General features: G+C 53.9%; 51 protein-coding genes, 2 tRNA genes and 2 pseudogenes (1 of these 55 only partly in view). 21 read left to right on the top strand and 34 right to left on the bottom strand.

Features of this window, described 5'->3' with window-relative positions; all coding sequences use genetic code 11:
• The 3 genes from KO503_RS00300 to KO503_RS00290 form a co-directional block, all read left to right on the top strand.
• Positions 1–431, top strand: the end of a protein-coding gene (locus KO503_RS00300; RefSeq protein ID WP_215989606.1) for a type IV secretory system conjugative DNA transfer family protein. 1,462 nt of this gene lie to the left of the window's left edge; 431 of the gene's 1,893 nt are visible here — the last part of the coding sequence; its start codon lies beyond the left edge, outside the window; its stop codon occupies positions 429–431.
• 337 nt (positions 432–768) lie between these two features.
• The gene (locus KO503_RS00295) at positions 769–5,475 is read left to right on the top strand and encodes a DUF3883 domain-containing protein (protein ID WP_215989605.1); all 4,707 of its coding nucleotides are present in this window, start codon (positions 769–771) and stop codon (positions 5,473–5,475) included.
• A gap of 109 nt (positions 5,476–5,584) precedes the next feature.
• Entirely contained in the window at positions 5,585–7,210 is a 1,626-nt protein-coding gene (locus KO503_RS00290) for a nuclease-related domain-containing DEAD/DEAH box helicase (RefSeq protein WP_215989604.1), read from the top strand.
• Between the two features lie 85 nt (positions 7,211–7,295).
• Here the strand turns inward: KO503_RS00290 and KO503_RS00285 are convergent, their stop codons facing one another.
• The 14 genes from KO503_RS00285 to KO503_RS00220 form a co-directional block, all read right to left on the bottom strand.
• On the bottom strand, positions 7,296–8,294 hold the full coding sequence (locus KO503_RS00285) for a type IV secretion system protein (protein ID WP_215989603.1): 999 nt from the start codon (positions 8,292–8,294) through the stop codon (positions 7,296–7,298).
• Positions 8,295–8,303: 9 nt separating this feature from the next.
• A complete protein-coding gene (locus KO503_RS00280; protein WP_215989602.1) occupies positions 8,304–8,495 on the bottom strand; it encodes a DUF4177 domain-containing protein in 192 nt (63 codons plus the stop codon).
• Positions 8,488–9,483, bottom strand: a complete 996-nt coding sequence (locus tag KO503_RS00275; RefSeq protein ID WP_215989601.1) for an ATPase, T2SS/T4P/T4SS family — start codon at positions 9,481–9,483, stop codon at positions 8,488–8,490. Before KO503_RS00275 ends, KO503_RS00280 begins: the two co-directional genes overlap by 8 nt.
• Positions 9,484–9,485: 2 nt before the next feature.
• The gene (locus KO503_RS00270) at positions 9,486–10,799 is read right to left on the bottom strand and encodes a TrbI/VirB10 family protein (protein ID WP_215989600.1); all 1,314 of its coding nucleotides are present in this window, start codon (positions 10,797–10,799) and stop codon (positions 9,486–9,488) included.
• Positions 10,792–11,487 carry a TrbG/VirB9 family P-type conjugative transfer protein gene (locus tag KO503_RS00265; protein WP_215989599.1) on the bottom strand — a complete coding sequence of 232 codons (696 nt, stop codon included), beginning with the start codon at positions 11,485–11,487 and terminating at the stop codon, positions 10,792–10,794. Before KO503_RS00265 ends, KO503_RS00270 begins: the two co-directional genes overlap by 8 nt.
• A gap of 3 nt (positions 11,488–11,490) precedes the next feature.
• Positions 11,491–12,141, bottom strand: coding sequence for a virB8 family protein (locus tag KO503_RS00260; RefSeq protein WP_215989598.1), 651 nt, complete (start codon positions 12,139–12,141; stop codon positions 11,491–11,493).
• A 4-nt stretch (positions 12,142–12,145) separates the two neighbouring features.
• A complete protein-coding gene (locus KO503_RS00255) occupies positions 12,146–12,925 on the bottom strand; it encodes a type IV secretion system protein (RefSeq protein WP_215989597.1) in 780 nt (259 codons plus the stop codon).
• On the bottom strand, positions 12,922–14,070 hold the full coding sequence (locus tag KO503_RS00250; RefSeq protein WP_215989596.1) for a lytic transglycosylase domain-containing protein: 1,149 nt from the start codon (positions 14,068–14,070) through the stop codon (positions 12,922–12,924). The genes KO503_RS00255 and KO503_RS00250 overlap by 4 nt, the downstream gene beginning before the upstream one ends.
• Positions 14,063–14,221, bottom strand: a complete 159-nt coding sequence (locus KO503_RS00245) for a hypothetical protein (RefSeq protein WP_215989595.1) — start codon at positions 14,219–14,221, stop codon at positions 14,063–14,065. The genes KO503_RS00250 and KO503_RS00245 overlap by 8 nt, the downstream gene beginning before the upstream one ends.
• Positions 14,214–16,580 (bottom strand): type IV secretion system protein B4, encoded by a 2,367-nt coding sequence (locus KO503_RS00240; protein WP_215989594.1) that lies wholly within the window; start codon positions 16,578–16,580, stop codon positions 14,214–14,216. Before KO503_RS00240 ends, KO503_RS00245 begins: the two co-directional genes overlap by 8 nt.
• A complete protein-coding gene (locus KO503_RS00235) occupies positions 16,570–16,848 on the bottom strand; it encodes a type IV secretion system protein VirB3 (protein WP_108785957.1) in 279 nt (92 codons plus the stop codon). Before KO503_RS00235 ends, KO503_RS00240 begins: the two co-directional genes overlap by 11 nt.
• Positions 16,849–16,855: 7 nt before the next feature.
• Entirely contained in the window at positions 16,856–17,146 is a 291-nt protein-coding gene (locus KO503_RS00230) for a TrbC/VirB2 family protein (protein WP_215989631.1), read from the bottom strand.
• On the bottom strand, positions 17,146–17,724 hold the full coding sequence (locus KO503_RS00225; RefSeq protein ID WP_215989593.1) for a lytic transglycosylase domain-containing protein: 579 nt from the start codon (positions 17,722–17,724) through the stop codon (positions 17,146–17,148). Before KO503_RS00225 ends, KO503_RS00230 begins: the two co-directional genes overlap by 1 nt.
• 64 nt (positions 17,725–17,788) lie before the next feature.
• Entirely contained in the window at positions 17,789–18,115 is a 327-nt protein-coding gene (locus KO503_RS00220; RefSeq protein ID WP_215989592.1) for a hypothetical protein, read from the bottom strand.
• 163 nt (positions 18,116–18,278) lie between these two features.
• Between KO503_RS00220 and KO503_RS00215 the strand changes: the two genes are divergently transcribed.
• Complete coding sequence (locus KO503_RS00215) at positions 18,279–18,566, top strand: hypothetical protein (protein ID WP_108785953.1); 288 nt, start codon at positions 18,279–18,281, stop codon at positions 18,564–18,566.
• Between the two features lie 367 nt (positions 18,567–18,933).
• A complete protein-coding gene (locus tag KO503_RS00210; RefSeq protein ID WP_215989591.1) occupies positions 18,934–20,424 on the top strand; it encodes a calcium-binding protein in 1,491 nt (496 codons plus the stop codon).
• A gap of 263 nt (positions 20,425–20,687) precedes the next feature.
• Here KO503_RS00210 and KO503_RS00205 read toward each other — a convergent pair whose 3' ends face one another.
• From KO503_RS00205 to KO503_RS00180, 6 genes are all read right to left on the bottom strand, one after another.
• Complete coding sequence (locus tag KO503_RS00205; protein ID WP_215989590.1) at positions 20,688–22,121, bottom strand: DUF2971 domain-containing protein; 1,434 nt, start codon at positions 22,119–22,121, stop codon at positions 20,688–20,690.
• 154 nt (positions 22,122–22,275) lie between these two features.
• Positions 22,276–23,163, bottom strand: a complete 888-nt coding sequence (locus KO503_RS00200; RefSeq protein ID WP_215989589.1) for an HNH endonuclease — start codon at positions 23,161–23,163, stop codon at positions 22,276–22,278.
• A gap of 306 nt (positions 23,164–23,469) precedes the next feature.
• Positions 23,470–24,192 (bottom strand): hypothetical protein, encoded by a 723-nt coding sequence (locus KO503_RS00195; protein ID WP_215989588.1) that lies wholly within the window; start codon positions 24,190–24,192, stop codon positions 23,470–23,472.
• Between the two features lie 482 nt (positions 24,193–24,674).
• Positions 24,675–25,709 carry an IS110 family transposase gene (locus tag KO503_RS00190; RefSeq protein ID WP_215989587.1) on the bottom strand — a complete coding sequence of 345 codons (1,035 nt, stop codon included), beginning with the start codon at positions 25,707–25,709 and terminating at the stop codon, positions 24,675–24,677.
• Positions 25,710–25,889: 180 nt separating this feature from the next.
• Complete coding sequence (locus tag KO503_RS00185) at positions 25,890–26,090, bottom strand: hypothetical protein (protein ID WP_215989586.1); 201 nt, start codon at positions 26,088–26,090, stop codon at positions 25,890–25,892.
• A gap of 2 nt (positions 26,091–26,092) precedes the next feature.
• Positions 26,093–26,305 (bottom strand): helix-turn-helix domain-containing protein, encoded by a 213-nt coding sequence (locus tag KO503_RS00180; RefSeq protein ID WP_108785920.1) that lies wholly within the window; start codon positions 26,303–26,305, stop codon positions 26,093–26,095.
• Between the two features lie 200 nt (positions 26,306–26,505).
• On the opposite strand from KO503_RS00180, the gene KO503_RS00175 reads away from it, so the two are divergent.
• Complete coding sequence (locus KO503_RS00175) at positions 26,506–27,105, top strand: hypothetical protein (protein WP_252730856.1); 600 nt, start codon at positions 26,506–26,508, stop codon at positions 27,103–27,105.
• Between the two features lie 2 nt (positions 27,106–27,107).
• Here KO503_RS00175 and KO503_RS00170 read toward each other — a convergent pair whose 3' ends face one another.
• A complete protein-coding gene (locus KO503_RS00170) occupies positions 27,108–27,455 on the bottom strand; it encodes a hypothetical protein (protein WP_215989584.1) in 348 nt (115 codons plus the stop codon).
• Positions 27,456–27,884: 429 nt separating this feature from the next.
• Between KO503_RS00170 and KO503_RS17955 the strand changes: the two genes are divergently transcribed.
• Positions 27,885–28,961, top strand: coding sequence for a tyrosine-type recombinase/integrase (locus tag KO503_RS17955; RefSeq protein ID WP_215989583.1), 1,077 nt, complete (start codon positions 27,885–27,887; stop codon positions 28,959–28,961).
• A 62-nt stretch (positions 28,962–29,023) separates the two neighbouring features.
• Here the strand turns inward: KO503_RS17955 and KO503_RS00160 are convergent.
• A tRNA-Cys gene (locus KO503_RS00160) sits at positions 29,024–29,097 on the bottom strand.
• A 138-nt stretch (positions 29,098–29,235) separates the two neighbouring features.
• On the opposite strand from KO503_RS00160, the gene KO503_RS00155 reads away from it, so the two are divergent.
• The 3 genes and pseudogenes from KO503_RS00155 (at position 29,236) to KO503_RS00145 (ending at position 32,708) form a co-directional block, all read left to right on the top strand.
• Complete coding sequence (locus tag KO503_RS00155; RefSeq protein WP_215989582.1) at positions 29,236–29,889, top strand: protein-L-isoaspartate O-methyltransferase family protein; 654 nt, start codon at positions 29,236–29,238, stop codon at positions 29,887–29,889.
• Between the two features lie 113 nt (positions 29,890–30,002).
• Positions 30,003–31,331 (top strand): annotated as a pseudogene (locus KO503_RS00150) (TolC family outer membrane protein); the annotation flags it as partial.
• Positions 31,332–31,448: 117 nt separating this feature from the next.
• Positions 31,449–32,708: a hypothetical protein gene (locus tag KO503_RS00145; RefSeq protein ID WP_215989581.1), complete on the top strand. Its 1,260-nt coding sequence runs from the start codon at positions 31,449–31,451 to the stop codon at positions 32,706–32,708.
• A 14-nt stretch (positions 32,709–32,722) separates the two neighbouring features.
• Here the strand turns inward: KO503_RS00145 and KO503_RS00140 are convergent, their stop codons facing one another.
• The 3 genes from KO503_RS00140 to KO503_RS00130 all read right to left on the bottom strand — a co-directional run bounded on the left by KO503_RS00140 (position 32,723) and on the right by KO503_RS00130 (position 35,183).
• Positions 32,723–34,174 carry a cobyric acid synthase gene (locus KO503_RS00140; RefSeq protein ID WP_215989580.1) on the bottom strand — a complete coding sequence of 484 codons (1,452 nt, stop codon included), beginning with the start codon at positions 34,172–34,174 and terminating at the stop codon, positions 32,723–32,725.
• 54 nt (positions 34,175–34,228) lie between these two features.
• The gene (locus KO503_RS00135; RefSeq protein WP_215989579.1) at positions 34,229–34,735 is read right to left on the bottom strand and encodes a cupin domain-containing protein; all 507 of its coding nucleotides are present in this window, start codon (positions 34,733–34,735) and stop codon (positions 34,229–34,231) included.
• 130 nt (positions 34,736–34,865) lie between these two features.
• Positions 34,866–35,183 carry a DUF6280 family protein gene (locus tag KO503_RS00130; protein ID WP_215945413.1) on the bottom strand — a complete coding sequence of 106 codons (318 nt, stop codon included), beginning with the start codon at positions 35,181–35,183 and terminating at the stop codon, positions 34,866–34,868.
• Between the two features lie 211 nt (positions 35,184–35,394).
• Here KO503_RS00130 and efp point away from each other — a divergent pair, with 211 nt between their 5' ends.
• Together efp and KO503_RS00120 are read left to right on the top strand one after the other, a co-directional pair.
• The gene (gene efp, locus KO503_RS00125) at positions 35,395–35,958 is read left to right on the top strand and encodes an elongation factor P (RefSeq protein WP_215989578.1); all 564 of its coding nucleotides are present in this window, start codon (positions 35,395–35,397) and stop codon (positions 35,956–35,958) included.
• An 88-nt stretch (positions 35,959–36,046) separates the two neighbouring features.
• On the top strand, positions 36,047–36,667 hold the full coding sequence (locus KO503_RS00120) for a DNA-3-methyladenine glycosylase I (protein ID WP_215989577.1): 621 nt from the start codon (positions 36,047–36,049) through the stop codon (positions 36,665–36,667).
• On the opposite strand, the gene ygfZ is transcribed toward KO503_RS00120, so the two are convergent.
• Positions 36,651–37,406, bottom strand: a complete 756-nt coding sequence (gene ygfZ / locus KO503_RS00115; protein WP_215989576.1) for a CAF17-like 4Fe-4S cluster assembly/insertion protein YgfZ — start codon at positions 37,404–37,406, stop codon at positions 36,651–36,653. The genes KO503_RS00120 and ygfZ overlap by 17 nt on opposite strands.
• 79 nt (positions 37,407–37,485) lie before the next feature.
• Here ygfZ and KO503_RS00110 point away from each other — a divergent pair, with 79 nt between their 5' ends.
• The gene (locus tag KO503_RS00110) at positions 37,486–38,163 is read left to right on the top strand and encodes a TIGR04283 family arsenosugar biosynthesis glycosyltransferase (protein WP_215989575.1); all 678 of its coding nucleotides are present in this window, start codon (positions 37,486–37,488) and stop codon (positions 38,161–38,163) included.
• A gap of 241 nt (positions 38,164–38,404) precedes the next feature.
• Here the strand turns inward: KO503_RS00110 and KO503_RS00105 are convergent.
• Both KO503_RS00105 and KO503_RS00100 read right to left on the bottom strand, forming a co-directional pair.
• Positions 38,405–39,820: pseudogene (locus KO503_RS00105) on the bottom strand (ABC transporter ATP-binding protein); the annotation flags it as partial.
• Positions 39,821–40,009: 189 nt separating this feature from the next.
• Positions 40,010–40,705, bottom strand: coding sequence for a phosphatase domain-containing protein (locus tag KO503_RS00100; protein ID WP_215989574.1), 696 nt, complete (start codon positions 40,703–40,705; stop codon positions 40,010–40,012).
• Positions 40,706–40,906: 201 nt separating this feature from the next.
• On the opposite strand from KO503_RS00100, the gene KO503_RS00095 reads away from it, so the two are divergent.
• A complete protein-coding gene (locus KO503_RS00095) occupies positions 40,907–42,151 on the top strand; it encodes a pyridoxal-phosphate-dependent aminotransferase family protein (protein WP_215989573.1) in 1,245 nt (414 codons plus the stop codon).
• Here KO503_RS00095 and KO503_RS00090 read toward each other — a convergent pair.
• Together KO503_RS00090 and KO503_RS00085 are read right to left on the bottom strand one after the other, a co-directional pair.
• Positions 42,148–43,269: a pyridoxal phosphate-dependent aminotransferase gene (locus KO503_RS00090; RefSeq protein ID WP_215989572.1), complete on the bottom strand. Its 1,122-nt coding sequence runs from the start codon at positions 43,267–43,269 to the stop codon at positions 42,148–42,150. The two genes, KO503_RS00095 and KO503_RS00090, sit on opposite strands and share 4 nt — an antisense overlap.
• Before the next feature lie 123 nt (positions 43,270–43,392).
• A complete protein-coding gene (locus tag KO503_RS00085; RefSeq protein WP_215989571.1) occupies positions 43,393–46,431 on the bottom strand; it encodes a valine--tRNA ligase in 3,039 nt (1,012 codons plus the stop codon).
• Positions 46,432–46,761: 330 nt separating this feature from the next.
• On the opposite strand from KO503_RS00085, the gene KO503_RS00080 reads away from it, so the two are divergent.
• Positions 46,762–47,907 (top strand): serine hydrolase domain-containing protein, encoded by a 1,146-nt coding sequence (locus KO503_RS00080; protein ID WP_215989570.1) that lies wholly within the window; start codon positions 46,762–46,764, stop codon positions 47,905–47,907.
• 14 nt (positions 47,908–47,921) lie between these two features.
• Here the strand turns inward: KO503_RS00080 and KO503_RS00075 are convergent, their stop codons facing one another.
• Positions 47,922–48,353: an Lrp/AsnC family transcriptional regulator gene (locus tag KO503_RS00075; RefSeq protein WP_215989569.1), complete on the bottom strand. Its 432-nt coding sequence runs from the start codon at positions 48,351–48,353 to the stop codon at positions 47,922–47,924.
• Positions 48,354–48,629: 276 nt separating this feature from the next.
• On the opposite strand from KO503_RS00075, the gene KO503_RS00070 reads away from it, so the two are divergent.
• Entirely contained in the window at positions 48,630–49,805 is a 1,176-nt protein-coding gene (locus KO503_RS00070) for a type III PLP-dependent enzyme (RefSeq protein WP_215989568.1), read from the top strand.
• A gap of 228 nt (positions 49,806–50,033) precedes the next feature.
• Positions 50,034–51,077, top strand: a complete 1,044-nt coding sequence (locus tag KO503_RS00065) for a DUF2235 domain-containing protein (protein WP_215989567.1) — start codon at positions 50,034–50,036, stop codon at positions 51,075–51,077.
• A gap of 54 nt (positions 51,078–51,131) precedes the next feature.
• Here the strand turns inward: KO503_RS00065 and metF are convergent, their stop codons facing one another.
• Positions 51,132–51,974 carry a methylenetetrahydrofolate reductase [NAD(P)H] gene (metF, locus tag KO503_RS00060; RefSeq protein ID WP_215989566.1) on the bottom strand — a complete coding sequence of 281 codons (843 nt, stop codon included), beginning with the start codon at positions 51,972–51,974 and terminating at the stop codon, positions 51,132–51,134.
• A gap of 95 nt (positions 51,975–52,069) precedes the next feature.
• On the opposite strand from metF, the gene KO503_RS00055 reads away from it, so the two are divergent.
• From KO503_RS00055 to KO503_RS00045, 3 genes are all read left to right on the top strand, one after another.
• A complete protein-coding gene (locus tag KO503_RS00055; protein WP_215989565.1) occupies positions 52,070–52,975 on the top strand; it encodes a LysR family transcriptional regulator in 906 nt (301 codons plus the stop codon).
• Between the two features lie 130 nt (positions 52,976–53,105).
• Positions 53,106–53,894, top strand: coding sequence for an inositol monophosphatase family protein (locus KO503_RS00050; RefSeq protein WP_215989564.1), 789 nt, complete (start codon positions 53,106–53,108; stop codon positions 53,892–53,894).
• A gap of 205 nt (positions 53,895–54,099) precedes the next feature.
• Positions 54,100–54,306, top strand: coding sequence for a hypothetical protein (locus tag KO503_RS00045; protein WP_215989563.1), 207 nt, complete (start codon positions 54,100–54,102; stop codon positions 54,304–54,306).
• 85 nt (positions 54,307–54,391) lie between these two features.
• On the opposite strand, the gene KO503_RS00040 is transcribed toward KO503_RS00045, so the two are convergent.
• Positions 54,392–55,138 (bottom strand): rhomboid family intramembrane serine protease, encoded by a 747-nt coding sequence (locus KO503_RS00040; RefSeq protein WP_215989562.1) that lies wholly within the window; start codon positions 55,136–55,138, stop codon positions 54,392–54,394.
• A 166-nt stretch (positions 55,139–55,304) separates the two neighbouring features.
• Between KO503_RS00040 and KO503_RS00035 the strand changes: the two genes are divergently transcribed.
• Positions 55,305–55,390 (top strand) — tRNA-Leu (locus tag KO503_RS00035).
• Positions 55,391–55,743: 353 nt separating this feature from the next.
• Here the strand turns inward: KO503_RS00035 and KO503_RS00030 are convergent.
• Positions 55,744–57,117, bottom strand: a complete 1,374-nt coding sequence (locus KO503_RS00030) for a KAP family P-loop NTPase fold protein (protein WP_215989561.1) — start codon at positions 57,115–57,117, stop codon at positions 55,744–55,746.
• Positions 57,118–57,363: the final 246 nt, after the last annotated feature.

Below are 57,363 nucleotides of genomic sequence, written 5' to 3'. Positions count from 1 at the left end.
TGTCTGAACGAACGGAAGAAACCGCATTGCTGCCTGAGGATGAGGCGCGGCGCATGGATCTGGATGACATCGTCTTGGTGGTTGACGCGCAAATGCCTGTCCGCGCCAAGCGGATCAAATACTATGAGGATCGCTTCTTTAAGCAGATCTTCGACAAGCAGACTGGCGATTTGCCATATCCCTCAGCGGGAGATCAGATGCGCGGCCTGCAAGGGCAGATTAAGGCGCTGGAGGCGAAGATTGGGGCGCTGGAGGTGCCGAAGGTGATACCTGCTGCGGGATTTGAAAGTAGCGGGAAGCAGCGTGAGGAGATCAACGACTTGGCCAGCAAAGAGCAGGGTGAGCCGAACGAAGACAAGCCCAGTTTGGACGAGTATCAGGCAGGAACAGATCGGGTGGAACGGTTTTTGGAGAGCGCGTACAATGGCTGAGGGCACGAAGCACCAATTGGGTGGCAGGAGATTCACGATTGCATATTGCATAGCCGCGCTTGGAATGCTGCAGAAGCGGTAGGTGACAGGTAGGCTTAAAGGGGTCAAAAAAATATGGAACGATTGCAATAAGAACAATCACAATACATAACTGCAATATTCAAATTTTGCAGCATCGAATTCAACAAAACATCTTTCGAGCAGCTTAGCTAGTTCGTTCCCAATAGAGGTTACCCCAATGCCGTCCAATGCCCAAAGAGTAAGAGAACTTTCCTACTCTGCACCGCTGATAAGCAACATCCGGCAAATATTGACGGGTCTACAGGGTTTCGATTCGATGGCCCGCGAGATTATCCAGAATGCGGACGATGCGGGTGCTAAAAACATTCGTTTCGACATCACAGACAACGCACTGATCGTGTGGAACGACGCAGTGTTCCTCAGCTGTGGATTGAACTCGGATGAGTGCCTTTGGACGAGAGATGGCAGCCCGCAGCTCGGCAAAAGAAAGGCATGTGATTTCCATGCGATCAGCAAGGTCGGGAGCGGAAACAAATATAATCAGCCGGGATTGATCGGTAGGTTCGGGATCGGGTTCGTCTCGGTTTATCAATTGACGGATCAACCGATCATTCGCTCTGGGGACGTCGAACTAACGCTCAACCCTCTGTCCGAAAAGAACCAGATCCGAACGATCGATCCGGTCGATGGATCGGAGATTCAGATAACGTGGGCGCTGGATGACCGAAGCCCAATTAGGGAGGCTCTCAGCGCTTCTGCTTTTTCGTTGGAGAGCTTAAAGCCACTTCAAGACGATCTGGTGACCACCGCCGAAGATTGCCTTCTATTCTTGAAAAACCTGGGTTCGATAGAGATCCTACGGAACGGAAAAAGAGTTAGCTTCGTTCAGAAGTCCGTCGACGATGAAAACCACCTAGAACTTTTTTTCGAAAGAAAGAATAAGCGCGAAAAGTGGTACGTCATCCACTTGGATGCCGAAGAGGCAGCGCGCCCGCTGAAAGAGAAATTCGTGGTCATAGAGAGGTTGGACCGACAAACTACCGCTCAAATCGCCTTTCGGCTCGACGATCACGAGGAACGTACGGGACGACTTTTTGCGTACCTTCCCACCGAACAGGATTCGCCGGTACCCTGCCACATCAACGCGGACTTTTTTCCTGAGCAGACTCGAAAAGCTCTCGTTCTCACTGGTGAGCAGCACGAACGACATTGGAACGAGATGCTTTTGGCGTATGCTGCCCAGGAAATCGCTGGGCGTCTCGAAAGCTTGAGGGATGTTCTCGGTCCCAAGGGGCTTTGGAGGCTCATAGACGAGGCGCACCAAAATCGAAACAGTGACAACTTCGGGGTGTTCTGGGCGGAGATTTCTAAAGCGGCCATAGTCGCTGATATTTATTTGACGAGTGCCAACGAGTGGGTTGGGCGGTCGGATTGCTGGATTTTGTCGGCGCAATTCGGGGTTGACCAAGAAAGGTCGTTGCAAAAAATAGGAATACCGACAGTCAACTCGTCATTGCTGTCATTCAAATCTGTCGTACGAGCGGCGGGTGTGTCTGATTTGACCCTAAAGAGACTCGTGGGCTCTCTGACGTCCTGGGATCAGGCCGAATTTGACCATGATTCCGAACCGGATTGGCCCAGTCTGCACAATACCGTCTCTCCTCTATGGCGTATCTTAGAAGATTTCTTGGAAAGTTCACTGCCAGAAAAACCGAGGCAGAAGTCACGAGTGATTAGCGGACCGGAGATCGAACTGCGACGGCAAAAAGTAGAACTGTGTAATTTGCGGATTGCCCCAAGTTTCGACGGCCGATTGGCTAAGCTGTCCGAATTGAAAAGGCTGCCTGCCCAGGCAAAAGTAGAAGATGTTCGCAATTTTTTCCCTGAATTGCCGATGGCGTCGGAAGAATTCCAACAATTCCCACAGCTTTTCTCACTCGCTCCTGCGTTCGTCTTCGAGGATCTCCTGGGGGAACTGGCAGAATGGGTGCAAGATGAAGAGACTGCCGTTTCATTCTTGTCTCGCGATAAAAAACGGGTACGTGCGTTCTATGATTTTCTAGTCGAGTATCCCCGCGATGAGGACCATGATTACTCTGCAAATGTGGCTTCGACGCCATTTCTGGCAGGCCATGGACGTTTTTTGACGCCACGACTGGCCGTCTTACCCGGAGGTTTTGACGATCCGATTGGTCGCTTCGATACTTTGGATCTCGATTACTTCGGGGATAGGGCGCGAAAGTTCCTCAAAGAGGTCTTGGAAGTCGAAACGTTGACGCTCCAGGCCTACATCGAAGAGCATTTGGCAGACATTCTGGACGAAGACCTCTCAAAAGAGCATTACGTTGCCCTGCTCGATGTGTTCGTATCAAAGAAGGACTTGCTCAATAAAGAAAGCACGAAGGAGACCTTGGCTGCTCTGCCTTTGGTAAAAACCAAGGATGGCCTCCTGAGAGCTGCCAGAGATTGTTACGCGAAGACCGATGCGCTCGCCGAAATTCTAGGAGCCGATGATGCACTATGGGTCGACGAAAGCATCTTCGGCGAGTCGAGAAAGGAACTCTATCTGGGCTTCTTTCGGTCACTTGGCATGCGATCCAGGCCTTCGCTGACGCACGCCATGGATAGGATCGAAGCGGTCGTGGCAGATCCGCCCTCAGAGAAAACACGAGGCGCGGTTTCCAAAATCTTTGGTTTCATACTCGAAGTCTATCAAGACGAGAGTTTGGCTAAGAATGAGGAGCAGTTCGAGGCCGAAATATCAAGAATGCGGCATACGGATTGGCTTCCCGCCGAGAAAGAAGGCCAGCTGGATACCGAGTATTGGTATGCCCCACATGAATTGCATCAGCCATTCCGGGCGGGAGGGTTTTCGTCACAGGTGGCAGTGCTAGGTGTAACTGGTATGGGGCGTCGGCTGAATAGGGAATTCCTGGAATTTCTCGAAATGCCGGCAGAACCGGACACGTCGATCATCGTCGACCATCTCGAAGACTGTATCGAACGAGGAGTGGAGCCGAGCAAGCACAGCTATCAGATATTGAGTGAGCGCCTGAAGAAAGAAGACGACCAGTTCTTCATCGAGCGATTGAAGAACGAGAAATGCATCTACGCCCCCAAGAGGAAGGAGTTCATCGGAACCGATCGTTTCTTTTGGAGCAAACCGCATCTGGCACGGTACTGTTTCAAGGCACCAGAATGGATGCATGAATACAAGGAGCTATTCGATTTTCTTGGTGTAACTGAAGAGCCCTCCACCGAAACATACGTAGACGTCTTGATCGACATAGCAGACGAGTTTGGTGGCGACGCGTCGCTTTTGCCCGGTGAAATCTCGCTGGTTCATGATGTTTGCACCAAAACCCTTTCAGAGAAGCTACGCGACGATCCCGCGGGCACATCTCTGCAACTGGAACGACTTCGGGAGCATCCGTTTCTATTCACCCTCGCTGGAACACTCGCTTTCGTCGACGAAGTCGCCATACAGGACAGTGATTGGCTGGCACAGCCGTTCGGAGGAGATCTGGACGCACGTTTGGTGCGCTCGTCTGCTGAGACGGTAGAGCTCATCGATTGGTTTAAGATACGACCGCTATCTCTGGTGACTCGGCTGGAAATCGTTGAATTGGGCGAAGTGATCGACGACGAATATGCGACGCAGTTGGTGCGAGAACGAAGTGATCTCCTTGGATGGCTATGCATCGATCTACGCAGGGAAACAAGGAAACGTCTAGAAAAGACACTGCGAAATATCGAACTGGTTCGGACGGATGCTCTGACCGCTCGTTCTATCTTCGAGTTGGATGATGTTCCGTTCGCGTCGCCGCCACGAAATGACGAAGTGGTCTTCGATTCCGACGAGGCGAGGGTTTATGTGCTTCTAGACTTGTTTGGCAACTACTGGATTCCGGCCTTTCGAGCGATATTCTCAACGCTATTGGCTGGGGAAAGCAAAGCGTCAATCGGCCAGCTTGCTCTGATTGCCAAGTTGGTACTGAGTGCAAATTCTCGCGAAGATGCGGCTTGCGAACTCAGGCAAGCCGGCTACGACACGCCAGAGACAGAAGAATTTCCAACGGAAGTGCTGCCTGAAGACGAAGTCGGGGAGCTCGGTTTTGGAACGGGATCTGAGCAAGATCCAGCCGATTGGGATATTGAAGACGACGAGGTGATCGACGACCCAGACATAGGTGCAGAGAAAGCCGCATCCGACGCGCATATCGCAGCGGAAGCCAACAAAAAGGCAACTGGTGTTGAATCTTCAGGAACCCAAGAGCCTGGCCGCAAGCGAAGTGAAGGGTCGTCTGGATCTGCAACGAGCGAAACTCCAGGCTCAAGCTCTGGATCGTCATCCATAGACAAGGACCCCGCAAAAACCACTAGGAAGGCAAGAACCGAATGGATGAGGTCTTACGTCAAACCCGAGAAAGGCGAGCCAGGAGAAGCCGGGAAAGGATCTGGACCTAGTCGTGAGCGGATTTCGGCAATCGACGAGGCGGCCATGAAAGCAGTGATGGATTACGAGCTGAACCGAGATTTCCTGCCCGAACGTCAGCCGCATTTCAATCCAGGCTACGATGTAATGTCCCGATCGAAAAATGCTGACGAGAAGCGCCTCATCGAGGTGAAAGGTTTGGACGGTGAATGGACCGACAGAGGGGTGAAGCTCTCAAGAACTCAGATTTCATTCGCCCAGGATCATCCAGATGAAGCTTGGCTCTACGTCGTCGAACACGCTTTGGAGCCAAAGAAGAGAAAGATCAATGCGATCAAAAATCCATTTTTCAAAGCAGATGAATTTTGGTTCGATCGGGTTTGGCGAGAGGTCGCGGAAGAAAAGGGAGGGGACTACAAAGCACAATTCGTAGCTGGCCGCCGTATCCAAGTAGAAGGCTTTGGTGTTGGAACAATCCTCGAAATCAAGAAAATCGGCGTCATGACCCAGCTCAAAATCGAATTCAAAGATTGGGGAACGAAATCAATTACCTTCAATGCGACCACTATGGAATTGCTGGAGGATTGATGCCGTGGTGAGACTTTATCCAGACTATCGAGGGAACTACGGGGAAGACGTACCCTCCGCTGAAATCAAATTCTACGAAGCTTGCGCCTCCCTAGAAGGCGATTACCACATGTTCCATTCTGTCGGCTGGATTTCCAGAACCGAGGGTAGTGCTCGGGACGGTGAAGCTGATTTTCTCGTATGTCACCCGGATCGCGGATTTTTGGTCGTGGAGGTCAAGGGGGGGCGCATTCGTGCGGACTACACATCAGGCGAGTGGTCATCAATCGATCGAAATGGTCGAGAGCACAAAATCAAGGATCCATTTCGCCAATCCATGACGGGAAAGTTCAATGTCCTGTCAAAGCTCAGGGAACACCGGGACTGGACGCGCTTGGGCCTCAAGAAGATTTCGGCGGGGCACGCAGCATTCTTTCCGGACGTGGATGATGGACGGGCTTTGAAGGGCCCCAATGCCCCACCGGAAATCATCGGAGATCGGTCGGATCTTGCCAATCTCGAAGCTTGGTTGGAGCAAGCTTTCGACTATTGGTCCAGCGACGGTGCAAATTCTTGGACCAACTCTTTAGGTGCTGGTGGTGTGCAGCTGATGCAGCGGATATTTGCTCGCGTCGTGCAAGCTCGGCCGCTCTTGTCCGCTCAAATCGAGCTAGAGGAAAGTCAGCGACTGAGCTTGACCAATCGGCAGATTCAAACTCTAGATCTGCTCTCCAGGCAAAGGCGGGTCGCGATCAGCGGTGGCGCAGGAACTGGGAAGACGGTTCTAGCAGTCGAGAAAGCTAAGCGGCTTGCAGATGAAGGCTTCAAAACACTACTGACCTGCTACAACGTCCCATTGGCAAGCCATTTGGAGGACGTTTGTAGCGGCCAAGAAAACCTTGATGTCTTTGGTTTTCACAAACTCTGTAAGCGTATCGTGGATGACGCGTGTCGGCAGAGCGGGCGAGATCTGATCGCCGAGGCCAAGGTGTCCTTCCCTGGATTGGAACTTTGGGATCACTATTTTCCGATCGCACTAGCGTATGCGCTCGATGTCGTCGATGTTCGCTACGACGCCATCGTCGTCGATGAAGGCCAAGATTTTGGAGAAGAGTATTGGCTTCCAATCGAAATGCTGCTGCGGGACGGCAATACTTCACCACTCTATATTTTTCACGATGAGAACCAAGACGTTTACACGCGAGCGAGCACCTTTCCCGCCGACGCCTCGCCAATCACACTTTCCTTCAACTGCCGTAATACCCGGGCCATCCATGAAGCTGCCTACCATTACTACAAGGGGCCTTCGATCGATCCGCCGGAGATTGTTGGCGACGATATCCAGATATTAGCAGCCCCAGATTTGCGCAGCCAGGCCAAGAAAATCCAAGAGTTCGTATCCCGGCTGATCACTGTTGAAAAGTTGCCGAACGCTTCCATCGTCGTATTGATCGCTGACAGAATTAGACGCAAGGAATACGAAAACGCTTTACAAGGCATGTTGCTACCGTCTGGGCTTGGTTGGAAAGATCTCGCGAGCACTGGAAAACACGGTGTCACAGTGGAGACTGTCGCAAGGTTCAAGGGCCTAGAGGGTGAAATTCTGATCTTGTGGGGCCTCGACGATTTGCCTGGTGAAGAAAAGCGCGAGACGCTCTACGTTGGGATTTCGCGTGCAAAATCCATTTTGGCGCTTTGTGGACGAGATGAAACTTGCTCTGATGTTTTGGTCGCGGCCACCTCTAAGGGCACATAAATGCGAGGGAAGGCCGCGACGCCAGTGGCTACCCAAGCTGAAATGCATGGCATGAAGCGACGAGGTTTGAATTTAACCGAGACGTTTAGTCCAACCGCTTCGCACGCTCAGCCACCCGCTGAACCATCGAGACAGTCGCACCACCTGCTTGACGTATTCCAGCCCCAGCGATCTCAGCATTCGACCTTGTCCCAAACCGCGCCCGTGCCCGTGACCCCTTGGTGCCAATCAAGCCCTTCGCGAACCCGCTAGGTCCAGGTATGCTCGGCGGTCCGGCCATCATGAAGTTGCCGGAGATTGAGCGCACAATCAGCGGGGTGGCGATGATCATGCCGCCTGCGAGGAACATCATTATGAAGAAGGGCACCAGCGCGCCGATGTTGCTTGCGCCGGAGGGATCTCCAAGTTCTGTCATCAGCGAGCGCGACATGCCAACGACGGTTGAAAACACGCCCGCGATCACGAGAGGATAGAGCGCGTAGGACACTGTGCTGGACAGCCAGCGGTGGAAATAGTCTTTGCTGACGTCGAACAGCGAAAGCGCGATCATGATGGGGGCGATGCCGATCATGAACGCGAGCATGATCTTGGCGAAGATCAGGACAAGGCCGCAGAGCGCGCCGATGACGCCCAAAAGGAACGCGCCAATCGCACCGATGAGGGCACCGGCCATCCAATGCATGTTGTCACCGGCCGCGTTCAAGTAGTCGCCAAATTCCTCGATGAGATCGTCGAAGGCCCCAGCAAAGTAGGATGCACCTGCACCGCCGCCGCCAAGCCCTGCAACCATGCCGCCCGCAAGCTGGTCGAGCCCGTTGATGAGGGCGCTGGCCACCGCGTTGAATTGGACCCAGTTCATCGCAAACAGCGAGATGAGCATGAGTTTGAGCGCGAACCAGAACGCGGTCCGCCCATCCATGGACTTGTACTGAAACACCATGTTGAGGAAGACGCCGATCACAGCCAGCGTCGAGGCCACGGCGATGACGCCGCCAAGCTGACTGGCGACGTTGCCAAAGGTGGTTTGGGCCGCGTCGTCCAGAAAGTTGTCGGTTGTCTCAACCATCCAGGTGACGACGCCCAATATGTGCTCCTATGCTTTCTCGGTCGGTTTGACACGCCAGATGTCGCGTTTCAGGAAGGCCTTCAGGATGTGCTCGCCGTCGAAATCTGGCACCACCGACACCAGCTCCCAACCATCCTGACCAAGGGCCGTCAGCAGTGCTTCGATCTTCGGCGGCTTTGTCTTGGCGGTGTTGATCTGTTCAATCTTGTACTCAAACATGGGATGCTTTCCTTTGCTGGGCCGGATCAACCGGCAGGTAGAATTCGGTGATGCCGCGCGCGCCTTCATAGCGACCGGCTTGGATGATCACATCGATCGAGCGGGTGATGTAGTCGTTCATGTCCTGGTAGGTCATAGGCACGTCGGTCTTCAGGGCCGCAATCGCCAGGCGCTGGACCGCCAGCTGCGGCGTCTCAGCGTGCAGCGTAGTTAGCGAGCCACCATGCCCGGTGTTGATGGCCTCAAGGAAGGTCATGGCCTCTTTGCCGCGTACTTCGCCCAAGACGATGCGGTCCGGCCGCATGCGCAGGGTAGAGGTCAGCAGGACATCAGCGCTTCGTGAGGCTTCGTTGCGGTCAGACATCAGCGTGACCACATTGGGTTGCGTCGGACGTAGCTCGGCAGCTTCTTCGATCGTGATGATGCGTTCGTCGGCGGGCACGAAGGAGAGGATCTTGCGCGCTGTGACGGTCTTGCCGGTGGAGGTCCCGCCGGACACGATCATATTGAGCTTGTGCCTGACGCAGAACTTGATCGCAGCGTCGATGTCGCCCGTGGCCACGACATCGCGCAGCTCGGCATTGCGTTTGCGGCGTGCACCCTCGTTGCTGCGCTCTTTTCCGAAGAGAAAGGACAGCTTGATCCGCTCCAATGGCAGGTCGGCGAAGAACCGCAGGGAAATCGCGTAACCGCCATCAACGGCGGGAGGCTGGATGACTTGCGCGCGGATCGGGCGGTCACGGTAGGTGATGCTGACTGATACAATCGGCTTGGTCCGGCTCAGAGTGGTGTTCGCGGCGGAAGCAACCTGATTGCCCAAGTCTTTGATCTCGTTCGGTGAGAGCCGCCGATTGACGGATCGCATGAAGTGATCCCCCTGAAACTCAGCCCACAGCGTGCCGTCGGGGTTGATGCAAAGCTCGATCAGCTTTGGATCACGCGCCTCGGGGATCTTGTCCATCGAGCTTTGCAAATAGCTGGCCGCCATAATCAGAAAATCTCCAGATCACGGTCGACCATCACGGTGACGCGGGCACCCTGATCCACATAGATCACCGGCGAGACAGAGAGATATTCGCCGATCACGCTTTGTGCGCTGTCTTGCAGGTCTTCCCCAATGCCCTCGAGCACATCAGAGGTGATCTCGTCTTCGGTGTTCTGGGCTGCCACAGCAGGCAATGCCCCGATCAGCGATATTAGCGCGGCTGACCCGAACCGCGTGCCAAAGCGGCTGTCGACGAAACCGGTCGTGCCGGAGCGGCCCAGTTCATCGCCCCCGAAAGCGCTGATTTCGACGGTCTGGTTGCTAGGCAAAATGATCCGGTCCCAGGCGATGGTCACGCGTTGCTGTGCGATGTCGAGGCCGGATTGATACCGCCCGATCAGACGCGCGCCGCGCGGGATCAGGATCTGCGAGCCGTCATAGGCATGAACATCTTCAGACACCATCGCGCGGACCTGACCGACGAGCGAGCTGTCGATCGCTGTCTCCAACACCGCCTGGATCATCGTGCCCTGAACGACCGTGTTTGACGGGTTCACAATCACCTGGGCCTGCGTCACCTCGGCGGGTTCAGCGCCGTTGCGGACAAAGTCTGTCTCGCCATAAAGCCGCCGCTGCCGCGCGGCGGTTTCATTGTTGCCGCCTCCGGTGCCGCCAAAGGCGATGATCGGGCTGGCGATTCGGGCTTGCAGCTCCTCAAGTTCGGCTTGCCGCCGCCGCTCGAGCTCTTGAAGACGCAGTTCTTCGGCCGTTGGGCCTGTCGGTGTGGGGGAGCGCGGAGTTTCCAGTCGTGCAAGCTCCAGATCATTCTGCAGTCGCTGGATTTGTCGTGCACGTTCTTCCAGTTCCTCGCGCAAGGCGGCTTGCGTTGCTGCTGCCTCGCTACGAAGGGTATCGATCTCTGCGCCCAGAGCATCCAATGCTTGTGTATCGACGGTTGGGGCTTCCGGCGCAGGCGCGTTGCGAAGGGCCTCAAGCTCGCTCCGCAGTGCATCCATTCGCGCGCGCAGCTCTTCTGTTTCGCTGTCTGCTTGCGGCTCCGGCGGCGGGATTGTGTCTATCGGTGCAGGCGTGGGCTCGAGCGCACCAAAGCCCGGTCCCGCCGCTTGGAATTCATCTGGGGAGGCGGTTTCCAGGCTGTCGGGTTCAGAGCTGTCAGAGAACAACAGCAAGAGACCACCAAGGGCTGCGATTGCCCCAATACCCAGGGCAATAGCGACAGCAGACGGACGTGCAATTGGCTTTTGTGTTTTTTCTTCAAGCGCTTCGAGGCGTTTCTTAAGCTCGGCTGTTTCACTCATCGTGGTTTGCCTCGTTCATCTCTTGGACGCAGATCTCGTCATCACCGAGCCTGAGAACCCATCGAGTGCTGACACCTGACACGCGGATCACGCCATCTGGCCGTGCGAGCGCGTTCACGCTGCGCTCATTGCCACCGGACAATCGAAAGATCGCGGGCAATGGGGCATTCGCGGCAAAGCGGAAATAAGTGAAGGTGCCATCGTCCCAGATTTCTCGTGGGGTGATCTCGGATCGCGCGCTGACGCCATAAGCGTGGTTTGCTGGCTGGTTTGTCGCCACCCGCGATTGCCGTGGTGCCGCTTCTGGATAGTTGAAGCGAATGACATAGAAGGTCGGCGAGCTCGCCTCGGTCACGTTGAAGTAATAGCTGCGCCGGTTGGTGTAGACGGTGATGTTAGTATGCGCGCCGCGCGTGACGGGCTTGATTGCAAAGGCCTGGCCACCGGGCACGCCGTCGAGAAGGAACCCTTCTGTGTCACCTGCAATGATCGAGCGTATGGTCTCGCCTTGGCCGAATTCGATGCTGGTCACGTGGGTCAGGCTGGTTCTGATGCGGTAGACCTGCCCATCTTGATAGGTGGCCAGCCGGACGCGGGCATCATAGGGGCCTTGGCGCGGCTGCGTTTCGGCATTGGCGGTGCCAGCAAGAGGTACGAGGAATGCGAGGATCAGGAACAGGCGGTGCATGGGTTACTCCAAGCGATCCGAACGGATCGCATATTCGGTGACGGTGAAGCCGAAGGGGTTCTGCCAGACATCGTCGATCGACCGGCTATTCTCGGGCCGAAACTCAAACATCAGCGTTGCGGTGAAGAGCCCGTTTTGACTGCCGCGCGGCGAGTTGAGCCGCTTGCGCAGGCGCACCTGGGCACGATTTGCGCTGATATGGGTGATCGACAGAACCTCGACATCAAGCCGGGCATCTGTACCGTAGCTGTCCGGCGGATAGGTCTCATGGCCGCTGGTCCATAGCGCGCGCAGACCAGCGGCAGCAGCGCCGTCCGACTGGTCCAGGACCCGCCGCACCCGCACGTCATTGTCGAGCTGATTATACGTCTCTCGATCAATAACATAGCGGTAGACCTGTGCCTCAATGATAGCGGGGCGTTCCGTGAGTGAGACCGCTTCAACAACGGCATTGGGGAGGGCCATGCCGGTCTCAGAATCAAAGGGCACGATCATGGGCGGCGGGTCCACGTCGAACAGGGCAACGAGGGCAGCGGCGAGGCAACCTGCCATGCCAAAGCCCATGCCTGTCAGCCCCAGTTTCTGCCACATGAGCTCGCGTCGTCGTGCGCCGTAGACGAGCTCTTCTTCGATGACTTCTGCCTCACTTTTCATGGGATCAGTCCGCGCGCAGGTCTGGCAGGGTGAAGTCCATGTAGCGGCGCTCTTCGGCCAGCGTGGCGGCATCCACCACGCCGGATTGGCCCGCACCCACGGTCTGAATGGCCTCGAGCTCCCACATGCGGGTCATGGCAATCGCCAGTTCGGCCGTGACGCGGGTATTGTGATCCACGGCTTCCTTGAGCGTTTCCATGTCCGGGATCAGCGACACAAGCTGCTCGACCCGCTCGAGGGACTGCGCGGCTTCGTCATAGCTGTTCTCGGCCGCCGCCGACATCACCGCCCCAGTGCCCGCCTGGCTAGCAACGCGTTCTGCACCCGGATTGCCGCTGCTGGCCATGTCGGACAGGGTATCTTGGTCAAAACCTGCGTCCTCCAAGGCTTGCGTCATGCGGCCTTCCATCTGTGGGGCCGCATTGCCGATCAGGCCACTGAAGTCACCGCTCTGGATTTGCCGGATGGTGCCAAGGAGATCGCCGAATTCCTGATCGAGCAGGCCGTCAAGGTCGCCGCCCATGGCCATTTCGATGATATCCGTCGCGCCGGTCAGGGCTGCGTAAGTCTCGTTGAGCGTGTCGAGTTGCTGCTGAACCAGGTCGAGTTGTTCGAGAAGCGTGTCGAGCTGGTCAGTTTGGATCCCGAAATCCTTCAGCATCTGCTGCAGTTGGCGAATTTCCTGGGCGATGTTGCGTGTGTCGACAGTCGGAACACCTTGGGCAGATACGGGTGACGCAACCAACAGCGCGCAAGTGGCAACGTTAGAAAGAAAGCGGATCATCGGAATGCCTCCAGATCGAATTGCATGAAGTCTTGTTCGCGGGCCTGTGCGGCCGCCATGGCCAGCTCGGCCGAGCTAAGCGGGCGGGTATGGGCGGCCTTTAGGCGCGTACGGATGGCGATCAGGCGGGCGAGTTCGGCCCGCGCGTAGGTGTTGAGCGACATGGCCGCGTGAATGTCGTCGGTTTCGCCGATGCGGGTGATGATGTCCTGCACGCGCAGCGCGGCCGCTTGCACCGAGACCAATGAGTAGTCGCCATAGACCCCCGCCCCAAAAGAGGTCAGGCTCATCGTGGAGTTGGCAAGCAAGACGGGATCAATCGTGCCAAGCGCATCGACGCCACCGACGCGGGCAAGGTAGAGATTGTAGCGTTCGGGGATGACCTGAACGTAGTGCTGGGTTTCAGCGAAAGGGGGCACGCCGCTGTAGCGCTGCACGTTGCCGGGACCGGCATTGTAGGCAGCTAGCCCGTGAATGATGTTGCCATCAAACATGGCCAGCATCTGTGCCAGATAGCGCGCGCCGCCGGTGACCTGGATGTAGGGGTTTTCATAATAGGCTGGGTAAATCCCGAGATCCTGCGCCGTACCGGGCATGATCTGGGTCAGGCCAAACGCGCCGACCGGGGATCGCGCGCCGATGGTGAAGCGGCTTTCCTGCCAGATCAGCGCCTGCAGAAGGCAACGCCATTGCTTGGGCGAAAGGCCCGCCGTGCCCACGCCGGACATATGGTGCGTTTCCTGCGCGGCGCGAATGATCAGCTGTTCGATCGAGCCGGACGCATCGCCGAACAACTGGGCCGCGCCGAGATTTGGGTCGACAGGATCGTAAAGCGTTTCTGCGGCGCTTTCAGGTGATGAACCAGCTTCCAAGCTCGCAACCAGCGCGCCTGAACTCCCGCTGGTCAACGTCGTGGCATTGAGGATGTCTTCCAGCGCCTGGAGTTGTTCTTGCTCGATCGCCTCAAGCTCTTCTTCTTTGGTCAGCCGATCTCGCTGCAGCGCCAGATCTTGTTCGCCTTGCTGCAACACGCGTTCACGCTGCAGGAACATGCCCGCATCAAATGTGGGCACGCCTTGGGCAAAAGCCACCGGTGCGGCGAGCGACACCAAACCCGCAAGGATATGCGGGCGGAGGCTATTCATGCAGCGAACCAATCGGCCCGAGCAGCTCGAAATTGCAATTGCTGCGGCTGACTTCGGCAAAGAAGGTGAAGCATTCAGCTTCGGACGGCCGGTATTCCGAGCAGGCTGTCAGGGTCAAAAGGGTGAGGGTCAGCACGCAAAGTCTACGCATCAATCTGTCTCCAAAAATCGGGGTTTTGGCGGTAATCCGCGCCAACCAGCGCTTCGCCTTTTTCCATGCCGCCAAGGATCGTGAGATAAGGGCCAAGGGCGCTTAAATCAGCGTCGACCACCACCGAGCCTTGATCGTCGCGCACCAGCGCTAGGCGAGAGTTGCTGCCTGTGCCGAGCAAAACGCTGAGCTCTTTTTCGGTGAGACCGAGCATGGTGTAATCGGTGGCTGAGGCGCGGATGTTGGGAAGCAGGAGCTGTGTCGGCACGGCCTCGAAAATCGTTTTGCCGGTTCGTGTTTTCTCGAGCTGGCTTGCGTATTGGGTCATCATCACAACGACGGCATTCTGTTTGCGTGCCGTGACCAGCCAGTTGCTGAGCCGGTCTGCGAAATACGGGTTGTCGAGCGCCTTCCAGGCCTCATCGATGATGATCAGCGTCGGCTTGCGATCCTCGATCACGCGCTCCACCCGCCGAAACAGGTAGGACAGGACCGCCATGCGCTCTTTCTCGCTTTCGCTGTCGAGAATGCCGGTGAGGTCGAACCCCACGACATTACCATCGAGCGAGAAGGTATCTTCAGAGCTTTGTCCAAAGATCCAGCCAAAGCGGCCATCCGCCGTCCATTCCTGGATCCGTTCGAACAGATCCCCTTCATCTGCCCCAGCCACAAAGAGTGAGGCCAAATCCTGCCAGTTGCGCAGGGCGGCATTGTTCGCCCCAGCGTTCTGTCGCACCACCTCTTGGATCCGGTTGACCTGAACTGGGCTCAGGGGCTTGTCGGTGCGATTCAGCAGCGTCGCCAGCCAATCGGAGAGCCAGGCTTGACCGCGCCCATCGATTTCGGTGCGCAGCGGGTTGAGACCGGTTGCTTCACCTGCCTTGATGGCACTGTAGCGCCCGCAATTGGCGCGGACCGCCATTTCCATGCCCGTGCGATAGTCGAAGACAAACACGCGCGCGTCGCAGCGACGCGCTTGGGTCATGAGGAAGGCCGACAGCACTGATTTGCCAGAACCAGGGCGGCCGAGGATCAAAGTATGACCACCAGTCGGTTCTTTGTCTGGCTGTCCGGCCTCGTGGTAGTTGAAGAGGAAGCCCGAGCGTTCAGGCGTTGGAAACATGCTTATCGGCTTGCCCCAAGGTACATTGTCTCCGGGTTTGCCCAATTGACTGCGATGAAGCGCCGCGAGGTCGGCAAAGTTCGTGTTGGTGATGGCGGCCTTGCGGCTGCGCATCTGTCCATTGCCCGGGTGTTGCGCGAAATAATGGGTTCGGGCCGCAAAGCTCTCGTTCACCAGATTGACGCCTTCACCGATCGCGATGTTGCGCACCTCGGCGGCGATCGCTTCCAACTTTTCCTCGGTCTCGGCGAACACCGTCACCGTCATGTGATGATCGCCAAAGCTGAGCCGCTTGGATTCCAGATCGTCCAGCGCGTCGACCAGTTCTTCTGCGAGGGAAATCGCGCCGTCATCGCTGGCCTTCATCAGACGCTGTTGCCGCTTGATCCGACTGGCCATGATGTTGCTGTTGATCGGCGTGAAGGAATGGGTGACGACCATGTCGACGGGCAGGTTCAGCTCATCGAACATGGTGCAGCTGGTTTTGGCTGGATAGGTCTTGATCGCAAAGCTGGTGCCAAACCGCTTTCCCGCCGTTCCGTCGTCCAGCGTAAAGCCTCGCCCCTGAAACGTGACGCGCGTGTTGGCCACATCTTCGGCAATGACGCCAAATCGCGATTTTGCGAAAAGCGGCCGTTCCTGACCAATGTTGAGCGCCCCGAGGAAACCAAGCAGTTCGCCGCTTTCGGCTCCAAGAAGGCGCGGGTTCATCTCTGCAAAGGACGACAGCAGAAACCCGACGACCTCCTCGAGCTTGCGCAGCTGCTTGGCTGTCTGGTCTTTCATCTGTTCGATTGAGTCTGAACGCTTCAGGCGTAGCCGCGCGCCGAGGGGAGGACGTTTCAGCACTGTCAGCGTGAGCGTTTTGTCCCGCAGGCCCGCCCGAGCCATGGCCGATTGCCAGCGGGTGTCCAGCGCTTGCGCGAACTCTTCCTCGCGAACCGGTGGCAAGGCCGTCTCGATCGCTTTTGAAACCTTGTGGACGTAGAAACTGAACTCTGGCCCAATCTGCGCAATGATCGCCGCGAAGAGCGCGCGGATCTTTTCTAGATGTGCGTCATCGCTTGTCATGCTGTTGACGCCATCGAGGCGGATGCACTGGAACAGTGCGTTGCCGCGTGTGCGGATCGTCACGTCATTCACGAGGCTGACATAGGGCAGCATGCTGGCCATTGGACGCTCTTTGCGCGCCCAGTCCGGTAGCATCGCAAGATCATCTGAGGGGTCACGCAGCATAGCTGTCCCCCGAATGGATCTTGCGATTTGGCGTCGGGGGCGTTTCCTGCAGCGCGGTGACCATCACCTCAAGAAAGGCCGGGTCCCAGTCAGCGGCTTTCCACAGCACAGGATAGGCCAGAGCGGCGATGATGATCACCGGCCAGCTCTGGACCCAGAGAAACAGCAACACAAACCCGAAGAGCCAAACCATGGCATACATGATCGGCAAGCCGATGAGCTTTGGCGGCCGGATCAGGCCCAGGAAGAGGCGGGTTTGAGTTGCCATGCCGGATTTACGCGCCCCAGATGGCGGTCACGATGGTCGGCGCAGCTGCGATGCCTGCGATAGCGACCAGCACCCAGAGGGCTTGGCGGAAGTCGAGGATTCCGAAGAGCCAGGAGAGGAACACACCGATCAAAGCCAGCGTGCCGATGACAATACCCAAGGGGCCGGTGATCGTGTCGACGATGCCTTGGAGAAGGTTTTGCACCGGTGAGAGGTCGATACTTTGCGCGAGCGCGGGATTGGCAATCATCAAACTGACCAGAGCCAGCGACAGGATCGTGCGGAATTGAATGTGCATCATGAGGCTCCAGTCAGTCGATCACGCACGGCCATGACGCGGCGCACGTGATTTTGGGTTTCTCGGTAGGGAGGGATGCCGCCATGGCGAGCGACCGCGTCAGGCCCCGCGTTGTAGGCGGCAAGCGCGAGTTCGGGCGTGCCGAACTGCGCCAACATCATCAGAAGGTAACGGGCAGAGCCATCCAGATTGGCCTGCCAGTTATGCGGATCCACGCCGAGCTGCGCGGCCGTCGCTGGCATCAACTGTCCGAGGCCAATCGCGCCTACGGGACTACGCGCATTCGGGCGATAGGCGCTTTCGATTTCGATATTGGCCTGGAACAGCGTCTGCCATTCCGTCACTGAGAGCCCGGCGCGGCGTAGTGCAGGATGCCCACCATAACGGTGCGCGGTGCTTTCAATGGCAGCGAGGATTTCGGGGCGGGGAACTGCGCGGGCGGGTGCAGGTGGGGGAGCTTCAGGCTCTGGCGCTGCAAAAACAATCAGCTCTGGTGGGTTTGCGCCAATCCCGTCGACATAGCTTTGTGCAAACCCTGATTGGGGTGCTTTGGTTTCCAGCTGGCCATCGGCCCGCATGGAAAGCACGAAGCCTTCAGAATAGGCGGGTGCAGCAAGGAATGCTGCGAGGACGGCAAGTGGCTTAGCCCGCGTCGTGCAGCTTGTGCGAGGCAACCTTGCCTTCGAGCATGGGGATTGAGACGATCGAAACACCAAGGCCCGCAAGGAAGCTGGATAAGCCGTTGATCGTCTTGAATTCCCGAGCAGCCATGTTGTTGCGCGCGGTGACAAGCAGGCGGCGCGTCTCGCCATCTGGCGAGACGCAATGCACGGTCCAAACTCCGGACCACTGAGCACCTGTACGTTTGGGCGTAACTCGGCACACGACATCCGCCGAATGTCCTTCGGCGAGCAGTGTGCGCAGCCCTTCTTCGCTGACAACATTTGGGGCGTCTTGCATCAAATTCATAGGATCGAGCCTTGCAGAATTTCGCATGAGCCCGGCAGTCCCTCATGGACTACCGAACCGATACAATATTATAATTATGCAATCAATAGGTGCAATTTGCGTTATTGCGCCATTCATGCGTTGAAACGAATTTACTGCAACGGAGTGGCTGAGCCAAGATAATATGGCGCTTTTGAAACAAACATTGGCGGTTATGATCGTTCTGAGCTGGAGTTCTGCCTCGATCGCGGGCAGTTGTCTGCCGCCTGTGCCGCCCTGGATGCCGACCAATGCACATGACGTGCAGGCCTATGCAGATCTGTTGCAGCGTGATGCGGAGACGTATTTTACCGATGTCGAGCGGTACTTCCGTTGCCTGGATCAGGAGCGACGGGAGGTTTTTGAGCAGGTTAGGGACTTCACCGAAGACTACGCGCGCGTTTTGGAGCTTCTGGACGGCGTGAGGAAATGACACCGGTCCTCGAGTAGGGAAAGCTGGCGCTCAACAAAGCTGCGGCGAAGGTCTCCCATGCGGGGTAAAGTGTGAATTCGCCGCGCCGGCCTCAACAACCGCTTTCTGAGTATTGCGACCGCAGCGAAAAACACCAAGGGCGGAAAGTGTGAATTCGCTGCGCGTGCGAAATATAGTCCAACCGAATGAGAAAGCAGACATTCGGCGGCACGCGGCACTTTCAACCGCAGCAAACGTCCGCTTCTAACCCGCATTGACCAACGCCGCAGGATAAAAGCTGCGCATGTGTGGGGGCGGGTAGACAGAGAGTAAGCGCGACTCTACAGTTTAAAGTGTAACCATTTTTTTATTTTTTTTAGGGGGCGTCATGCTCGCACTTATTTTATTATCAATGTTAGGAACAGGCTTAGCAATAGATAGCCTTTTGCCCGATGACGACGAGAACGCCTCAGGCGACACCAATCGCGCTAACGACGAAAGCGACGTCGGGGTCCTTTACCAAAGCGACGACGACACAATCGACGCAGACGCAGACGCAGACGCTGATCTTGGGGCGTCATTTTCGTTAACGGAAACGGGCGTGTCTATTGAGCTTGGCGAAGATGAAACCGGCCGCATCGCCGTCATGTACTATACTGATACCGAACCCAACTCAGATGAGTTCGAACGGGACGAGGCGCGCTTTTATCTGGTGCCCGAGGGCGTGGATTGGTCCGGTCAAAACTGGGAAAATCGTACTGATATCCCTGGCGATGACGGCGGCTATTTCGAGCTTGATGATTTTGAAGAGGCCCATGATCTTGAACTTCTGGGGGTTGTTGATCTTTCGCAGGTTGAGGCCAACGAAGACCCAAGCGCCCGCGTCGGCGATATCGAGACAAACACGCCCATCGACAGCTATTACCTCACTGCGAATACGGACGGGGATGATATAGTGGGGTTTCTTCCAACGGATTATGTAGTCACGATTAATGGTATTCCAGAAACGATCGTCACCGAAGACACAGTTGGCAGCGACGGCTTTGATTGGATCAGCACAGACGAAGACAACATCACAGTTGAGGGTGGTGACGGGGATGACCGTCTCGAAACAGATAATTTCGATGTGACCCTTATTGGCGGTGATGGGGATGATGATATCAACGCCTATGGCCCCGGCGTCACACGGTTGGGGACTGATAGTTTGGGTTTCAATTGGCCCGATGACGGCACCGATCTTGACACTGGTATCGTCATCGAAGGCGGCGCGGGCGACGATGATATTACCGGGTTCATCGTCGATACCGTTGATGGCGGCGAAGGCGATGATAGGATCAGCATCAGCGCGGGCACCGCAATGGGCGGCACGGGCGATGATAGTCTTATTGTCAGCGGTGAAAATTCCGAGGCCCACGGTGGCTCTGGAGATGACTTTGTGAGCCTAGACTATGGCGCGACGGGCTATGGTGGCGATGGCAATGACAATCTTCAGGTCGATGCAGGCACCACGAGCTTTGGCGGGGCCGGCGATGATACGTTTACCGTAAATGATCACTTCAACGCCGATGACGAAACCACCGTGATCACCGGCGGAGAGGGCGCGGACACGATTCATGTGAGCCCAAGAGCTTACTCTGTCGAGAACGAGAACGCCTTTGTGCGGATCACCGACTTTGACATCACTGAGGACGTCTTGATGATCGACAACGGAGATTTAGACAGTATCGATCGCATTGAAATCACTCATGCAGACGACGGGAGCTATTCTGACGTGATCGTGGTCTATGAACCCGATTATTCGAGCCAAGAGGTCCCCGTGGTGATCCGCTTGGACGGTGATACGGGCATTACACTCGATCACATCGTGGTCAACGCCTAAACCTTTGCACTGCGGTAAATGCCGTGGCGCAAAGTCTCTGCATGGAATGTATGGCGCCTGCTGCCCCGTCCAAGTAAGCGTCATACCAGCGAAGAGATCCGACGCTAGACGTATAAGACAGAAACGCTTAGCCGTGGGGGTGTGCTGAGCCATAACCAGCGGGCATCACCGCGCGTCGTCCGCCCCATAGCGAATGTCAACAATGCGGGCTGCAATCGCAGCATTGACCTAAAAAGTCGAATTGCAGCTCAGGGCCGGGAGTATTATAATTTTCTCTGGGAATAACTGTTGATAATTTGTCGTGCCCGTCGGTGGCCCAACTCATCAGCTTTGCGCAATAGCGTCATGCCTTCTTCGAGGGTTTGCTTGTCGGAGACCAGGTGAACTCCCAAGTTTAATGTGATGCTTGGGTCTGTTTCGTTCAAGTTGTATGCTGTTCGCAGAAGCGCGACCACTTTCTCTAACTGTCCCATCGCCTCGTAGGCGCATGCCATGCCATACCAACCAGCGGCAACTTCGGGAAAGCTATTAGAGAGCGTCTTGTATTCGATAAGCGCTTTGTCGTGTTCTCCGGCGAGCCCATGGGCAGTGGCCTTTATGTGACGTAAAAGAGGAGAGTCAGGCGATCTTGACAGGTTCTCGGCAGTTTGAAAAATCACCTCTCCGTACATTTCTTTCTGGATAAGTTGTTCCATCCATGCCGCAAGCTCCTTTTCGGACATCTCCCTAGGTTGCTCAAGCTTATTGTCTGGCAACGATCTTGCTCGCGGTTGCAAGATCGGGGGCTCCAGTTCGACCCGCTCAAGAGTGTTTCCGCCATCACGTTTCTTAATCTTGAACAATCGGACTTCGTTGTCTGAATGATCACGCAACAGCTCTATGTAGTGCTCCTGTCGTTCCGCTGAACACCTGAGACCAAAAATGACTTCTATCAAAGGGCCGGGTAGATCGCAGAGACCAGAATATGGTTCGACGTACCTAACTTCCTCCTCATAGGCCCACGAAGTTGGTTTCGTCGAAATGACACGTTGAAATGTCTTATCTGTAAAGGCCATCTTGAGACTTGAAGTATACGGCTGCCCGTTCTCATCAACCGCCAAGGTCAAAGCGGTCTGCAGTCCATCATCGGCCATCTCTGGTAGTTTATCCGAATACCGTACAGGTAGACAGTGATTTGGATCAGCTAGCTTTGATCCAGCAGCCCGCTTGAAGCCGAAACAGACGCCATAATGGTTGTCGCCGTAGTGAGCCCACATCAAGTCCTGAACGGGATTTATGGATAAGCTAAGGATACCAGTTTCCGTGAGTTGAGTGTCCATTTGATAGAGTGTTTTTCGAATGTCGGACGGTTCATGGCCGGTGTGGTCCAGCATAAAAGCTCTCCAAGCATTGTACTTTGTATCTAAATTTTCCGACGAAGCTATTTTCTCAGTCACAAAGGAGATCTTATCAGATGTATATCCAAAGAAATCTTCGCCATTAGACGCCGCCCTTTGAGCTTCCATCATGAAGCCCAAGATTGACGCGCTCATTCCTTCTTGGATATTTTTCTCAAACCAAGCTGGGGCCACTTCCTGGAGAGTGCATTCAAACGGGTCGTTTAGTTGATGGGCCGTAGCCAAATAAGCTTTCTTAGTCGTTATTATGCTCTCCGTAAATTTGCCATCCGCACGGTACTTGTAGAGAATATCTGTCATAACCTAGCCCAATAAATCTGATCAAAAGCACCCACTTAACTACCACGGGACAAGGCTGGGAGGAACAGTATTATTCAAAGCGAATGACCAGTTTGACAGGCCGCACCGCAGCATGCCCAACGACGAGCCAATGTCGGCAATGGGCCGAGACTAACTAGAATCCTCGTTTTGCCAAAACCTTTGTTCGAAATGTTGCGACGTCCGAAACATACAGAGACCGATGGATTGCGCGATGGCAGGTCGAGCACAATACGGCAAAGTCGCTGGCATTTAGCGCTCGTTCGTCTCCTTCATTCAAATCTGCCCAAGGAAGGAGGTGGTGCAACTCAAATCCACTACCCCAAATCGGTTGGTCCGCTTCTGAAATGGAATAGTTACATGCATCGCAACAGTAACCCTTTTCGTGAATTAGGTGGCGCGAGTTTGCCCGACCTTCCCATCGTTCGTGAAGTCTCTTTCGGCGATACTCAATTACGCTTGGTTGATCGCCAGGTAGGGCAGTTTGATTTTGAACATACTTGAGAACGTCAGAGCGTAACGGCGTCTCTTCATTTAAGCCATACCACAAACTTGACTGACCAAATCCACCTTCTTTTCGACCGGGAATTGCAAAGTGACGCTCTGCTTCAGGGATAAGAACCGCGCTATCTGCAATCACTCGCGTGATTGGCGTTCGATCAGGAAGTTCAGAAATTTCAGGCTTTCGAAGAACGGTGGCACTTGGGTAGAAACCTACAATTCGAAGGCCACCATTCTGTTCATGGGGAGCACAAAAAACGACAACAACTGGTGACGTTCGTTCAGCGTTTTTTGATGCACCAAGCCGTTCGATTGCTATCTTTCCGTAGTTGCCGCTCTTGTCGTCCCCAACAGGAACGTAGCCTCTAAACAGGTTGTCATCGCAAGCTCGAAAATTCAGAGCCTCTGCTGGGGTGTTTCCGTCACGGATGTAGCTGTGATAAGAAAATGGACGCTCTTCCCTTGATCTATATTCTTTCATCCATGAGATTCGACAACATAGGATTTTGACGTGTTCAATCATACTGACCTCATACTGAATTGCTCAATCACAGTGCGCTCATCTACCACGAACTACACTTGAAAGATGCTTTGCCTCAATGTCCGCAATGCGAAAGCTGTGGCGCAGCGCTTGGTGGCCTGATCAGGGGCCGCTAAGGGCCGTTCGTGTCGATAGACACCTTGGGCGGAAACCGGACCTTCGCTGCGGTTTGCACCAAGGTCAGCTATGCGGGTAAAGTGTGCTTTTGCTATCGACGCACTAATTGCTGCTATCCATTGGATCAACAACGGGTCGTTTTTCGCCGAAAATCTTTCGGACACTAAGATGCTATTCTGAGCCCGCCAGCCGCCTACCGATGTTTTCCCAATAGGCAATTTTTTTGCCGGCACCTTTTATTTGCGCCGCCGGATGCATGGTGCAAAAAAAACTAGTGTCGCGTGAATGCGTGACCTGCAGGCCGTCGACTTCGACAAAATCCTTACCCGCAATCTGTTGCCAATGAGCTTGATATTGTTTGCTGTAGAACACTACGTTACGCGGCTTGTGGGTGTTAATAGCATTTTTGATCGCCGTGATCCGCGTTGGCAACATCGCAGCTTTATAGCTGGCCCGATTGCGCAGGATCGGATCATTTGAGAATTGGTTGTAGTGCCAAACACTTGTCTTGGGTGAAGGAAGTGGCAACAACTCAATTCCGCAGGTCTTAGACCCACTTCGCAACCAACGCTCGCCCTGCATCACTTTTGATGTAGTAATGTCATGAGCCTTACCCTCGGATAGAAGTTGTGCCCGCATAAGCCAATCCCATGTGCGTTGTGCGGCACGCACTGGAGGAGTGAATAAATGACCCACTCCAATCGCGTGATGATACTCTGCGCAGTCCTCAAGGATACGTCCTCCACGCTCCGCCCATATGCCGATGCGGGTCTGGACATCCTCAAGGCTATTGCCCCCACCTTCTTCCATACCAATGAACCAAGTGTCAGCATTGAAATCGCCATAGCCGATGAAAGTATTCATGAAAGTGTCGAGAGTGTTTTGATTTAACATTTGTCGGTTCATTTTAATGCGTTCATAGAAAATGCTCCTTACCCAAAAAAACTTCTTTTAGCATTTTGAAAATAAACGCCGTTTGATGCATCAAAAAAGCCCGTTCATAGCCTCGGAGCCTGCTGAGCGACTTTTGTCACTACCGTGATAGGAGACATGCGCTGCTTTGCCAAAATTTGTTCAATTTGAACTCAATTCTGCCCTTCGCTGCAAGGTCTGTCAATGGCGGCTTCTCTAATTGGGTGTTTGGGTCAAGCTCATTTTCCTTCTTTCTTTCGGGTCTTTGTCACTCATCCGGGTCACGCTTCTCTTCGCAGTCTGGTTGATGCCGTGCTGGCACCGCTGCACGCATATGTCGGATCGGCAGTGGAGAGCCTTGCTTTGAGACGCGCTTCAAGAGGCGCAGCAGCCATTTTCGGCTTCTTCCACGAACCTCGTCCGGTGAGGGACGACCCCGTCAGGTTTGGTGTTGGCGTTTTAGATCATGCTTTGCCTCCCACCTGATCCTGACGAAATTCCGTGCCATCAATCCACATCCGGTGGAGCAAGACGGCGAGTTTGCGAGCGACGGCGACAACGGCGCGGCGACGTCCTTTGGTCCGCACCAGCCTCATACCCCAGGATTTGATCTGGGACCCGGCCATCGTTCGCATCAGCAAAGCGTTGGCGGCTGCGTACAATGTTGCGCGGACATCCCTGTCCCCCGCTTTCGAGATGCGGCCAGGATTGTCGTGCTCACCAGACTGGTATCGTCGCGGGGTCAGCCCAAAATGCGCGCCAACAGTGCGAGATCGTTTAAAGCGCGTCGGATCGTCCACAGCGGCTTTGAAAGTCAGGGATGCAATCGGACCAACGCCTGGGACCGTCATCATCCGCATGCACACGTCATCTTGGCTGGCAGCGCGTTTGACCCTGCGATCCAGTTCCAAAAAGTGCTGATACAAAACCACGCGTGCATCCAGCAGCGGCACCAAAGCATGGACCAGAACGTCGTCCATCTCGATCAACGGTCGAACAACACCGTCAAAACTGCCGTGCTTCACAGTCGTGGGCAGGCGAATGCCAAAGATCTTCAACAGACCACGTACCTCGTTGGCGAGATCCATTGTCTTCTTCAGGAGCGCTTTGCGGGTACTCAGCAACGCACGGACGCCATGCGCTTCGCGGCTCTTCATGTGAACAGGGCTGAACCAACCGGTGCGCAGTACCTGAGCAATGCCGCGCGCATCATTCTTGTCTGTTTTGTTGCGCATTGCTGACAGCGCGGCATTGACCTGACGCGCCTCCATACAAACGACGTCAAGGGCCGCTGCCTTCAAGCCAAAAAACAGATGTTGGCTCATCGTGCCCGCCTCAAAACCAACCCGTTCAATCGGATGGGGAAACGTTCCAAGGCACTCAACGATGTAGCTGACCTCGCAAGGTAGCTCTCGCTCAAGCAGCACTGTTCCCTTGCCATCAACAATGCAAAGCGCACAGGATCGCAGCGATACGTCTATTCCAGCAAAGTAATCCATTTCTCATCTCCCTTGTTCACAGTCATCCTGTGATCTTATCGGGAGCTCGACCTCAGAACAGAGGGCAGCCCAATTACGCATGCTTTGGGCCGTCCTTGCCACGGCCAATGTCAGCAACGCGCTGTGGTTCTCACCCACTCATGCCAAGCGCAGAATCGGTCGAAATGGGTCTACCGGCCGTTAGCTGCGCTTTGCGGAAAGGCTTGGTTCCCTGACCTGATTTTGGTAGTCTGGCAACTCGATCGAGCCGTTCTCATAGATCGCTGCCTGCGTCTCGCCATTGTCCCACCGATACAGCAGGCCGATTTCTTCGCCTGTCTTTATACACGTAATGCGGCCGATGGCTTCGGCCGTTAAGCGAACACTTTCATGTTCGGGCATAACTAGCCCCTCTCGTTACACAATTCCTTGGGATCGACGCCGAGAGCATCTGCGATCCTCTCCAGAACATCGAGCGATGCTGAATTCCTAGCGAGTTCGATCTCGCTGATATAGCTGCGATCGACTTCCGCAGCTAAGCCTAGTTGTTCTTGGCTCAATCCTCTGGAATTTCTTAGATTCCGGATATTTAACCCTACTCGTTCTCGAAATTTCATGGCCTGTATTCGGCCAGATCACAAGAACCGCTCTACGGAATATATTCCACAAAACGCGCGCGAGCCTCACAAAGAGCATGCTCGCATATGGTGTAAAGGCAGAGAGTGGCGGTAGGGTAACAATAGTGCAATAATGTAATCAAAAGGCATGAATTGATATGCGGTGCAGATTCATCAGGAATTGGCTCGGCGGGGTCGCTATGGCTTTGCTTTCAACCGTGGCTCCACAAGCGGCGAAAGCCTATCAGGTGGACTGCGCCATTCTGCTTTGCCTGGCCGGTGGGTGGCCCGCGTCAGCAGAATGCGCCCATGCCCGTGCTGTGTTTATCCGCAGGATTACGCCCTGGCCGATTGAGCCGCCGTTGCAAATCTGGCGCTGCCCGATGGGTGTTTCTGAGCCCGCTCCGTTGCAAATTACGGCCCCTAGAATCTGGGAGGCCAGCTACCGAAATGGTCAGGCACTCGGCGAAGTCATTCTGGCTCAGGTGGCTGAAGGCGGTGCCGATATCGACATCAGTGGTCTGGAATTCGATTTCGTGCGCTCGATCCGCGTCTGGGATGTGCGGTACTATAGTCATCGCGAACGTGGCCGTGATGATGATTGCTCTGAAAGTTACAACATGCGCCTCGGGACCTATGGAACGCAGGGTGAATTCGGTTGGCAACGCATGACACCAGCGGCCGCTCCGCAATGGGTTCTGCCGTCGCGGCGCTGTTCGTCGTCAAGCTGGCGTCGCGGGGTCGGTGTTGAATGGGAGGATCACGAAGGCACCCACGGATATGAGTGGGTGGCCTACTAGGGCTATTCGCCGATGTCCTTCATGCGCTCAGCAATGTCGCCCGCAATACGCTCATACAGGGCGGCTTGCTTGTCCCTAGGAGAGCCAGGCTTCGGGTTCCTTCGGCGGATGCGTTTGGCAAGCCAGAAGAGCAGCCGGGCTGCTGGATCAGACGTCGCATCCGGTTCTGTGGCCGGATACTTATCCTCTAGGGCGACGACGATTTCCTGCGACAGGCTGCGCCGGTTCAGGGTGGCATGTGTTTCCAGACGCTTCTTCAGCGCGGCAGGAAGCAAGAGTTTGAATTGGACCAAGGCTTCATCTTTCATGATTCCATGATGGACAATATTTGTCCTCAATGATATGGACATTTAATGTCCTTTTGTTGAGGTGTAAATATGAAGACAACCCAATTCAAACTGAACCTACCAGCGGACGTGAAAGCCTGGCTTGAAGAAGAGGCCGTGCGGAACTTGCGCTCACAGGGCGCGCAGGTGGTGTCTTGTTTGCGGGCAGCGATGTCCCGGCAAGAAGCCGTGGGTGAGAGGGCTGAAAAATGAGCCCAAGCCATATCCAGTTGATTCCAACCCCAGAGCTCGCGCTTCTCTTCGGTTACAATGAACCGAGCGCGTCCTTCTACGACTTTTGCCGCAGGACTGGCATCGCTCCGGTGCCGGGGCGGCGCGGGTGGTATGACCCGAAGCTCATTCGCGCGCGATTGGATGCTGTTCAGGGCATCAGCGCGGCAGAACGCGAGGCCACTTCGCAACCGAGCCTTGTCGCACAGCGGAGAGCGCGCCGTGCCCAGAAGTAATCTTCCCAAGGGTGTCCACCGTGTCCGGCGCAAGGTTGTGTCGGGGGTTCGCTACCATTTCTATGCCTGGCGGGGCGGCCCCAAATTTTGGGAAGGGACGGACCCGAACCCCAAAGAGCCCGAATTCTATCATGCGTTTTCACAGTGCGGCACGCCTGTGAGCCCGGCTGAATATCTGACGACTCACTTGGTCGACGATTTTCTGTCCAGTGCGTCCTTGCCCAAGGCTGAGCGTTCAAAGGCTGATATCCGCAAATGGCTGGACCTGTTCCGCGAGGAGTTCGGTACCGATCCTGTCGCCATGTTCGAAGAGCGCGCCTCGCGGGGCGAGGTCAACAATTGGCGCAAGAAGTGGCTTCATTCGCCCAAGCAGCACGATATGGCAGGCACCCATGCGACACGCGTCCTCAATTGGGCGGTGGAAGAGGGAAAGCTAAAAGAGCATCACTGTCACAAGCTCAAGAAGCTCTACCAATCGAACCGAACAGAAATCATCTGGACGAGTGGCGACATAGCCCAGTTCAATAAGCACGCGCCGAAATGGGTGCAGAGGATCCTGACCGCCGGATGCGAAACCGGATTGCGAGCGGCTGATCTGGTTCAGGTTAAAATGGACCAATTCGAGGACACGCGGCATGGCAAACGCCTGCGTTTCAGGACCAGTAAGCGCGGCCAGATCGCATATATCCCAGCTACCTCAGCCCTTGAGAAATTGATCACAGAGACGCCGGAAGGCCAAGATGTGCTGCTGGTGTCAGAGCTTGGCAGGCCTTTGACGGCCCGTTGGGCATCGAACCAGATCACCAAGTGGCGGCGCGAAGCTCAAATCCCCCCTTGGATCGACGGTAGAGAGAAGACTTTGTCTGATACTCGCGGGACGGCGGCGACAAGATTGCTAAATGCCGATCTGTCTTTGCGCCAGATTGCGGTGTTGATGGGGTGGTCGGTTCGCTACGCGGCGCAGGTAATCGAGCATTATGCGCAGGTTAGCCCGGACGAAAGCGATGCGGTTTTGCGCAAGCTCAATCGAGCAAAATCACTGTCTCAAGACACAAAAATGTAAACGCCCCTGTAAACGCGGGGCCTCAAACACGGCAAGGAGTGATGTAAGTGATTGTTTTTAAATGGAGGCGAGTACCGGAATCGAACCGGTGTACACGGATTTGCAATCCGCTGCGTAACCACTCCGCCAACTCGCCTCGTTGTGGTTGAGCGGGGTTTATACCAAGGATGCGGGGGCTGCAAGACGCCAAATGTATGATATTCGCATGTTGCCGTATGTCTTGTGATATGGCAATAACGCAAGAGACTCCTATGTGAACGAAAGAGTTCAGCTCATGACAGATTTTGCAAAACTGCGTACCATGATGGTCGACACTCAAGTGCGGCCCTCAGATGTAACCAAATTTCCGATCATTGAAGCCATGTTGACCGTGGCCCGCGAAAACTTTGTGCCGACGGCACAACGTGCTGCAGCCTACGTTGGTGAACATGTGTCACTCGGCAATGGCCGTGTGGCGCTTGATCCGCGTGTTTTGGCTAAGATGTTGGATGCGCTCAACATTCAGGACGACGAATTGGTTCTGGATATCGGCACAGGCCTTGGGTATTCGTCGGCCGTGATTGCACGAATGGCGCAGGCTGTGATTGCTGTTGAAGAAGATGACGCACTGTCTCAGGATGCCACATCAGCGTTAGCTGAGGCTGGGGCTGACAATGTTGTCGTCGAGATGGCGGCTTTGACCGCCGGTGCACCACAACACGGACCTTACGATGTTGTCGTGTTGCAAGGCGCTGTTGAGGCGATTCCTGCTGCAATTTTAGACCAAATCAAAGAAGGTGGGCGCATTTGTGCAATTTTCTTAGAGGGACCTCTTGGAATTGCACGCATAGGGTACAAGTTAAACGGTGACATCACTTGGCGTTTGGCGTTTAACGCAACGGCTCCGGTGCTTCCGGGGTTTGAGGCAGATCGCGCATTCGCGCTTTGATATCGATTTGGGCAGGTCAAAAGGCCGCCCCGTTTAACAGATGAGGCAGGCACATGAAACTTGGCATCAAACGAACACTCGCAGCCAGTTTTTTGGCTATTGGAACGGCTCTGAGCCCCTTAGCCCTATCTGCCGAAACGCTAGGCGACGCTTTGGCTTCGGCCTATAAGAATTCAGGTCTGCTCGAACAAAATCGTGCAAATCTGCGTGCGACAGACGAAGGTGTTGCTGCAGCCGTTGCATTGATGCGCCCAACGCTGAGCTATTCTACATCGGCAAGCTACAGCAGCTCTACCGAAACTTGGACCAAGGCGTTGACGTTTTCGTCTAGCATGGCGCTGTACACGTTTGGACGGAATAAGCTGAACATCGATGCGGCCAAAGAAACAGTTTTGGCCACGCGTGCAAGCCTTGTCGCCATTGAGCAAAACGTTTTGGCTGATGCGGTCACGGCTTATATGGACGTGCGTTACTATGATGCACAGGCAAACCTACGCGCCAATTCGGTGCGTTTGATGCAGCAAAATTTGCGTGCTGCCCAAGATCGGTTTGAAGTGGGCGAAATTACCCGCACAGAAGTTAGCCAAGTCGAAGCCCAATTGGCGTCTGCGCGTGCTGATCTTGCAGTGGCTCAGGGCCAAGTTTCTGCCGCGCGCGAAGTCTATAAGGTTGCCGTTGGCACCTACCCATCCAATCTGTCCAGCCCGCCGGCTGTAAAGACACCAGTCAAAACAGTCGAAGAGGCCGTGCAAGTTGCAAGGCGCACCCATCCAAGCATCAAAGCTTTACAGCACCAAATCGCGGCCTCGGATTTGGCCGTCGAAATCGCCGAACGCGGTTTGTTTCCATCTGTATCGGCCAGTGCATCGCGGGCGTTTAGCAGCGACTTCGGTGAAAATGCTTTCGACGCAGATAACACAACAGACAGTCTCAGCATCACGGCGAGTGGTACGATTTATTCTGGCGGTAACAGCGCGTCCATTATTCGCGAATCTATGGCCAATCGTGATGCGGCACGCGCAACGCTTCTCACAACCACACGCCAGATTGAACAAGGTGTGCGTACGGCTTGGGCTATGCTGTCTGTATATGATGCCTCATCTCAAGCGACAGAAGCCTCAGTCAAAGCGCAGCGCGTTGCCTATCAAGGCGTGAAAGAAGAAGCGGAATTGGGCGCGTCCACCACTTTGGATGTGTTGGAAGCTGAGCAAGATTTGCTGGATGCACAAGTCTCCGCCATTCAGGCACGAATCAATCGCGAGGCTGGTATTTATACTTTGCTTAACGCGATGGGTCTGATGACCGTAGACCATTTGAAATTGAATGTGCCGGTGTATGATCCTGCCGCCTATTACAATGCCGTGAAAACGGCGCCCTCTCGCAATGTCAGCGCTGAAGGTGCGAAACTGGATCGTGTCTTGGAATCTTTGGGCCGCAAATAAGCCTTTGCAACAATTTTGAAAAAAAATCCGCTTGGGCGTGCCTGAGCGGATTTTCTATTTGTTGTGCGTGGCACAGAAGCTGGCTACCATAGGCGGCAGCAGAACGAGGGAATCGGAATGTCTGATCCAATGACAAATATGGGCGCGGATGACGTGCTAGCGTCTATTCGTAGATTGGTTTCGGAAACCTATGATCCGCAATTGCGGGCACAATCGCAGACAAAACCGCCTGAACGGTTGGTCCTGTCGCCGGATTTGCGTGTGATCGATGGCCGTTCTGCACCCTATACTGCATCTATTGATGATCATAACGCTGAGCCGGCTGACACTGTGGCCACGCCTGATGATCTCGCGCCTTTGGTGCTTGAGGTCGAAGATGCGACACATATTCCAACTCTCACACCTAAGGTCGTCCCTGCGGCGGTGCCAGAGAGTGACAGTGAGCCACAGTCTTATTCTGATACAGATTTGGGTTCTGACACAACTCTGACAAATGAGTTTTCATCAGCGCAAAAGGTTCAAAACGAAACCAGTGTTGTGGACGATGAGGCGGTTACACAGGCCGAACCTGAACAGGAAACCGAGCCCGCGTTCAACACTCAGTCGGCGCCGGCGCGCGCGACCTCGATCGTCGAGGATGCCGTCCACGCCGCGCAGGTGTTGATGCAAGATAACGATGTTGAGGCGCAAGACACTGCATGGTCCTTTGCCTACGATGACAGCCCAAATGCGCAGGCGGCAGATCGTGCGGCTGGATTGTCGCTAGAGGAGCGCATCGCGGAACTTGAAAGTGCAGTTGAAGCCAAATCCAATGACTGGGATGCAAGCGGGTATGATGACGATGATGAGGACAGCCCGCAGGTGTTCCCGCAGGCTTTGGTGAATTCTACTGCGCGCGTGTTGAATTTTCGCACTGCTGATTTCGATAAATTGGCGGAAGCTGCTGAAGTCAAAGCGCAAGCCGAGCGCCAAACGGATGTTTCCACTGCCACTGGTGCGGAGGTTGACGCAGCAGCGCCCAAAGCGCCTGATGTTGATGTTGCGCAAGACGCCTTTGATGCAGGTGAGCATGCAGTTAGCGGGACTGTGGAGCCTGATGTGGCAGCCAGCGAGCCTGAAGTCAAAGCAGAGTCTACCGGGTCCGTGCCACCTTTACAGTCGGTGTTGGATGCTTTGGATGACGACGAAGATGAGGACTTGGCGCTCGCAGGATACGCGGATGATGACATGCTCGAGGAAGAGGCCTTGCGCGATATGATTGCCACTGTGATTCGCGAAGAATTACAAGGCGCTTTGGGCGAACGGATCACCAGCAATGTGCGCCGTCTGGTGCGTCGCGAAGTCCGGCGCGCTTTGACCCTGCGCGAATTCGAATAGTCAGATTTTTAATCTCAGACGTTTTCAGCCAATGTGATCAGCATATCGAGGTCCAGATGGGCTTCCATATGTTGGGCTAGTGCATCCAAGGTTTCGTCTACGCCAGCCTCAAAATCACCCTGCGGCGCGTCTAAACCAAAGGGGGCAAGATAACTGTGACGAAAGCTATCCGAGGCAAACAACCCGTGCAGATAGCAGCCTTTGATGCGGCCAGACGCTGATTGCGCGCCCTCAGGGCGGCCCTCAACGTCAAACCAAGGGCGGTTACAATCCATGCCTGTTGTGCGTCCGATATGAATTTCATAAGCGCTCAGTGATGTGTTGGTTGCAATGTCGCGTGCTGTGACTTCGGCCAAGCGTTTGTCGCCAGTCATCACAGTTTCCACGTCTAAAAGCCCAAGGCCCGCCACGCGGTCCGCTGTGCCTTCAATCCCGTCTGGGTCATTGATCCAAGTTCCAAGCATTTGATATCCGCCACAAATTCCTAAAACATGTCCACCACGACGCACATGGCCTAAGATGTCGATGTCCCAGCCCTGTGCACGCAGGTAGGCCAAATCCCCGATGGTGGATTTGGTGCCGGGCAGCAAGATGATATCTGCATCTGCGGGCAGGGGGCGACCTGCTTCGACTATTTCAATCGTGACATTGGGTTCAGAGGCCAGCGGGTCGAGGTCGTCAAAATTGGCAATGCGTGACAGGCGCGGTACAACGATTTTGATATGACCATCACCGCTTGAGGCGATGTCCATGATGTCTTCTGCTGGCAACTTATGGGCATCCGCAAACCAAGGAATCGTACCTAAATTGGCCCAACCCGTCATGTCTTCAATAGATGTTGCGCCGTCTTTGAAAAGGCTGACATCGCCGCGAAACTTATTGACGGCAAAGGCTTTGATGCGATTTTTGTCCTCTGGCGGCAGAACGGCATGGGTGCCCACAAGTTGCGCAATGACGCCGCCGCGATCAATGTCGCCGATCAGCACCACAGGCACGTCAGCGGCTTCGGCAAAGCCCATATTTGCAATGTCTCCATCGCGCAGGTTGATCTCGGCAGGGCTGCCCGCGCCCTCAATGATTACAAAATCCACATCAGCGGCAAGCCGTTGAAAGCTGTCTAAAACAGCAGGCATCAACGTCGCTTTCATCTTACCGTAATCGCGCGCTTTCACTGTGGCGACACGATGCCCGTGCACGATAACTTGTGCACCCACATCTGTTTCAGGCTTCAGCAGAACGGGGTTCATATCGGTGTGCGGGGCAAGGCCGCAAGCGCGTGCTTGCAAGGCTTGCGCACGCCCGATTTCACCGCCATCCGATGTGACGGCTGCGTTGTTGGACATGTTTTGCGGCTTGAACGGCGCGACCTTATAGCCACGTTTGCAAAGCGCACGCGCAATGCCAGCAACCAACATGGATTTTCCCACATTGGAGCCAGCCCCTTGGATCATAATCGCTCGCGCCATACGCACCTCGTTTCTTGAGTGCTGTTCTAATGCGAATTGCGGTGAGGGCAAAGGTCAGTCATCATTCGGCCCGCGTCTTTTCACGTCTTTGCAAGGCGTGCCGTCCAAGTGGTGATAAAAATGCGGCGAGGCGGTATCTACCATCAGATCCAGCCCTGGATAAAATGCGCGCTCTGCTGTGATGCGCGATCCAACTTCCAAAATCACGACATCTTTATCTGTGCGGTTTTGTAAGCAGTGGCCAACTTCGATACCCGCCTTGAAGCCTGCGCAGTCCCCGGGGGCGAGTTGCTCTTCTGTGTCGCCATAGATCAAGGTTGGGTGCCCTTCGATGACATAGACAAACTCGTCTTCACGTTCATGCCAATGGGGCAGGGCGGACCACGTGTTTGGCCCAAGCCGTGTGATGTTGACGCCGAACTGGTTGAGGCCCACGGCTTCCCCCAGCGCGCGTTTCTCGCGGGCTTTGGTGTTTATGTGATGGGGCGGTGGATAGAGCGTGCCGATCTTGGCTGGCACATTTGCGATATCAATTTTACCGCCCTTTGGGGATTGGGTCATATCCTCGCCTTTCGACTGATCTGGTGGAATGACATCAGTATGGGGCAAAGTTTGAAAGGCGTAAAACAAAAGACGCGCCCGAGTTTCCCGAGGCGCGTCTTTGGTAAGAAATGGCAGTTTCTCTAATGAATTAAGCAGCTTCCGCTTGCTGAGCGTTGCGGCGTTCGCTTTCTTCACGTGACAGAGCAACCGATGTGCGGATGCCCTTAGATACGAATTCCATCAAACCAGACACAACCCGTTCGTTTGGATCGATGCCTGAGCATGACAAAACTTCGCGCCCATCACGAGACCGTGCCCAACGGGCGATCTGTTCAGGGCCATTGCCGTATTTCTTGTTATCGGCGATCGCGTCATCCAAAGCGGCAAGTACAACAGCAGCAAACAGCTTGCGTGCGCGTTGGCCTTGTTCATAATTGAATGCGGAGCCGTCAACGAAATCAGCCATGGTTTATCCTTGTTTTATTGGTCTTGTCTTTTCGGCGTGAGGTGCCTTATGACATGTTCGTGACGATTCGGATACACTGTATTTGCATACCTGATATGCGTCTAGTGACTGGCTTTCTGCCAACGTGAACCTATATCCGCGTCTTGCGCCACCCAGACTGTCCAGATATAGGATGGATAAATCTTTTTTCAACCTAAGCGCGGGTGTGCACATGCCAAAAATCAACGGGAACGAAATTCGTCCTGGAAATACACTTGAACATGAGAATGGTTTGTGGGTCGCTGTTAAAGTCGATCACGTCAAGCCAGGTAAAGGCGGCGCCTTTGCGCAAGTGGAAATGAAAAACCTGCGTGATGGTCGCAAATTGAACGAACGTTTCCGTTCTGCCGATAAGGTTGAGCGTGTGCGCCTTGAGCAAAAAGACCAGCAGTTCTTGTATGAATCTGACGGCATGCTCGTGTTCATGGACACAGAGACTTATGAACAAGTCGAACTGCCTGCCGATTTGCTTGGCGATCGTCGTCCGTTCTTACAAGACGGCATGACTGTTGTGATCGAATACTATGATGTGGAAGCACTCAACGTGACTGTGCCACAAAAAGTGACCTGCAAAGTGGTCGAAACAGAGCCTGTGGTCAAAGGTCAAACGGCAGCCAATTCATTCAAACCAGCGATTTTGGACAACGGCGTTAAAGTCATGGTGCCGCCATTTGTGGCGCAAGATGAAGACATCATCGTCAATACAGAATCCATGGAATACTCAGAGCGTGCGTAAGTTTAAAAACGTTTAAGCTTACAATGTTTTAAAGGTCGCCTTTGGGCGGCCTTTTGCGTTTAATGGCGCTGCACATAAGGAACCCGCGATGTCTCATTCCACCCTAAGTCCAGATGGTAAGATCCGTTGTAACTGGGCGTTCGCCGCACCAGATTTTCCGTTTTATCAGGTCTATCACGACACCGAATGGGGCTTTGTGCAGGGCGATGACCAGCGCTTGTTTGAAAAACTGTGTTTGGAAGGGTTTCAATCCGGCCTAAGCTGGCGGACGATTCTGGCCAAACGCGATAATTTTCGTGCGGCTTTTGATGATTTCGATTTTTATAAGGTCGCGCAATACACGGACGAAGACGTGGAACGTTTGGTGCAGGATGCGGGCATTATACGTCATCGCGGCAAAATTAAAGCGACAATCAACAACGCACAGCGCGCGATCGAAATGGTGACAAGCGAGGGGTCATTGGCCGCTTATATTTGGCGATTTGAACCCGGTGCCGAAGAACTGGCCGCGCTAGAGTATCCTGCTGCGACTTCGCCGTCTTCGGTTGCTCTCTCCAAAGATCTAAAAAAACGCGGCTGGAAATTTGTAGGCCCGACAACGATGTATGCCTTTATGCAGTCGATGGGCTTGGTCAACGATCACGCGCCCGACTGCCATTGCTATGCTGCCGTTGAGGCACAGCGTGCGGGCTTTACCCGTCCCAAGTGACCTGCGCGTCGCCTGCTGTCATTGGCCCCTTTGCGCGGTCAAAACGCAGATGCGCAATGGCCTTACCGCCGCTTTGCGTGAACAGAGTGCCTGCCTCTTTGCCGTCTTCGGTTTTAAGCGGCGTGCCGATGGGGGCAGCCCCAATGATGCTCACAGTAGTCAACCCTTTGCGCAATTCGGTTTTATGTTTCATCCGCGCGGTGATTTCTTGGCCGACATAGCAGCCTTTGCGAAAATCAACGCCGTGCAGGCGTTCGAAGCCCGCTTCCAGCAGATATGTGTCAGGCGTCAGCTCGATGCCTGTTTCGGGCACGCAGTGCTGTACTCGCAGGGCATCCCAATCCACGTCTTCGGATGGGCGGCCATCATAGGCACGCCATCCCATTTTTGCATGACGCGGATCGGCAAAGGTGCCTTTGGGCGTATTGCCAGCGCCGCGTGACACGATCAAATCCGTCATTTCAAGCGTTACATTCGAGCGCATTTTATACATGGTCAAACGCTTGAGCAAAGCTGGAGCTTCGGATGCGGCCACATCGATCAGCATCGTGTCGCCCTGTGGTATCACAAAGAAATCCACCATAAATTTGCCCTGCGGTGTCAAAAGGGCTGCATAGACGGCGGAGTCACCAAGCTTGCTCACGTCATTGGACACGAGGCCTTGCAGAAACTTGATCCGGTCAGGGCCGGAGAGCGCGATCACGTGGCGATCTTGCGAGTGGGGCGGCAGAGTGTTCATATGCATTCCTTTGTTCATGGCGATCATATAGGTGTTTGGGGCAAAGACACCAGTGGCTGATCTGCAAAGGGACATCACAATGCGCGCACCAATATCAATCATTATCCCAACGCTTAACGCAGCCGCCAGTTTACCCGACAGTTTGGCGCGGGTGATGGAGGGCCTGAATGCTGGCCTGGTGCGCGAATTGGTGATCTCAGACGGCGGATCAACAGATGATATCGCGGCATTGGCTGGCGAGGTGGGGGCAACATTTATCGCAGGCCCCGCAGGCCGTGGCGGGCAATTGGCGCGCGGCGCAGATACCGCACAAGGGGATTGGTTGCTGTTTTTGCACGCTGATACCTGGTTGCCCGACGGCTGGTCAGACGCTGCCTTGCAGCACATTCAGTCAGGCCGTGACGGGCTTGCCTTTTCGCTTTCGTTTCGCAGTACCGGATTTATGCCGAAGATGACAAGTGCTTGGGCCAATCTGCGCAGCCGTGTGTTTGATCTGCCTTACGGCGATCAAGCCTTGCTGATTTCGCGCAGATTATATGACAGCATCGGCGGCTATCCCGATCAGCCCTTGATGGAAGACGTGGCCATCGCCCGCGCACTCAAAGGCCAGATCACCCTTAGCCCGCTTTGCGTCCAAATAGACGCGACACGCTACCAAACAAACGGCTGGTTAGCCCAAGGGGCGCGGAATCTGTGGCGATTGTTGCGCTATCTGCTTGGCGTGCGTCCCGCGCAGTCACTCCGCGGTTATCGGTGATGGTTTTGCCGTCAGAGTATTGCAAACGGTACAGATCGGCATAAAGCCCGCCGCGCGCCAACAATTCATCGTGGGTGCCTTGATCGACCACTTGGCCGTGATCCATCACCACGATTTTATGGGCGCTGCGAATGGTCGATAGGCGATGCGCGATCACCAAAGTTGTGCGGCCTTGTGACAGTTTCTCCAACGCTTCTTGCACGATTTTCTCAGATTGCGCGTCTAAGGCTGATGTGGCTTCGTCCAACAGCAATATAGGCCGATCACGCAAGACAGCCCGCGCAATCGCCACGCGTTGACGTTGCCCGCCTGACAAGGCTGATCCGCGAGGTCCAGCCAGCGTGTCCAAGCCTTGATCCAACCCGTCCACAAAGTCGCTCACATGCGCCGCATCCATTGCTGTTTTCAGTGCCGCGTCATCGACATCTTGGCCCATGGTGATGTTATCGCGGATGGTCTCATCAAACAAAAGTGCATCTTGGGAGACAACGGAATACAGACCGCGCAACTCTGACAGCGCCAAGTCTTGGCAATTGGCACCGCCCAAAGTGATCGCGCCAGATTGCACATCGGCCAAACGGGTCAATAGGCTAAAGATCGTTGATTTGCCCGCACCAGATGCGCCAACCAAAGCTGTGGTTTCGCCTGCCTTGGCGGTGAAACTGGTGCCGCGCAGCACAGGCGCATCGGTGTAGGAAAACACCACATCGTCAAGCTGCACATCCGCTTTCTCGGCTGGGCAAGGCAAGGATTTCGGTGTGGCAGGGTCAATGATTGTCGGCTTTTGCATGAACACTTCGTGCAAACGCTCAATCGGCGCCATAGCCTGCTGCCAAACACCCGCTGCCATGCCCAAGCGCCGCGCTGGATCAATCAGCAATCCTATTGCAGTGAAAAACGACATGAACTCGCCGATGGATTTTTCGCCATTGATGATCTGCCCGCCGCCATAATACAGCACAGCACAAAACCCGACCCCTGCGATCAAATCCACCAAGGCTGGCATAGCCGCTTGGCCGCGCACCGCGCGCAATTCAGAGCGCACAAAGGCGTTGATCGCGGTCATAAACCGATTGGTTTCGCGCGCTTCCGTGCCTGATAGCTTGATGGATGTGGTGCCGTGGAACACTTCGTCCAAGCGGTTGGACACCAAAGACGAGGTCTCGCGTGCTTGATAGGATGTGCGCCGCACCAATTTTTGCAAGGATGAAATCGGCCAGATCAGCAGCGGAGTTGCCGATAAAACAATCAGCGTCCACAGCCAATCTGTGTACAAAGCTACCGTCAATAAAGATATTAACCCAACAACATCACGGCCCAATGAGGTAAACAGCTGCCCCCATAAAACCGACACTTGTTGACTGTCCCCACGGGTGCGTTCGATCAAAACTCCAGGGGGGTATTTGTGGAAAAACGGACCGTCTAAGGTCAAAACATGTTGCACAAGACTGGTCTGAACCCGCGCAGAGGTGCGTTGCTGGGCGGTGGCCATCAAAACGCGTTGCGTAAAAGACGACAAGGCACGCACCGCGAAAACGCCCATGATCGCCAAAGCCACCCAAGTGATCGACGAGGTGCTGCCAGCGGCCAATATGGTGTCAAACATGGGTTTGATCAAATAGCTCAGCGCGCCAAGCATCATGCCCTCAATGGCCATAAAGCCAAAGGCCCCCATTAGGGCTGGGGTTGATTGGCGCAAATATCCAGACCAAAACCAACTCATCAATGTCTTGGTCGACTTCGGTTGTCGCTGCAATGTATCGCTCATTCAAGATCCTGACAGTAAGAGGCGTTTCGCCAGCGTGCCAGCGGCTATGGTTAAGCCGCCGATGCGATATTTACACAGTTACGAGTGTTTCCAAAGAGGCTTAAAGCTCGCGGCGATTGCCTTTTGGTCAAAATGGTTCTCGAACCAGTGGCGTATCGGAATCGCGCCAAGGCGCATGATGTCAGCCTCATAACAGTCCAGTAGGTGATCCAGAATGCCCGTTTTGGTGCTTTTCAGGTGCATAAAACGCCAATGCAATTGCTTGCGGGCCTCGCTGAGCGGGGCGTCTTTGATATGTAACAAATAAAGCGCTGACACCAAACCAGCGCGATCTGCACCAGACTTACAATGCAGCAAAAATGGGGGCTCAAGCTGTTCCAGCCGATCCAAAACACTCAAATATGTCTCTTTGGGGGCCAAGCTGCGGGCGCTCAACTTTTCGGTCACCAAAGTAATATCGTGGTCTTTGCAGGCCTGTTTTTCCAGCAACATAAAGCTGATGGGTTGGTTTGGATCTCCGCGCAAAGACAGGATCGTTTTGATCCCCATCTTTTTATATTTTTCGATACGTTTGGGCGAAGGCTGGTTCGAGCGCCATACGCCGGGGGCGATTTCATACAGGTTGTGCCAAAGGCCCCGTAAAAACGCGTGATCAAACAATTGAAAGTGCCAATAAGCCAGTCGGCGCGTGCGTGGTGTCGACACATCATTGCCAAAGGCGCCCACGCGTCCGTATTCAAGATCTTTGAAACGTTCTTTAAGTGTCTTTGACATGTTGCCTCATGTGGAAAGTCCAGTCTGCGCTATGTATCTTTAAACGATCTCTCTCGCAAGCCGCCGCTTTCTCGTGCATGTGCCACGGATCATTGCAGGTCGCAGCCCTCCCTTACGTCAATCTTGTTGAGCCAATCGTGCAGATTGACCAAAGGAATTCTGGGCGTTACCGCTTAAGGTCTCATTACGTAGGATTTGAATATGTCACTGTCAAATGGTCGCCACTACCTTGCCATTCCTGGCCCATCCGTTCTGCCGGATGCCGTTTTACAAGCCATGCAACGCCCCGCGCCAAATATATATACAGGCGAATTGGTGGAGCTGACGCATGGCCTTGTTCCCGATCTTAAAAAAATAGCGCGCACCGAACATCATGTGGCGATGTATATTTCCAATGGGCACGGCCTTTGGGAAGCCGCTTTGACAAATATGATTTCGCGTGGTGACACCGTCTTGGCCTGTTTGTCTGGTGCGTTTGGCGAAGGTTGGGCCGATGTGGCCGAAAGCCTTGGGACATCGGTGCAACGTTTGGATTTTGGCAAAAAAGCAGCGATTGATCCAGCAAAAGTCGAGCAGGTTTTGCGTGCTGATACAGATCACAAAATCAAAGCCGTTTTGGTCACACATGTCGATACGGCGACCTCATTGCGCAACGATATCAAAGCGATCCGCGCCGCGATCGACGCCGCAGGACATCCCGCGATTTATGCTGTGGATTGTGTGGCTTCTATAGGCTGTGACCGATTTGAAATGGATGCTTGGGGCGTCGATGTTGCGATTGCGGCCTCGCAAAAGGGCCTGATGACGCCGGCTGGGATGGGCTTTATTTGGGTCTCGGACAAGGCGCTTGCAGCTGGGCAATCCGCCGATATGCGTACGCCCTATTGGGACTGGAACTTACGAACAAATCCCGTACACCTTTATGAATATTTTGGCGGCACCCCACCCACGCAACACTTGTATGCATTACGCGTGGCGGTGGACATGCTGATGACTGAGGGCATGGAAAACGTCTGGAACCGTCATGCTGCTTTGGCTGGGGCGTATTGGGCGGCCGCACAGGCTTGGGGGCAGGGTGGCGATTTGGTCTTGAACGTCGCCGATCCCGCCCATCGGTCGCATGCTGTCACTGCGTTGAAGTTGACGGAACCGGACGGCACGCGATTGCGTGATTGGTTGACTGAGCACATGGGCGTCACGCTTGGTATTCCCTTGGGCATGGCGGATTGGGACGCAGCAGAATGGCACGGATATTTCCGCATCGGCCATATGGGACACCTAAATGCGCAGATGGTTTTAGGCGTTATAGGCGCAATTGAAACCGGATTTGTTGCGTTGAATATTCCGCATGGCGCAGGAGGTGTCACTGCCGCTGCGCAGTTTTTGGCCAGCAAAGCTGGAACTGTGATACCGCCAGCAGAGGCGGGTGGATGTTGCTGCGGCTAGGTTTTGTCGATGTGGTCACGGGCGTCTTGCAAAGCCAAGGGCAGGCGCTCTGCCAAAATATCCAATTCCTGCGGCAGTCCCACTGAGATCCGAATGCAGCGATCCAGTGGGGCTGCCCCCGGCATGCGCACAAACACGCCTCGCGCACTGAGTGCTGCCAAAACAGAGCGTGCGAAATCGCCATCACGCCCACAGTCAATCGTGACAAAATTGGCAGCGGATAACAAAGGGATCAATCCATTGTCTTGTGCGATTTGTGCAAGACGGACACGGGCTTGGTCGACCTTTTCTAAGGTCTCAGACAAGTAATTATGGTCATGTAACGCGGCCAAAGCACCGGCTTGGGCCACACGGTTCACACCAAAATGATTGCGGATTTTGTCAAAGCCACTGATGATTTCGGGATGTGAAATGCCATAGCCAATCCGCGCCCCTGCAAGTCCATAAGCTTTTGAAAAGGTACGAAAACGGATCACGCGCTTGTCAGAGATATCTATCTGGGGTGTTGTGCCGTCGGGCGCGAATTCCGCATAGGCTTCGTCCAGCACCAATAGACAGCCGTCAGGCACGGCATCGATCATCGATTGCACGGTTTGCGCGTTGTGTACGCTGCCCATAGGATTGTTGGGATTGGACAAGTACACAAGTTTCGCGCCAACCTCACTTGCTTTGGCGATCAGCGCCTTAGGGTTTTCAAAATCGTCTTTATACGGGACTTTGTGCAACATGCCGCCAGCGCCCGCCACGTGGTAGTTAAATGTCGGATAGGACCCGTCAGAGGTCACCACAGCGTCCCCTGCGCCGACATATAATCGCACCAAGATGCCCAGCAATCCATCGATGCCTTCGCCGATGGTCACGGCTTCAGGCGCTATGTTCAGGTGTGTCGCCAACTCAGTCCGCAGAGGTTCATTTTCTGGCACGCCGTATTTCCAAATGCCACTCAGCGCATCTGTCATCGCGGAAATGGCTTTGGGTGAGGGGCCAAACGACAGCTCGTTCGCGCCAAGGCGTGCGGCAAAGGCAGTCCCGCGTTCAGCTTCGATGCGCTCTGGCGCAACAAAGGGGATGGTCGAGGGCAATGAGGCGGCAAGCGGGGTGAGGCGTGTATCTGTCATATGCAATATCTGCCTTAAGTTTCTAGCGCGAACAAGCGGTCACAGGCACACGAGTACGCCCCAGACTGTAAAAACGGGCGCAGATTGCGCTGCGCCCGTTTTATCCATTCAATTGATTTTCATTCAGCCAATTTCATCTAGGCGCGCAAGAGCGGCTTTGAGTTTGCCTTCTTCCTCTTCGCGGGCAGCCAAGTTGGCTTGCGCTTCGGCCACAACATCAGCAGGGGCAGAGGCCGCGAATTTCGGATTGTTCAAGCGTCCGCGCAAACCGCCCAGTTCTTTGGCCAGTTTTTGCATGGTTTTCTCAAGCCGTGCTTTTTCCTCAGCAATGTCGATCACGCCCGCGAGCGGCAGCGCGAATGTGCCGCCCTCAACCGGAATGGTGATCGCGCCTTTTGGCATCGGGCCGACAGTCAGGCTATCAACGCGGGCAAGCTTCATGATCAGGGCTTCGTTGTTGGCCCAAGCGGTTTTGCCTGTATCATCCAAGTCAACTTGTACCATAGGGATTTTCAGCCCCGCGGGCACGTGCACTTCAGCGCGTGAGGACCGGATGCGTTCGATCAGATTGATCACCCAGTTCATTTCACGATCCGCATCGGCATCGATCAATTCCGCGCCATAGGTTGGCCAATCGGTGACGGCCAAAAGCCCGCGATCTGTTTGCACGGTGCCCCAAAGTTCTTCGGTGATAAACGGCATGAAGGGGTGCAGCATTATAAGCGCTTGGTCCAAGGCCCAGCCCATTGTTTGACGTGTCTCGGCCAAGACCGCTTCGTCTTCAGCAAACAACAATGGTTTCGCGAGTTCCACATACCAGTCGCAGAATTTGCCCCAAACAAAGCCGTAAAGCGCGTTGGCGGCATCGTTGAAACGGTAGGCTTCAATCGCGGCGTCAACTTCGGCGCGGGTTTTGGCGACTTCGCCGATGATCCATTTGTTCACCGTGGCTTTTGGTGTTGGCATCACGGAGGGGTCATAGACCTCGAACACTTGGTTCATTTCGGCAAAGCGGGCGGCGTTCCAGATCTTGGTGCCAAAGTTGCGGTAGCCTTTGATGCTGTCCTCGGACAGTTTCAAAACCCCACCGATGGCGGCCATGGACGCATTGGTGAAACGCAACGCATCGGCACCGTATTCGTCAATGATTTCCAGCGGATCGATGACATTGCCCGTGGTCTTGGACATCTTCTTGCCCTTCTCGTCACGCACGAGCTGGTGCAGGTAAATGGTGTGGAATGGCACTTCGTCGACCACAGCCAATTGCATCATCATCATGCGTGCCACCCAGAAGAACAGAATGTCTTGGCCTGTGACCAACACGTCTGTCGAAAAGTATTTCGATGTTTCTTCCGTCCACTCAGGCCAGCCGAGCGTACCGATAGGCCAAAGGCCGGAGGAGAACCATGTGTCTAGGACGTCGGGGTCTCTGAAAATCCCAATTCCCTCGATTTCTGGGTGGTTCGGGTCATTGAAGCCGTCAGACAACTGCTTTTCGACTAGCTCGCTCGCGCTAAGGTCCGTAGCGACAACGCGAGCGCCTTCGTAATATTTTTCAAATTTTGAAACAGCTTCAGCTTCTGTGGCTGCACAAATTGCGTGGAACTCGTCGAAAAATAGAACGCGTGATCCATCCTTGTTGACCTTAGCTTGCGGTCCATACCAAACTGGAATCTGGTGCCCCCACCACAATTGACGCGAAATACACCAAGGTTCGATATTCTCTAACCAGTGGTTGTACACTTTACGCCCTGAATCAGGAATGATCTGGGTTTTGCCATCACGAACGGCCTCAAGCGCAGGCTCAACAATCTTTTCAGCATCAACAAACCATTGGTCGGTCAGCATAGGCTCGATCACCACTTTGGACCGATCCCCAAAGGGCTGCATCACAGGTTTGTTTTCAACGTAGGGCACGACTTCAGAAACCTCAGTTTCAACGCCCTCATCGTCTTTCACTTTTTTTGTGACGGTATGCATTACAGCCAAACCAGCGTTGGTGATGTCCGCAATCACAGCTTTGCGCGCATCAAAACGATCCATGCCGCGGTATTTTTCTGGCACAAGGTTCAGCGCGTCGATTTCAGATTCAGTGGCCTCGGCCCCCGCCGCAATTTCGCGCGCGCGGTCCACACAAACGTCATAAGCCTCGCCGTCATCGCGCATCGCGCCCTTGCGATCCATCAGGCGGTACATCGGCAATTTGCAGCGTTTGGCGACTTGGTAATCGTTGAAATCATGCGCGCCGGTGATTTTCACCGCACCTGATCCAAAGTCTTTGTCGGGGTATTCATCGGTGACAATCGGGATCAAACGATCACAAAGCGGCAGATGCACCATTTTGCCCACGATTGGCGCGTAACGCTCGTCGCTTGGGTGTACAGCCACAGCGCCATCGCCCAGCATGGTTTCAGGGCGCGTGGTGGCGATGGAAATGTAATCGCGGGTCTCGCGCAAAGTCACATTGCCGTCTTCGTCTTTTTCCACGTATTCGTAAGTGTCACCACCCGCGAGCTTGTATTTAAAGTGCCACATGTGCCCCGCGACTTCGATGTTTTCCACTTCGAGATCGGAAATCGCGGTTTCAAAATGCGGGTCCCAGTTGGTCAGGCGTTTGCCGCGATAGATCAGGCCTTTGGAGTGCATCTCAACAAAGACTTTGATCACAGCATCGTGGAAATTGCCTTCTTCGCCTTTAGGCGCATTTGGCGCACCAGACATGGTAAAGGCGTTGCGGGACCAGTCACAGGAATTGCCCAAGCGTTTCATTTGCTCGATAATTGTCGTTCCGTATTGGCCTTTCCAATCCCAGACGCGGGACAGAAATTCATCGCGGCCCAAATCAGCGCGTTTTTTGCCCTCATCAGCCATGAGTTTCTTTTCGACCTGCAACTGCGTCGCGATGCCTGCGTGGTCTTGGCCGGGCTGCCACAGGGTGTCAAAGCCGCGCATCCGGTGCCAGCGCACCATGATGTCTTGCAAAGTGTGGTTAAACGCGTGGCCGACGTGCAAAGCGCCCGTCACATTGGGGGGTGGTAGCATGACGGTAAAGGTGTCCTCGCGCGATGCATTGGCGCCAGCTTTGAAAGCCCCCGCCTTTTCCCAATCGCTATAAATCCGCGTTTCCGCTGTTTTCGCGTCAAAAACTTTGTCCATGGTCATGATAAGCCGCCTAATACGTCATTCCTGTTGCGCGATATGTACCGCGCGGCCACGGCGAGGGAAAGGGTGAAACCCGTGGATGTTGCTCCGCTAAATGGACAATCTCGTAAGACGTCATGACATTTGTCGGTCTTTTGCGCTTTCAGGCCTAGGGGGGGCCTGTGATGTTTGGATGCAAGCACGGGGGAGGGGCATATTTAGCAAACCGAGGCTACGGGTGTTGAAATGCGTCACTTGGTGCCCAAAAATCGCCACTTAGCGGCCATTAAAAATTGACGGTGACTTAAGGTTTTGAACCTAAAAGATAGGCTGCGATAGGAGACATGCAGCATGGGCGACAGGCGAACACATCTTGATCGAAACATTGATCGCATGGTGAAAAGCCCGCAATACAGCGGGATCACAATTTCCGCGTATCGACAGTCAGATGCATCACATTACAATTTCAATGCGGGACAGTTGGATGCGCGCACACCTTATTTCGCGACCTCCATGGCAAAGCTTTATGTGGTGGCGATTTTGATGCAGCTGCGCGATGAAGGCAAAGTGGCCTTTGATACTCCCTTTATATCCTACATACCTGATAGCAAATCATGCCTCGAAATTCATGTCAAAGATGCTGTCGATTATACTGATGACATCACCATTCGGCATCTGATGTCGCAGACGTCAGGTTTGGGTGATTTTTTTGTTTTTCGCAATCACGCCAGAGACTTGCAACATGCCCTGACAAAGGGTGTTGATACCTCTTGGACGTTTGAGGATGTGATTTCGCGCACACGGTCCCATGGCGCAATTGATGTCCCTGGGGCCTCGCCCACGGCCCTGTATACAGACAGCAATTTTCATATTTTGGGAAAGGTGATCGAGGCGCTCGAACAAAAAAGTTTTTCACAGGTTGTGAAAGACCGCATCACGCAGCCCCTTGGGTTGACAGCCTCGTATATTTACAACGACCCCTCTGACACACGGCCCGCCAATTTGATGTCTCACGCTAAAGAAGTTTTAGTGCCGCGCACCATGACGTCTTTTCAAGCTGATGCCGGCTTGGTGACGACCTCGCGCGAAGGGTTGATTTTCTTGCGCAGTTTCTTTGAAGGGTATTTGTTCGAACGCCGGCACATCCGTGATTTGTACGACTGGAAGCCGTTGCATCCGCCTATTGACTACGGTCTTGGGGTGATGCGTGTTGATGCATCACGCTTGGTGGCGCTCAAGTTTCGTCTTAAAGAACCTTGGTTATGGGGGCGTAAGCTGCCTGCAGTTTATGGTCACTTTGGCTTTGGGGGCAGTTTTGCGTTTTATGCCCCTGAGCTCAAAATTTATGCGGTGGGCACAACCAACCAGCTTGCTGACCCTGGGCGCTCGATCGCCTTATCTCTTCGGGTGATCGACGCCATCGCGCGCGGCGAAGCCACTTCAAGTGAAACAGGAAATACGCCCCGAAGCGGTCTGCCCCCTCATGCCGCAGCATAATGCGTCGGGCATCGTTAAATAGAGCGGTCAAATTTGACGCTGAGATGAATCAGACTTTCAATGTCTTGAACGCCCGTGATCGAGGTAATCTGATCTAATGTTTGGTCGATATCTTCGGTGGTGGCACAAGCAATTTGTGTAATTAAATCAACACGCCCTGTTGATGTGGCCACCATTTCCACATCGGGTATAGCCTTGAGCTTGCCGACCACACCAGCGGAGGCGCGTGGTTCACAATAGACCAACACCGTGGCCTTGACCCGTCGAGCCAAAGCGACATCCCCCAATTTGATCGTATAGCCTGCAATCGTCCCGTTGGTTTCTAGCTTTTCCAATCGCGCCTGTACGGTCGAGCGTGCGACCTTAAACCGTCGCGCCAAACGCGAGACAGAGGTCGATGAATCAGTGGCCATCGCTGCGAGTATTTTTTGGTCCAAATCATCCATGAAACGTTCCTTTTGAAAGTCGACCCCCAGTCTTGGCCGATAGGGGATGCTACATAACTAACAAATTAACTTCAATACCTTACAAAATAACGTATCATATGTACATTTCAACTCTTTTTTTCGGTGAAATGTCACGTCATACACGCTCTATTGTTTCAGGATCAAAGGGCAGCGGAGACGCTTGTACCTGGCCTGGTTTGGATTAACGCGTAAGCGCATTCCCAACCGGACACCCCGGGTAAGATAGTGGCTGCAACTGTTGGTGAGGAAACGCTAATGGGGCTCTCTAATACTCTTTGGGCATCGCCCGCAGACTACCTTCGTACACATTCACCGGATCATCCGGTTATGTTCTTTTCACCTGAAACGCTTCAGGCCTGTGCACATGAATTTTTGCAAGGATTCCCTGGGCTTGTGACATATGCGGTCAAAGCCAATCCAGACGAAGAGGTTCTGATCAACCTGATCGCGGCTGGTATTAGCGGCTTTGATGTGGCCTCTCCTGTGGAAATGGACACCATCGCACGTTTGGCGCCACATGCAGCGCTGCATTACAACAATCCTGTGCGCTCGCGGTCCGAGATCAAACATGCCGTCGCGCTGGGCGTGAAATCCTATTCCGTCGACAGCCATTCTGAACTGGTGAAACTGGGCCAATTGGTGCCAGCAGATGGTGTTGAAATTGCCGTGCGGTTTAAACTGCCGGTCGAAGGGGCTGCTTATAACTTTGGTGCCAAATTTGGCGCGACGGTTGAAAAAGCTATGGAACTGGTGACTTTGGCGGATCAGCTTGGCTTTGATGTCTCGCTTAATTTTCATCCAGGTACGCAATGCACTGATCCAAAAGCTTGGGAAACTTACATCTATACGGCGGCCGAGATTGCTCAAGTCACTGGCGTACACATTCACCGCCTAAATGTCGGCGGCGGATTCCCGTCACACCGTTTGAACGATGTTGTGCCACAGCTGTCCGCGACCTTCGCCTTGATCGATCGCGTTACCGATGAGGCCTTTGGCGATGCGCGTCCCGCATTGATTTGTGAACCTGGTCGTGCGCTTGTGGCGGAAAGCTTTTCGCTTGTCACCCGCGTGAAAGCCATTCGCGATGATGCGCATGTGTTTTTGAATGACGGGATTTATGGCGGGCTGTCCGAGTTGCACTTGGTCGGTGTTATTGATCGTATCGAAGCCTACGGTCAGTATGGAAACCGTCGTATGGGCGATCCAGTGTTGCGAACCGTTTTTGGTCCCACCTGTGATAGCACTGACAAATTGCCGTCCGAATTGGGCTTTCCTGCGGATATGGAGGAAGAAGACCACTTGGTTTTTGCCGGTTGCGGCGCCTATTCCATCGCGACGGCCACACGGTTCAACGGGTTTGGCAATATCACAATCGAGACGGTGCAAAGCCTCGTTAAACCTGACGTGGCGCAAGAGCCGCTCTACGCATAAGTCAGTCTTCCGGCTTCACAATCTATTGCCTTTTACACGGCCCCTTTGCCCGATAGTCTGCGGCAAAGGGGCCGTTTTGGTTTAAGGAGTGCGCGGTGAGACAGGGCAAAATATGTCAGCAGGTCAGGATTTTGGGTGGCTCGCCTCCTGCGGTGAATTTTGCGCGCGCCACGCAAGAGGTGCCGTTTTTTGAGCAAGCGTTCAGTGAGTTTCTAAAAGGTGATATGCGTGCCGTCTCGTAAAAGTCTATTGGGTCGCCTGCGACACCTTGTTGAGTTTAAAAGAAAAATAACGACATCAGAAGCCGTGCATGGGCGCGGACCTATCACTCATGTCATCATTATGGACGGAACGCTGTCGTCTTTGGATGAAGGGTATGAGACCAATGCAGGACTGACGTTTAAGCTGTGTTGTGATGTGGCTGATATCGGCCCTGACAGCGCCAATATGCTTGTGCGCTATGAAGCGGGTATTCAATGGGACAGCTTTGCTGACACGATGGATGTCGTGGAAGGGCGCGGCATTAATGAGCAGATCAAGCGGGTTTATGGCGGGCTGGCGTCACGTTATCGTGTCGGCGATAAAATCTTTCTGTTCGGTTATTCGCGTGGGGCCTATGCTGTGCGCTCTTTGGCGGGGTTCATTGACCAAGTGGGTCTTTTGGAAAGTCATGAGGCGACAGAGCGTAATATTAAAACCGCCTATCGCCATTATCAGTCTGACCCTGATACAGATGCCGCGCGTTTCTTTGCAGCCAAACATTGCCATAAAAATGTGGTGATCGACATGCTTGGGGTTTGGGATACGGTCGCGGCAGTTGGAGTGCATTTTCCTGTGTTGTGGCGGTTCTCAAGGGTCTTTCATGAGTTTCGCGACCTTAGGCCACCACGTTGTGCGCGAAAGTCCTATCATGCTTTGGCCTATGATGAACGTCGCCGTGCCTATGCGCCGGTGATGTTCGAGACTAATCCCAATTCGGATCAAGTGTTGCAACAAATGTGGTTTCCGGGGTCGCATAGCGATGTCGGCGGGCAATTGTCAGGGCATAATCCCGAACGTAAATTGTCGAATGCGACATTGGTGTGGATGCTGGATAAGGCCGAACAAGCGGGGTTAGCATTGCCCAATGGCTGGCGCAGACGTTTCTTATCCGATCCGCATGGGCGGTCCATTGGTATGAGCAAAGGCTGGGGCAAGTTCTTTTGGCTGCGCACCAAGCGTATCGTCGGGCGTGATCCGTCTGAGGTGATTCACCCCGCAGTAAAGCGATAGGCGCGCACTGTTTCCAGCACGCGCCGAAGACGCTTTGGTTTTGCGTCTGAAAACTTAGGCTGAGGTTACACCCAAATTGGTGCAGACAGATTTTGACAGGTTCGGTTTGTTGAGCGTGTAAAAATGCAGATCGTCAACACCGCCAGCGATCAGCTTTTCGCACATGTCAGTGGCCAAATCGATGGACAATTGTTCGGCATTGTCACCGGCTTTTGTATAAAGGTCATCAAGGTGCGCAGGCACAGGCGTGCCACAAGACTGTGCGAACTTTTTAACACCGTTCCAGCTGCTAATAGGCAAGATACCGGGCAAAATTTTGCCTGTGATGCCTGTGGCAACGGCGCGATCACGGAATCGGAAAAAGGTGTCAGGATCGAAAAAGAACTGTGTGATGGCACTATCCGCGCCGGCGTCAAACTTGCGTTTGAGAAATTTTACATCGGCGTTCTCGTCAGCGGCCTCAGGATGAGGATCAGGATAGGCGCCGACACGCAGTTTGAATTTGCCTGTTTCGGACAGGGCCTCAATCAGCTCGATAGAATTGGTAAAGCCTTCGGGGTGGGGGGTAAAGCCGCCAGCGCCTTTGGGTGGGTCGCCGCGCAGCGCCACGATTTCAGAAACACCCGCCGCCGCATAGGCATCGGCAATCGCCAGCGTTTCCGCTTTCGTTGCATCAACGCAAGTCAGGTGAGCTGCAACATTTAGCCCGAATTTCTTGTGCAGCAATTCCACCGCTTCGTGAGTGAGCGTGCGTGTGGTGCCGCCTGCGCCGTACGTCACAGAGACAAAGCCCGGTTTCAGATCATGCAGCGCATTGACTGTTTCAAACAGACCAAATGTGGCCGCCATGTTCTTTGGTGGAAAGAACTCAAAGGAAATATTTGGCGTTTTGGTCATAGTGGTCGTCCTTATGTGTTTGACCGTCTTGTGTCATGTCGCGCCATGTGAGACAAATTCATAGTTCTCAACACTATTATGAATGGCGCTCACATATGCATTTGGAATTCCGCCACCTGCGCACCATCAAGGCGATCTTTGAAGAGGGCGGCTTGGCCCGTGCCGCTGATCGTTTGAATATCACTCAATCTGCTTTGTCGCATCAAGTCAAAGGGCTTGAGGATCAAGCGGGGGTGGAACTGTTTGTGCGCCGCTCAAAACCGTTGAAATTGTCTGCTGCTGGCATGAAATTGCTGCGCTTGGCCGAGGACGTGCTGCCGCGAATCGAGGCGATTGAGGCAGAGTTCAAAGGTATCGAGGAGGGCACCAAGGGCCGCTTGCACATCGCGATTGAATGTCACGCCTGTTTTGATTGGCTGATGCCAGTGCTCAATCAATTCCGTAAAGCTTGGCCGGATGTGGATGTCGATATTCGGCTGCGACTTGCTTTTGGCGCGATGGCGGCTTTGGAAAAAGAGCAGGTCGATTTGGTGATCTCAAGCGACCCCGATGTGCCCACAGGTGTCACCTATGTGCCTTTGTTCGATTATTCGCCGATGTTTGTTTGCTCAAGCAAAAACCATCTGGCCACGCGCGATTTTGTTGAGGCCGAGGATTTCGCCGACCAAACATTGTTCACCTATCCGATGGATCGTGCTCGTTTGGATGTGTTCAAAGAATTGCTGACGCCCGCAGGCGTGTCGCCTGCCCATGTGCGCCAAGTGGAACTGACAGATGTGATCATGATGTTGGTGGCCTCAAATCGGGGTGTTGCAGTGCTGCCCGATTGGGTGATGCGCGATGCCCGAGATAGTGAGGAATATGCGGTTTTACCGCTGACTGCGACAGGTAGAACGCGACGCCTGTATGCGGCTGTACGCGATGATGATGTGTCCAAACCCTATATGGCGCATCTGATCCGCATCGCCAAAACCGAAGCTGTGAAACTACAACGTGGTTAAGTTGCACGATTTGAACGTGCAACCCTGTCGATTTGGTCAAAACTTCCCATAAAACTGCCCCGCAAGCCCTTGGCAGATCGGGTCCTTGTGCGTATACGCAGCACTTGAACATCTTCGGAGCCGGATACCCATGCTAGGCAGTGCAAACCAAAACGTCATGATCAAGGCCACACGCGCCGCTGGTCGTTCTCTTGTTAAAGACTTTCGCGAGGTCGAGAACCTCCAAGTTTCCGCCAAAGGGGCAGGGGACTTTGTTTCCAAAGCGATCATCAGCTCAGAGACCATCATGCGCGATATGTTGGTTGAAGCACGTCCGACCTATGGTTGGCTGGGCAAAGACGGCAAAGAGATTGAGGGCGCAGATCCGACCCGTCGCTGGATTGTCTCTGGTTTGGACGGCGTGACCAACTTTTTGCACGGTCTGCCGCATTGGGCTGTATCCGTGGCGCTTGAGCATAAAGGCGAGATCGTATCTTGCGTTGTGTTTGATCCGGCCAAAGGTGAATTGTTCTGGGCCGAAAAAGGCGCGGGCTCTTGGATGAACGACACGCGCATTCGCGCCTCTGGTCGCACCAAGCTTCATGAGGGATTGTTTGCGACAGGTTTGCCAAATGGTGGCCAGTCTGATTTGCCTGACACCCTGCGCGATCTTGCGCGTATTTTGCCTGCTTGCGCTGGTGTTCGTCGTTGGGGCGCACCGTCCTTGGATATGGCGTTTGTCGCAGCCGGTCGTTTTGACGGCTACTGGGAGCGCCGTATGAAGCCTTGGGACATTGCAGCCGGTTTGCTTTTGGTCAAAGAAGCTGGCGGCTTTGTTGAACCTATCGTGAGCACAAACAATATTATCGAGGATGGCGAAGTCATCTGTGCGAATGAAGCGCTGTTTGATCGGTTTGCCGCAGTCATTCGCGCCGATTGATCGCGCCACCAGTCTAAATGTTTTAAAACGCGCGCTGTTCAGGCGCGCTTTTTATTTGCCTGCGTGTCAGGTGTTGTTTCCATTTTCGCATAAATGGCACCGATTTTCAAAGAAAGTTACTTATTGATTTTTGGAAAATCGCGTTTCAGCCCTATTCTTGCCAGTATTGGATGCGATTGTGGTTGGAATAATCGGAGGAACGCGCGTGCTTAAAGCTCTTGCCCAATGGGTAACCAACAACAACCAAGATGAGGGTGGCGCTGTCACAGTTGATTGGGTCGTGATCTCATCTGCGGTGGCGGGGCTATCGCTTGCTGTGATCTTGAGTATTACAAACGGCGCGAAAGTTTATGCGACCTTTATTAACGAAGATATTGAAGAGGTCGCTTATGAAGCGGGTTACGGTGACTGAACAGTTCTGCTGTCGTACGTTCCATACACTTCATTTCGTTTGATTGGGGCGTTGTTGTATGTTCAATGCATGATGGAAGAAGGCGTCATTTGCGCCGTTTGACGACGGGGACAGACGATTTTACAAATTGATATCGGGCCTCTGGATGCGGAGGATGACCAAATGTTCGATCCCAATACTGCCGCCCGCCCAAGGATAACCATTTGGGATATATCACGATTATTCCAGCGATGAATCCACCCAAATGTGCCATATAGGCGACGCCACCAGAATCAGATGTGGCCGAAACCCCACCCACGACCTGCATGATCGCCCATAATCCCAGCATGATCCATGCGGGCACAGGGAAAACTTTGAAAAATACGATCAATATCAGCAAGATGTCGATCTTTGCTTTAGGGTATAGCAACAAATAGGCGCCCATGACGCCCGCAATCGCGCCTGAGGCGCCGACCATTGGCACGCGCGCAGTTGGACCGGCCAAAAACTGCGCCAAGCCCGCGATCACGCCGCAAAACAGATAAAACCCCAAGTATTTCCAGTGACCCATCTCGTCTTCTAAATTGTCACCAAATATCCATAAAAACAGCATGTTACCTGCTAAATGCATAAATCCAGCATGCATGAACATCGACGAGAGAAATGTGTAAGTTCCATCACCAGACGACACCCGCGCAGGAACCAAGGCCCAATTGGCGTAGATGTTATAAAGGGCTGTGTCGTTGCCATATGCTGGCAGCATCGCCAAAAACACAGCAATATTCAGCGCCATGATGCCATAGGTGACATAAGCAGGGTGGCGGGACGGGTTGTGGTCACGAATTGGAAACATAAGGCCACATTGGCGCAGCACGCCCGCGCGTCAAGCGCAAAACTTTATGTGCATTCACAGTAGAATGTTCTTCTTTGCTCGAAAACCTCTTGGCTCTAGGTCTCATTACGCTTAAACATCAAACCGTTGCGCGGCGCATCTTTTGTTTTGTGCCTGCAACACGGTTGCGGGCGTGGTGGAATGGTAGACACACCAGACTTAAAATCTGTTGGGCGTATGCCCGTGGGGGTTCGAGTCCCCCCGCCCGCACCACATTATGCCATATAATAAAATAAAATCAGTGTGTTGTGGGTTTTATATTTTTTATATCCACCTATGCGACCACCTTTGAACAGGTGGTTATATTTTCCTTTGAGCGTCTCTTAAGCTGTGCTGGGGGCGGTATTTTAAGATATAGCTTATAGCCAACAGGCACGAACGGCCCTTTGCAGCCGTTCGCCACCCTTTCAGGTTTCTGCAGCGCGTCAAAGCCGACATTGGTCTGAAGCGTATTCGGCGGGTGTCACTTGTTGACCTAGAGCTTTTTCGCTTCTTAGTTTTAGCGAAGATAGTTTTCAGCACTCGGTACAAAAAGTACGAAGCTCAGTGATTTGGCGAGCTGGATTCTAATCATTAGAGACTAATACGGTGGCCACCGCATTTAGTACTGCTTGATGACTGGGTATGTAATGCGGCGCGAGGAACTTGAACACAAGAGCCCAATCCTTCCAATCTTTTTCTTCCGGCAATTGATAGCGCTCGCGTGGAAGCTTGAGAAGTTCAGGTGCCTCCTCGTAGATAACCCTATTTAATTCATTATCCCGTTTGCCTTCATCTCGGAAGGAAGCATTAGTGCGAGCTTCTGGAACGTCTAAGCGGTTCTCACCTTCTTGAGGTGATAGGAAGGCTCTTGGCAAGTCATCCACCGTGACCAATTCTTCTGCCTCATGCTTGAAGGCCAAATATATCAAAAGAGAAACATCCAGTGGACGATCCGCATAGCACCGCAATGCTACTTCCACTTTTAACAGCAGCCTTTTGACCTTCCGCATAGAAAACGTGGTTTTTAAGGCGAGTTTGCTGGCCAATTCGGCGGCGTGCTCAATGGAAAAATCTGATCCGTCACCGTAAGGAATTTTGTTTGGAAGGTTTTGCGCCAGCGCAAATATAGCCTGTTTAAACGTGTCGTCTTTAGGCGAAAGTGAAAGTCGGATATCAACGAACTTTTCTAAGTACCTTTCTTCGTTGGTTGAGGCACCGAAACGGTGTTTTGCCAGTCGTTCCAAATAGTCAGCATTTACCATCAAACAAAAGACGAAGCCAGACTGCGAAAAAATGAGTTTCATGGCTTCGAGGAATGCCAGTGCGTAGTCTGGATGGCACCGGTCAAGCTCATCAATGACCACAACAACACGATCACCTTGCGTATCTTGAACCAAAGCAGTGTGAAGAGCGGTCAACTGCTGGGGCAATTCTACTTTGCGTACTTTTTCGGTAGCCATTTGTGCAGCAATAAGCTGACCTGCAGCCTTTGACATACCATCGCCAAGTTCATTCACAATATCATCGAGCGCGTCGAAATCGCCAAGCGCATCAATGGCACCATCGGATAAAGCATCAATAATTTCGTCAGCACCTGAACGTAGCATGACTTTTGCCGCAGCACGTGCACCGATAGCGCCAATTTTTTTGGCTGAGTCCAGCGCCTTCTTCGCTTTGTCTACATCAGTTTTTGGCACCGCTTCGACAAGCGCACCCAGCAAAGTTATAACAGGATCACCGGAATGGTCCGACTGCTGTACATCAATTTCAACTACGGTTTCACCAGCATGCCGCAATTGTTCGGACCATGCCTTCCTAAAGAAGGTTTTGCCTCGACCAAATCCGGCCTCAATGGATATAACTTTTGCGGTATCGATGGACTTGATGAGGTTAGTAAAGGCGTTTCCTATACTTTCGTAATCGAGAAGGTCACCTTCCCACGCTTGGTTTACCGTCATGTTTCCGAATATCCTTTAAACAATTTAAAGCAGCAATAGATGTAGTATGTCTCGCTACTTGTTACTCTTTCTAGGCTAGTATTTTCGAATAGATAGCAAGCTAGAGCAGAAACCTAAAGTATCGGAAGCTAGTTCGTCGCATCGCTATGAGGTTGGGGAACTACATAGTTTTAAGCCCGCTATTTGCGCATTTCTGACATCGATGTAGGTCGTAGGACGGGTGGAAGTGGTCTTGTCCCGCTTACG

Source organism: Pacificibacter marinus (genome assembly GCF_018860505.1).
In the GTDB taxonomy this organism is placed as follows: domain Bacteria; phylum Pseudomonadota; class Alphaproteobacteria; order Rhodobacterales; family Rhodobacteraceae; genus Celeribacter; species Celeribacter marinus_B.
This window is presented reverse-complemented; position numbering and strand designations above follow the sequence as displayed.

Excerpts from the sequence above, each read along its gene's own strand:
- KO503_RS00085 (WP_215989571.1), bottom strand. The coding sequence starts at position 46,431 with ATGACCATGGACAAAGTTTTTGACGCGAAAACAGCGGAAACGCGGATT.
- KO503_RS00095 (WP_215989573.1), top strand. The coding sequence starts at position 40,907 with ATGTCACTGTCAAATGGTCGCCACTACCTTGCCATTCCTGGCCCATCC.
- KO503_RS00185 (WP_215989586.1), bottom strand. The coding sequence starts at position 26,090 with ATGCCCGAACATGAAAGTGTTCGCTTAACGGCCGAAGCCATCGGCCGC.
- KO503_RS00100 (WP_215989574.1), bottom strand. The coding sequence starts at position 40,705 with ATGTCAAAGACACTTAAAGAACGTTTCAAAGATCTTGAATACGGACGC.
- KO503_RS00245 (WP_215989595.1), bottom strand. The coding sequence starts at position 14,221 with ATGCGTAGACTTTGCGTGCTGACCCTCACCCTTTTGACCCTGACAGCC.
- KO503_RS00050 (WP_215989564.1), top strand. The coding sequence starts at position 53,106 with ATGCTAGGCAGTGCAAACCAAAACGTCATGATCAAGGCCACACGCGCC.
- KO503_RS00225 (WP_215989593.1), bottom strand. The coding sequence starts at position 17,724 with ATGCGGGCCGATGGCCAGCTGGAAACCAAAGCACCCCAATCAGGGTTT.
- KO503_RS00230 (WP_215989631.1), bottom strand. The coding sequence starts at position 17,146 with ATGCACATTCAATTCCGCACGATCCTGTCGCTGGCTCTGGTCAGTTTG.
- KO503_RS00275 (WP_215989601.1), bottom strand. The coding sequence starts at position 9,483 with ATGGCGGCCAGCTATTTGCAAAGCTCGATGGACAAGATCCCCGAGGCG.
- KO503_RS00075 (WP_215989569.1), bottom strand. The coding sequence starts at position 48,353 with ATGGATGATTTGGACCAAAAAATACTCGCAGCGATGGCCACTGATTCA.
- KO503_RS00290 (WP_215989604.1), top strand. The coding sequence starts at position 5,585 with ATGTTCCATTCTGTCGGCTGGATTTCCAGAACCGAGGGTAGTGCTCGG.
- KO503_RS00280 (WP_215989602.1), bottom strand. The coding sequence starts at position 8,495 with ATGTTTGAGTACAAGATTGAACAGATCAACACCGCCAAGACAAAGCCG.
- KO503_RS00030 (WP_215989561.1), bottom strand. The coding sequence starts at position 57,117 with ATGACGGTAAACCAAGCGTGGGAAGGTGACCTTCTCGATTACGAAAGT.
- KO503_RS00265 (WP_215989599.1), bottom strand. The coding sequence starts at position 11,487 with ATGCACCGCCTGTTCCTGATCCTCGCATTCCTCGTACCTCTTGCTGGC.
- KO503_RS00260 (WP_215989598.1), bottom strand. The coding sequence starts at position 12,141 with ATGAAAAGTGAGGCAGAAGTCATCGAAGAAGAGCTCGTCTACGGCGCA.
- efp (WP_215989578.1), top strand. The coding sequence starts at position 35,395 with ATGCCAAAAATCAACGGGAACGAAATTCGTCCTGGAAATACACTTGAA.
- KO503_RS00080 (WP_215989570.1), top strand. The coding sequence starts at position 46,762 with ATGGGCGACAGGCGAACACATCTTGATCGAAACATTGATCGCATGGTG.
- KO503_RS00135 (WP_215989579.1), bottom strand. The coding sequence starts at position 34,735 with ATGACCCAATCCCCAAAGGGCGGTAAAATTGATATCGCAAATGTGCCA.
- KO503_RS00215 (WP_108785953.1), top strand. The coding sequence starts at position 18,279 with ATGGCGCTTTTGAAACAAACATTGGCGGTTATGATCGTTCTGAGCTGG.
- KO503_RS00255 (WP_215989597.1), bottom strand. The coding sequence starts at position 12,925 with ATGATCCGCTTTCTTTCTAACGTTGCCACTTGCGCGCTGTTGGTTGCG.
- KO503_RS00175 (WP_252730856.1), top strand. The coding sequence starts at position 26,506 with ATGGCTTTGCTTTCAACCGTGGCTCCACAAGCGGCGAAAGCCTATCAG.
- KO503_RS00120 (WP_215989577.1), top strand. The coding sequence starts at position 36,047 with ATGTCTCATTCCACCCTAAGTCCAGATGGTAAGATCCGTTGTAACTGG.
- KO503_RS00240 (WP_215989594.1), bottom strand. The coding sequence starts at position 16,580 with ATGCTGCGTGACCCCTCAGATGATCTTGCGATGCTACCGGACTGGGCG.
- KO503_RS00170 (WP_215989584.1), bottom strand. The coding sequence starts at position 27,455 with ATGTCCATATCATTGAGGACAAATATTGTCCATCATGGAATCATGAAA.
- KO503_RS00200 (WP_215989589.1), bottom strand. The coding sequence starts at position 23,163 with ATGATTGAACACGTCAAAATCCTATGTTGTCGAATCTCATGGATGAAA.
- KO503_RS00220 (WP_215989592.1), bottom strand. The coding sequence starts at position 18,115 with ATGAATTTGATGCAAGACGCCCCAAATGTTGTCAGCGAAGAAGGGCTG.
- KO503_RS00110 (WP_215989575.1), top strand. The coding sequence starts at position 37,486 with ATGCGCGCACCAATATCAATCATTATCCCAACGCTTAACGCAGCCGCC.
- KO503_RS00250 (WP_215989596.1), bottom strand. The coding sequence starts at position 14,070 with ATGAATAGCCTCCGCCCGCATATCCTTGCGGGTTTGGTGTCGCTCGCC.
- KO503_RS00090 (WP_215989572.1), bottom strand. The coding sequence starts at position 43,269 with ATGACAGATACACGCCTCACCCCGCTTGCCGCCTCATTGCCCTCGACC.
- KO503_RS00130 (WP_215945413.1), bottom strand. The coding sequence starts at position 35,183 with ATGGCTGATTTCGTTGACGGCTCCGCATTCAATTATGAACAAGGCCAA.
- KO503_RS00190 (WP_215989587.1), bottom strand. The coding sequence starts at position 25,709 with ATGGATTACTTTGCTGGAATAGACGTATCGCTGCGATCCTGTGCGCTT.
- KO503_RS00055 (WP_215989565.1), top strand. The coding sequence starts at position 52,070 with ATGCATTTGGAATTCCGCCACCTGCGCACCATCAAGGCGATCTTTGAA.
- KO503_RS00155 (WP_215989582.1), top strand. The coding sequence starts at position 29,236 with ATGACAGATTTTGCAAAACTGCGTACCATGATGGTCGACACTCAAGTG.
- KO503_RS00205 (WP_215989590.1), bottom strand. The coding sequence starts at position 22,121 with ATGACAGATATTCTCTACAAGTACCGTGCGGATGGCAAATTTACGGAG.
- KO503_RS00070 (WP_215989568.1), top strand. The coding sequence starts at position 48,630 with ATGGGGCTCTCTAATACTCTTTGGGCATCGCCCGCAGACTACCTTCGT.
- metF (WP_215989566.1), bottom strand. The coding sequence starts at position 51,974 with ATGACCAAAACGCCAAATATTTCCTTTGAGTTCTTTCCACCAAAGAAC.
- KO503_RS00145 (WP_215989581.1), top strand. The coding sequence starts at position 31,449 with ATGTCTGATCCAATGACAAATATGGGCGCGGATGACGTGCTAGCGTCT.
- KO503_RS00235 (WP_108785957.1), bottom strand. The coding sequence starts at position 16,848 with ATGGCAACTCAAACCCGCCTCTTCCTGGGCCTGATCCGGCCGCCAAAG.
- KO503_RS00270 (WP_215989600.1), bottom strand. The coding sequence starts at position 10,799 with ATGAGTGAAACAGCCGAGCTTAAGAAACGCCTCGAAGCGCTTGAAGAA.
- KO503_RS00180 (WP_108785920.1), bottom strand. The coding sequence starts at position 26,305 with ATGAAATTTCGAGAACGAGTAGGGTTAAATATCCGGAATCTAAGAAAT.
- KO503_RS00210 (WP_215989591.1), top strand. The coding sequence starts at position 18,934 with ATGCTCGCACTTATTTTATTATCAATGTTAGGAACAGGCTTAGCAATA.
- KO503_RS00040 (WP_215989562.1), bottom strand. The coding sequence starts at position 55,138 with ATGTTTCCAATTCGTGACCACAACCCGTCCCGCCACCCTGCTTATGTC.
- KO503_RS00195 (WP_215989588.1), bottom strand. The coding sequence starts at position 24,192 with ATGTTAAATCAAAACACTCTCGACACTTTCATGAATACTTTCATCGGC.
- KO503_RS00295 (WP_215989605.1), top strand. The coding sequence starts at position 769 with ATGGCCCGCGAGATTATCCAGAATGCGGACGATGCGGGTGCTAAAAAC.
- ygfZ (WP_215989576.1), bottom strand. The coding sequence starts at position 37,406 with ATGAACACTCTGCCGCCCCACTCGCAAGATCGCCACGTGATCGCGCTC.
- KO503_RS00140 (WP_215989580.1), bottom strand. The coding sequence starts at position 34,174 with ATGGCGCGAGCGATTATGATCCAAGGGGCTGGCTCCAATGTGGGAAAA.